This is a genomic window from Caulobacter sp. GW821-FHT12A07 (assembly GCF_058807655.1).
This window is the reverse complement of record NZ_JBXAQX010000009.1, coordinates 1-54547: the sequence shown is the minus strand read 5'-3', so window position 1 is coordinate 54547 and position 54547 is coordinate 1. Positions and strand designations below refer to the sequence as shown.

The window sequence follows — 54547 nt, the reverse complement described above, 5'->3', positions numbered from 1 at the left end:
GTTCCTGCTCGGCGTTTTCCTCGGCGAGGCCTTCACGCCGCTGCGGGCGCTGTCGTTCGTGTTCATCTGGCTGGGGGTGGTGGTGTTCGCCTACGGCGCCTGGAAAAGGCTCAGGGCCGCGCCCGCTGTGGCCTGAGAACTTCAGGCGTGACAAAACGTTGGTCAATTTGTCGCATGGCCGCCGACGCTTAAGTCGGCGGCAACGGACGCGATTGCAGGTATGCCCGCAGTCTTTCGCAGGGGGAAACCATGACTACCGATGCTGGCGCCACGCCCAACCTCGCCGCCGTGCTCGAGGCCCTTTCCGTCGAGATGTCGCTGGCCGCCGAGGCCTGCGGCCACCTGGACAGCGCCCTGGGCAAGATCCTCGAGAACACGCCGGCGGAATCGCGCCTGGCCGTGATGCAGGAACTGCACACGGTCGACCACCTGGCCCAGCACATCACCGCCATCACCGACTTCACCGCCAAGCTGGTGCAGGCCGCCCCCGAAGGCGTGCCGCTGGAGGTGCAGGAAGCCCTGGCGACCATCACCCTGGGCGCCGTGGCCGAGCGACTGAGGGGGCGGCTGGGGCTGTAGGGCCCCTTCCCCATTCTCCCCGTCATTCCCGCCCTTGTGGCGGGAACCCCTGGTTCCGCTCGCACGTGACGCGCCAGCGGCGTGCTGAGCACGCCGCCCCATCCGCACCTGCGGCTGAGAGAGGGGTTCCCGCCACAAGGGCGGGAATGACGGGAGTTATTGGGAGGGCGAGAGCCTTCCCTACAGGCTCGCGTAAGCCGCCTTGATCAAACTCACCGCGCGCGGGTCGCCGATCAGCTCGTTGCCCTGGCGGTTCATCACGTACGAGCCCGAGACGCCCGTCTTCGGATCGGCGAAGGCGCAACTGCCGCCCCAGCCCGAATGGCCGAAGGCGTCGGCCGTCGGGCCGTAGAAGAAGTTGGGGGTGTTGCGCATGAAGCCCGCGCCCCAGCTGATCGCGTAGGGCAGAACGAGGTCCTGGCCGGCGATGCGCTCGGCCCTCGCCAGTTCCATCGTCTCCTGCGACAGCACCTTGACCCCGTCCAGCGTGCCGCCGCTGGCCAGGGCGCCCATCAGGCGGGCCAGGGCCGGCGCCGTGGCGTGGCCGTTGGCCGAGGGGATCTCGGCCCGCCGCCATTCGCCGGTGCCGCGGCCGCCGGGGGCGGCCCACTTGGTCATGAAGGCGGCGCGGATGGCGTCGTTGATCTCGCCGAACTTGGGGAAGGCGGTCGGCCGCATCAGGTCGGCGCAGCGTTCGTGCTCGCTGTCGGGCAGGCCGATCCAGATATCCAGGCCCAGCGGGACGGCCAGATCCTCGCGCAGCGCCGTGCCCATGGTGCGGCCGTCGACCCGACGGAAAATCTCGCCGGCCGTATAGCCGAAGGTCACCGGGTGGTAGCCGCTGGCCGTGCCGACCGGCCACAGCGGGGCCATGGCGGCCAGTTTCGCCGTCGTCGCCTCCCAGTCGAACCAGATGGCCGGATCGACCTCGTCGAGGAAGCCCGACAGCCCGTCCTGGTGCGACATCACCTGGCCGACGGTGATCGCCTCCTTGCCGGCTTGCGCGAACTCCGGCCAGACCGAAGCCACGCTCGTGTCGTAGGTCAGCTTGCCCTGGTCCACCAGGCGCGCGACCAGCAGGGCGGCGATCGCCTTGGTGGTCGAGAACAGCGGCGTCAGGGTGTCGGGGCCGAAGGCGACTTCCCGTCGCCGATCGGCGAAGCCGGCCATCAGGTCGACGACGATCTCGCCGTCGATGGCCAGGGAAAAGCGCGCGCCGAGCTCGCCGTCGCCCGGCGAGGCCGGATCGAAATTGGCCTCGAAGGCTTCGTAGACCTGGGCGAACGGGGCGGGGCAGACGCCGGTGATGTCGAGGCTCATGGCTTTTGCTCTAGCCCGGCGCGCCCGGGTTTGTCATCCGAAGGACAGTCCCCCGCGTAACGGAGCCCGCCGATGAAGCCCGAGATCCTGCAGCTCAAGGCCCTGTCGCCGCAGCTCGAAGCCGGGCTGGAGGCCGCTTACGTCGTCCACCGCCCCTATCGCGCCGCCGATCCGGACGCCTTGATCACGAACGTCGGCCCCAGGGTGCGCGGGGTCGTCACCGGCGGCGATCTGGGCGTGCCGGACGCCTTATGGGACCGCCTGCCGGCCCTGGAGATCGTCGCGGTGCACGGCGTCGGCCTCGACAAGGTGGATCTGGACCTCGCCGCCGCCCGGGGCGTGGCCGTGACCACGACGCCCGGCGTGCTCACGCAGGACGTCGCCGAACTGGCCATCGGTCTGTGGCTGTCGCTGTCACGCCGCATGGTCACGGCCGACCGCTATGTGCGCGAAGGCCGCTGGCCCAGGGCCGAGCGCCTGCCCCTGGCGCGGCGCGCCACCGGACGCACGGTGGGGATCCTGGGCCTGGGCCAGATCGGCCGCGCGATCGCCCAAATGGCCGCGCCTTTCGCGGCGGGCATCGCCTATCACAGCCGCCGGCCGGTGGAGGGCGTCCCGTACGCCTACCACGCCAGTCCGCTGGACCTCGCGAAGGCGGTCGACGTGCTGTTCCTGGTCACGCCCGGCGACGCCGGTCCGCTGGTCGACGCGGCCGTACTGGAGGCGCTGGGACCCGACGGCCTGCTGATCAACGTGGCGCGCGGCTCGGTGGTCGACGAAGCCGCCCTTGTCGCAGCGCTGGCGGATGGAATGATCGCCGGGGCGGGTCTCGACGTCTTCGAGGACGAACCCAACGTGCCGCAGGCGCTGCTGGCGATGGACAATGTCGTGCTCCAGCCGCACCGGGGCAGCGCGACGGTCGAAGCCCGGGAGGCGATGGCGGCGCTGGTGCTGGAGAACCTAGAGCGGCAGTTCGTTCGTTAGCGACCGACACTATCCAAGGCTAAGCTTAAGGGTTAATATCAACCTTGGATTGATAAACAATTCTGGACACCGCCATGCCGAGTTTGAAAAGGCTGTTCGTTGTTCTGCCGCTCGCCTTCGCGGCCGCCCTCGGAGCGATACCCGCTCGGACGGTTACCCAAGCCCAGGCCCAGAGGCCCTGCTCGCGATGCAACGTGGTCGCCGAGGGCGTTTGGAACGACGGCCTCGTCAATCAAACGGTCTACCTCTACAGCCGCAGCGACAACCAGTTCTACCCGGTGATCGTGACCGGCGTTCACCGCGAAGGCCCGTTCTATGTCATCCGATGGCGCGACCCCAATTCGTCGCGGCAGGGCAAGGACGACGCCACCAACTACTACTCCTATCAGAGCATGCGGGAGATGACGTCGGGCGGTCAGTCGCGCCCGCCGCTGTCCCAATCGGAAAACCAGGAAAGGAACGGCTGGCTGGCCAGCTGCGCCATGTACGAATCCGACGACGCGGCCATGAGGTTTCTTGGCAGGCGCGGCTGCTGCGAAAGCACCGCCGCGAAGCGTTACGGTCCTTACCCGAGATGCATCTAGGATCGGATTTCGGCGACGAGGTCTCGAACGCTAAGCCAGCCGCTCGATCCGCACGGTCGGCGAGGTCTGCTTGATGCGGGCGGCCATGGCCACGATCGGCAGTTCGGGAGCGTTCCAGATGTTGGCGGCGGTCACCGTCTCGGCGACGCCGCCGACGGCGCGGGCCAGGCCGTAGGACAGGGTCTGGCCTTCGAGGATCGAGGCCGCGAACAGGGCGGTCAGCAGGTCGCCGGTGCCGCTGGGCGAGCGCTCGGCCTTGGCGTGGGCGGCGAGCCAGGCCTCCTTGCGGTCGGCGTAGACCACGCCGATCTCGTTCCCGCGCTGCACCGACGAGACGATCACCGGCTTGTTCAGCAGGCGGGCGGCGCGCACGGCCCCGGCCGGATCGCGCACCTCGGCGCCGGTCAGGCGCTGCAGCTCCCAGGCGTTGGGGGCGACGATGTCGGCGCGGGGGATCAGGTCGGCGGCGATGGCCTCGGCCACCTCGGCGGGCACATAGAGGCCCTTGCCGGCGTCGCCCATGGTCGGATCGACGATGATGGTCGGCTTGCGGGCGGCGGCGCCGTCGCGCGGCGCGGCGCGCACGGCGTCGATGGCGCGGGCGGCGGCGCGCACCTGGGCGGCGCTGGCGAAATAGCCGGTGATGACCAGGTCGGTCAGGCCGAACAGGCCGTTGGCCTCCAGACCGTCGAGCATGCCCTCGACCACCTCGATCGGCACCGGCGCCCCGCCGGGCACGCCCCAGCCGGGATGGCGGCCGTAAAGCACGGTGGGGACCACCATGGTGTCGATGCGGAACTGGGTCAGGGCGGCGGCCTGGGCGGTGGCGCCCACCTGGCTGCCGGCGACGTGGCTGGAAATGAGAAGCGCGAGCGGCATGGGCAAAGCAGTTAGCCGAGCCTGCGGAACTTGAACAGGGCGTCACGAAGGCAAAACCACGGCGGCTCGTCCACTGGTCGATCCGCAACAAAAAAGCCCGCTCCAAAGAGCGGGCTTTCCGTCGAACGCCCGGAGCCTGCTTGCAGGCTCCTGATCAAAGATACCAAGCGCGCTCCTAGTAGCGGTAGTGGTCCGGCTTGAACGGACCGGCTTCCGGCACGCCGATATAGTCGGCCTGTTCCTTGTTCAGCTTCGAGAGCTTGGCGCCCAGCTTCTCCAGGTGGAGGAACGCGACCTTCTCGTCGAGGTGCTTGGGCAGGGTGTAGACCTCGTTCTTGTACGCGGTCTTGTTGGTCCACAGCTCGATCTGGGCCAGGGTCTGGTTGGTGAAGCTGGCCGACATCACGAACGAGGGGTGGCCGGTGGCGTTGCCCAGGTTCACCAGACGGCCTTCCGACAGCACGATGATCTTCTTGCCGTCCGGGAATTCCACGTGGTGGACCTGCGGCTTGATCTCGTCCCACTTGAAGTTGCGCAGGCCGGCGATCTGAATTTCGCTGTCGAAGTGGCCGATGTTGCAGACGATGGCGTTGTTCTTCATCTGCCGCATGTGGTCGACGGTGATGACGTCCTTGTTGCCGGTCGCCGTCACGTAGATGTCGGCCTTGCCGGCGACGTCGTCGAGGGTCTGGACCTCGTAGCCTTCCATGGCCGCCTGCAGGGCGCAGATCGGGTCGATCTCGGTGACGATCACGCGGGCGCCGCCTTGGCGCAGCGAGGCGGCCGAGCCCTTGCCCACGTCGCCGTAGCCGCAGACCACCGCGACCTTGCCCGACAGCATGACGTCGGTGCCGCGGCGGATGGCGTCGACCAGGCTTTCACGGCAGCCATAGAGGTTGTCGAACTTGGACTTGGTGACGCTGTCGTTGACGTTGATGGCCGGGAACGGCAGGTCGCCCTTGGCGGCCATCTGGTACAGGCGGTGCACGCCCGTGGTGGTCTCTTCCGACACGCCGCCGATGGCGTCGCGGATCGCCGAATAGAAGCCCGGCTTTTCGGCCAGGTAGCGCTTCATCACGGTGTAGAGCGCTTCTTCTTCCTCGTTGGTCGGGTTGTTGAGGATCGAGGGATCCTTCTCGGCCTTCGGACCCAGCACGCACAGCAGGGTGGCGTCGCCGCCGTCGTCGAGGATCAGGTTCGGGTAGCCGCCGTCGTGCCACTCGAAGATCTTGTGGGCGTATTCCCAGTACTCGACCAGGTTCTCACCCTTGAAGGCGAAGACCGGGATACCGGCGGCGGCGATGGCGGCCGCGGCGTGGTCCTGGGTCGAGAAGATGTTGCACGAGGCCCAGCGGACCTCGGCGCCGAGGGCCGTCAAGGTCTCGATCAGCACGCCGGTCTGGATGGTCATGTGCAGGCTGCCGGCGATGCGGGCGCCCTTCAGCACCTGGGCCGGACCGTATTCGGCGCGGGTGGCCATCAGGCCCGGCATTTCGGTCTCGGCGATGGCGAGTTCCTTGCGGCCGAAATCGGCGAGCGAGATGTCCTTGACGATGTAGTCGGCCACGGTCGGCTCCTGGATCGGGGGATTGTCTTGCCCGCCTTATAGCGCGCACGGCCGACAGTGGCAAATTCACATAAAGATTTCCTTATGTCCGCAGGGCGCGAAGGAAAACCCGTCTCGGGCGAACTGGCGTGACGCTTGCGGGCGAAGGCGGCTCAAGTGTCAAAGTGGGATCTGGGGGACTATCGAACATGCGCTCGCCGAGCCGGCCTTTCTTCAAGGCCTATGAAATCGTGGCCATCGTCGCCTTCGTGGCGGCCGCCGTCATCGTGGGCAGCCTGAAGCTCGTCTACTAAACGGGCCTCCTAAACGGGGGCGAACAGCTCGCCTTGGAACGAAACGGCGCCGCCCACGCGTTGTAGGCGGATGCCGGAAGGTTCCGTTACGCCACCGCCGCCGCCTCCGCCCGAGGCCACCGCCACGCCGCGACGCCGCTCGTGGCGCGCCTTGCCGCGCGCCGCGCGCTGGGGGATCGGCGCGGCGCTGCTGATCCTGGCGGCGATCATCGCCTTCGTCGTCTGGTTCGACTGGAACATGCTGCGCGGCCCGGTCGGCCGCTTCGCCTCGGCCCAGTTGCACCGCGAAGTGCGGATCGACGGCGACCTGCGCGTCCATCCCTGGTCGTTCTCGCCCAAGGCCGAGGCCTACGGCCTCTATCTCGGCCAGCCCGACTGGGCGCCCAAGACCGGTCCGCAGGCCGGACACATGGCCCGGGTCGACCGGGTGGCGGTACAGATCAAGCTGCTGCCGCTTCTGAAGGGCGACGTCATCCTGCCGCTGGTGGCCGTGGACCGGCCCGACGTGCGCCTGCTGCGCGAGGCCTCGGGCCGCGCCAACTGGACCTTCGGCGATCCGAACAAGAAGAGCACGAAGCCGCTGAAGCTGCCGGCGATCCAGCACTTCGTGATCAACGAGGGCAATCTGCGGGTCGAGGACCGCTCGCGCGACGTGCTGTTCATCGGCACGGTCAGCTCGAACGAACACGCCAGCGGCGACGGCAAGGGCCGCTTCGTGCTGGAGGGCAAGGGCCAGTATAACCGCTCGCCGTTCCTGGCGCGGGTGACCGGCGGCCCGCTGCTGAACATCTCGCCGAGCCGCCCCTACCCGTTCGACGCCAAGGTCAGCGCCGGCTCGACCCAGGTCAGCGCCGAGGGCTCGATCACCAAGCCGTTCGACCTGGGCCGCTTCGAAAGCGACCTGACGGTGGCCGGCAGCGACCTGAACCGGCTCTACGGCCTGACCGGCCTGACCCTGCCCAACACCCCGCCCTACAGGATCAGCGGCCACCTGGTGCGCAAGGGCGGCCGGTTCGACTTCGAGAAGCTGAACGGCCGGATCGGCGACAGCGACGTCAGCGGCGACCTCTTCGTGCTGGTCGACCGCGAGCGGCCCTATCTGGAGGCTGATCTGCGGTCGAAGCGCCTCGACTTCGACGACCTGGGCAGCCTGGTCGGCGCCGCGCCGGCCACGGGCCGGGGCGAGACCGCCTCGGCCGGCCAGAAGGTTGAGGCCGGCCAACGCGAGGCCACCGGCCGCCTGCTGCCCGACGCCACCCTGCAGACCGACCGCGTGCGGGCCATGGACGCCAAGGTCACCTACCGCGCCCTGGCGGTGAACGCGCCGAACCTCCCCCTGCAGAAGGTCAGGTTGGACCTGACGCTCGATAAGGGCGTGCTGAACATGGACCCGATCGCCTTCACCTTCTCGCGCGGCGATCTCGCGGGCAAGGTGCGGCTGGACGCGCGGCCCAACGTGCCGGTCACCGACCTCGACCTGCGCCTGACCAACGCCAAGCTTGAGGACTTCATTCCGCTGAAGAGCGGCGGCAAGCCGGCCATCGAGGGCGGCATCGTCGCCCGGGCCAAGCTGCGCGGCGTCGGCAATTCGGTGCACCGCGCCGCGGCCTCGTCGAACGGCACGGTGACCCTGGTCGCCCCCAAGGGCCAGGTGCGCCAGGCCTTCGCGGAGCTCTTGGGGGTCAACGCCTCCAAGGGCCTGCTGATGCTGCTGTCGAAGGACACCAAGGAGACCAGCCTGCGCTGCGCCGTGGCCAGTTTCGACGTCAGGAACGGGGTGATGCGCGCCGACAAGATCATCGCCGACACCGGCGTGGTCCTGGCCAAGGGCGAGGGCACCATCAACCTGGAGACCGAGCGCCTGGACCTGCAGATCGAGGGCGACAGCAAGAAGCCGCGCCTGGTGCGGCTGTTCATCCCGATCGAGATCAAGGGTCCTCTGGGCGCGCCCCGCATCAGCCTGCAGACCAGCGGGGCCTTCGCCCAGGGCGGCGTCGCCGCGGCGCTGGGCTCGCTGATCAACCCGCTGGCCGCCATCCTGCCGTTCGTGACGCCGGGCCTGGAAAAGGACGCCGACTGCGCCTCGCTGGTGGCGCAGGCCCGCGGCGACGGCGTGGCGGTGCGCACGACCCAGACCACCCAGGCCGGACCGAAGAAGGGCAAATAGAAACGGCCGCGATTGCCATCGCCCAGACTGCACTTAAGATGGAAGCTCCACTTAGGATGGAGCCTTCACTGCGGAAGGGCGAGAGATGGGAGAAACGGCCGCGGCCTCCTCGCGCCTCTATTCAGTAATGCCGGTCTGGCCGGGCAAAACCGATCCGCGCATCAGATGGCTGTATCCCGACGGCGAACTGGGATGGATGCGCGAAGTCCCCGCCGGACCGATCGCTCACCCTGGGGGCCAGGCCTATCAGCCCGGAACCGGCTTTCCGGAAGGCTTCGCGCCGCCTGTGTTGCTGGCGCCGCGAAAGGTCCGCTCGGCGACCAGGCCCGGCTTGCCGATCGCCGACATCGACGGCTCGGCGGGCAGCCGGTTCTGGGTGGTTTCCGACCGCGCCCGAAGCTTCTTCCTCGCAAGCGATCCCGAGGCGTTCCGCTTTCACCCGCTCGACGTCGCCCTTGATGAGGGCGGTCCCTACGATGGCCCCCGCTACTGGTTGTGCGATGTGGTCAGGTATCTGGACGCGCTGGACCACGACCGAACCCAATGCATCCAGTCCGAGTATCCAGGCATGCGGTTTGTCGAGCCGAACCCCTTTGGGAAGGTCTACGCCAGGCGCGACATGGTCGGCGAGGCTCAGATCTTCCGCCCGCTGCTGAGCCACAAAATCTATTGCTCGGGCGATTTCCGTAACCGGTTCAAGGCGTCAGGCCTCATCGGGGGCTTCGCCGCGGTCGGCGTGATTTCAGGCGACCAGCCGGTCCTCACCAGAACGGCTTGAGGTCGGCCAGGTCGTCCAGCGCCGCCTTGGCCTCGCGGGTCAGGCTCTCCGTTCCTTCCGGCGCGGCCGACAGGCGACCGGCGGCGTAGGCGGCTTCGGGGTCGCCGTCGGCCAGGGCGGCGGCGCGGGCCAGGTCCGCGCCCAGGCTGGCGTCGTTTAGGCCGCCCAGCGCGTCCTGCATCTGGCGGGTCGCCGCCGACCACCGCTCCAGCCGCTTGGGATGATCGGGGAACAGCGGGGCCAGGGCGTCGATGGCGTAACGCAGGCCCTTGCCGCGGATGCGCAAGGCGTGGCGGGCCTCGATGTCGAGGGCGTCGAAGTCCTCGCCGCGCTTCAGCACGTCCTTGGCCAGCTTGTTCAGCTGTTTGGTCGCGAAGGCCTTGGCCGGCGCGCGGCGGGCCTCGGCGCGCTCGGGATCCTCCAGCCAGTCGCCGGTCTCCAGCCAGGCGGCGATGTCGAGCGCCAGCGGGCCGAAGCGCTCCGGCTGGGCGGCGTCGACCGCGCGGGCATAGGCGCCCTGCTGGGCTTCGACCAGGGCCTTGCCCAACGCCCCCAGACCCTCGACCGGCTGCGGATCGGCGGACACCGCCGGACGCCAGACGCCGGCGATATAGACGTCGAGGTCGCGGGCCGGGCCCAGGGCGTCGGCCAGGGCCTTCAGCGCCTCGAGCGCCGGCGTCGCGGCCAGCTTGCCGGTCAGCGGCCGGAAGAGCTTGATCAGGGCGCGCAGCCGGCGGGCGGCGACGCGCAGTTCGTGCACCGCTTCGGGCCCCGGGAGGTCGGCCAGGGTCTCGGCGGCGACGCACAGACGGCCCAGCGCGGTGTTGCCCAGGGCCTGGAAGGCCTCGGCGGCGGTCATGTCGGGCCGCAGCACGGCCGCCTCGCGCCGCGCCGACGGCGTCTCGCCCAGGGCCAGGGCGTAGCCGCGCTCGGCCTTGCTGACGAGGGAAAGGCGCAGGGGCGCGTGGGCCATCAGGTCGCGGGCCAGGGCGAACAGGGCGGCGGGCGCGCCGGTCTTCAGTTCGAGCTCCAGCTCGCTGACGGCGGCGCGGTCGGTTCCGGCCTGCAGTTCGCCGCGATCCAGCGCCGCTTCGATGGTCGCCCCGCCGTGCTCGACCAGGCGCAGGGTGCGCTCGACCTTGGTGGCGAAGACGGGGGCGAGCACGTCGCCGTTGACGATGCGGCCGGCCGGGGTCTGATCCAGCAGGTCGCGGTCGGGACCGGGTCCGGTGACCGGCGCCTCCCATTCGCCGCGCGCGAACACCCCGCCGGCCGAGGCCGATTTCAGGGTCTGCTTGCGGCCGCCGTCGCCGTCGCGCACCCGCAGGCCGAAGCCCGCCCGGCGCAGGGCGTGGTCGGCGGTGTCGTAATAGGTGGCGTCGAGCCGGCGCACGGCCTCGCGACCGTCCAGACGGGCCAGGACCGCGTCGGAAGCCTCCGGGGCGATCAGGAACTTCAGTTCGATTTCGCGGTCCATCATACGACTATAACCGGCCTGGCGGGGTTTGGCTTCCGCAACGCAACATCGGTGCGCATGCGCGGGCCGTCTTGCCATTCGGATCGCCCAAGTTCAAACCTGCGCGCCATGACGCCGATCAACATCTCCGCACAGCCCCGCCACGACTGGACCCTTTCCGAGGTCGAGGCCCTGTTCGCCCTGCCGTTCATGGAGCTGGTGTTCGAGGCCGCGCGCGTTCACCGCGCCTGGTTCGACCCTTCCGAGATGCAGCTGTCGCAGCTGCTGTCGGTCAAGACCGGCGGCTGCGCCGAGAACTGCGGCTACTGCAGCCAGAGCGCCCACTTCAAGACCGGCCTCAAGGCCGAGAAGCTGATGGAGCCGGCCGTGGTCATCGCCAAGGCCAAGGCCGCCCGCGACGGCGGCGCCCAGCGCTTCTGCATGGGGGCGGCCTGGCGCGAGCTGAAGGACCGTGATCTGCCCAAGCTCGCCGCGATGATCGGCGGGGTGAAGGCGCTGGGCATGGAGACCTGCGCGACCCTGGGCATGCTGACCGCCGAACAGGCCAAGCAGCTGAAGGACGCGGGCCTCGACTACTACAACCACAACCTCGACACCGGCCCGGACTACTACAAGGACGTGGTGACGACCCGCACCTACCAGGAGCGTCTCGACACCCTGGCCTATGTGCGCGACGCGGGCATGAGCACCTGCTGCGGCGGCATCGTCGGCATGGGCGAGACCCGCCGCGACCGCGCCGGCCTGCTGCACCAGCTGGCCACCCTGCCCTCGCATCCCGACAGCCTGCCGATCAACGGCCTGGTCCCCATCAGCGGCACGCCGCTGGGCGACCAGATCCTGGCGGAAGGCGAAAAGGCCATCGACTCCATCGAGTTCGTGCGCACCATCGCCGTCGCCCGCCTCGTCTGCCCGAAAGCCATGGTCCGCCTGTCGGCCGGCCGCGAAGGCATGAACCGCGAATTGCAGGCCCTGTGCTTCATGGCCGGCGCCAACTCGATCTTCGTCGGCGGCAAGCTGCTGACCACGCCCCTGCCGGACATGGACGACGACAGCCGCCTGTTCCACGACCTCGACCTCAAGCCGATGGTCATGGTGAAGGCCGAGGTCGCGGCTCCAGAAGCAATTCCCGCGGAGTAACTCTCTCCGTGAAATCCCCGCCTTCGCGGGGATTTCACGGGTGAGGGTGAGCGACAAGCCCACCCCCAAGCTCGAGCATTTCTGGACGAAATTTAATCCGGCGGCGCACGCCGCTCGCTTGTCCCGGAGGCCCCGCAACCTATGGTGCGGGGCATCTTCGCTTTTGCGCGAAACCTATTCGGGGCCTTTCATGAAGCTGTTCGCCTCCGCCGCCGTCGCGGCGTTGCTCCTCGCCAACCCCGTGCTGGCCCAAGCCGCGCCAAAGCCGGCGGCCAAGGTCACCGGCCAGCTGGCCCAGCTGCCCGAAGTCGACATCCCCTACAGCAAGTTCGTGCTGCCCAACGGCCTGACCGTGATCGTCCACGAGGACCACAAGGCCCCGATCGTGGCCGTGAACGTCTGGTACCACGTCGGCTCCAAGAACGAGCCCAAGCGCCGCACGGGCTTCGCCCACCTCTTCGAGCACCTGATGTTCAACGGCTCGGAGAACTTCAACGACGACTGGTTCAAGGCGCTGGAGAAGCTGGGCGCCACCGACATGAACGGCACCACCAACACCGACCGCACCAACTACTTCCAGAACGTGCCGACCGCGGCCCTGGACCAGGTGCTGTGGCTGGAAAGCGACCGCATGGGCCACCTCGTCGGCGCCATCGACAAGGCCCGCCTCGACGAGCAGCGCGGCGTCGTCCAGAACGAGAAGCGCCAGGGCCAGAACCAGCCCTACGGCCAGGTCTGGGACGTGATCACCGCCAGCACCTACGACGCCGACCACCCCTACGGCCACACGGTCATCGGCGAGATGGAGGACCTCGACGCGGCCTCGCTGGACGACGTCAAGGACTGGTTCAAGAACTACTACGGCCCGGCCAACGCCACCCTCGTGCTGGCTGGCGACATCACCCCGGCCGAGGCAAAAGCCAAGGTCGAGAAGTACTTCGGCGACATCCCCTCGGGCCCGCCCCTCACCCACCAGAAGGCCTGGGTGGCCAAGCGCACCGGCAGCCAGCGCGCCGACATGCAGGACCGCGTGCCCCAGGCCCGGATCTACAAGGTCTGGAACGTGCCGGAATACGGCGCGGCCGACATCGACTACCTGGATCTGCTCAGCGACGTGCTGGTCTCCGACAAGACCTCGCGCCTCTACAAGCGCCTCGTCTACACCGACCAGATCGCCACCAATGTCGGCGCCACCGTCTCGACCAGCGAGATCGGCAGCCAGTTCCTGGTCATCCTGACGGTCAAGCCGGGCGGCGACCCGGCGGCGGTCGAGAAGGCCTTCGACGAGGAGTTCCAGCGCCTGCTGCGCGACGGCCCCACCCCCGAGGAGGTGGCCAAGGTCCGCACCCTGCACCTGTCGAACTTCGTGCGCGGCGTCGAGCGGATCGGCGGCTTCGGCGGCAAGTCCGACATCCTGGCCGAAAGCCAAGTCTTCCTCGGATCGCCGGACGCCTACAAGGAGAGCCTTGAGCGCGTTCGGGGGGCCACGGCGGCCCAGCTGCAGACGGCCGGCAAGACCTGGCTGACCGACGGCGACTTCACCCTGACGGTGACGCCGTTCCCGACCTATACGACCACGCCGGGCGTCGATCGCAAGACCATGCCCGAGGTCGGCGCGACCAAGGCCCCGGCCTTCGTCAAGCTCGAGCGCGCCACCCTGTCGAACGGCGTCAAGGTGATCCTGGCCGAGCGCCACGAGACGCCGCAGATCCGCATGAACATGGTGTTCGACGCCGGCGTCGCCGCCAGCGCCGGCGACAAGGCGGGCCTGACCGGCGTGGCCACCAGCATGCTGACCGAAGGCACGACGCATCGCGACGGCCTGACCATCAGCCGCGAACTGGCCCAGCTGGGCGCGGGCGTCGGCTCGGGCAGCGGCCTGGACTTCACGCAGGTCACCCTGAACACCCTGACCACCACCCTCGACCCGGCCCTGGCGATCTATGCCGACGTGCTGCAGAACCCGGCCTTCAAGCCCGAGGACCTCGACCGGTTCAAGAAGCAGAACATCGCCGCCATCCAGCAGGCCAAGCAGAACCCTCAGGCGATGTCGGGCCGCATCCTGCCGGTCCTGACCTACGGCGCGGGCTCGCCCTACGGCCAGCTGACGACCGAGGCCTCGATCGCCTCGATCACCCGCGACGACCTGGTGCGCTTCCAGAAGACCTGGCTGCAGCCGCAGGGCGCCACCCTGGTCGTGGTGGGCGACACCACCCTGGCCGAACTTCTGCCCAAGCTGGAAGCCCAGCTGGGCGGCTGGAAGGGCGCCCAGACCAAGTCCAAGCCGCCGGTGGTCGCCGCCCCCGCCAAGGCCGCCGTCTACCTGATCGACAAGCCCGGGGCCCAACAGTCGGTGATCGCCGCCGGCGACCTGCTGCCGCCGCGCGATCCGTCAGAGCAAGCCGCGCTGGACACCTTCAACACGGTGTTCGGCGGCGACTTCGTCTCGCGCCTGAACATGAACCTGCGCGAGGACAAGCACTGGTCGTACGGCGCCTCGTCGGGCGTGCGCGACGCCCGCGGCTCGCGCCTGTTCCTGATCCGCGCGCCGGTGCAGACCGACAAGACCGCCGAGTCCTTCGTCGAGGCCCGCAAGGAGCTGACCGAAATCATCGGCGCGCGCCCGATCACCCCGGCCGAGCTGGCCAAGGCCCAGAACAGCCTGACCCTGTCGATGCCCGGCAACTGGGAGACCGGCGACGCCGTGGCCGGCTCGATCGGCGAGCTGGTCAATTACGGCCTGCCCGACAGCTATTTCGACAACTATCCGGCCGACGTGCGGGCGGTGACCATCGACAGCGCCACGGCGGCGGCGAAGAAGGCGATCAAGCCGGACGAGCTGGTCTGGGTGATCGTCGGCGACCGCGCCGTCGTCGAACCCAAGCTCAAGGCCCTGAAGCTCGACATCCAGGTGATCGACGCCGACGGCAAGCCGGTGAAGTAGGGGTTCGCAAGAGCCGAACATGCGAAGGGCGGCCTCTCGGGGCCGCCCTTTTGCTTTTGCGCCTATTTTCTCCCGTCATTCCCGCCCTCGTGGCGGGAAACCCTGGTTCCGCTCGCATGTGAGGCGCAAGCGGATCGCCAGCGATCCGCCTCATCCGCACCTGCGGCTGACAGAGGGGTTCTCGCCACAAGGGCGAGAATGACGGGATTTTGGGAGGAGGCCGGAAGCCTCAGCGCTCCTCGTCGAACCGGTTTCCGACCAGCTCCACCAGCGCATCCACGGCGGCTTCGGCTTCGGGGCCTTCGGCGGCGATGTCGATGGTCGAGCCGATGCCGGCGGCCAGCATCATCAGGCCCATGATCGAGCGGGCGTCGACGCTGGAGCCCTCGCGGGCGACCTTGACCTCGGCGTCGAAGCCCGAGGCCAGCTTGACGAACTTGGCCGAAGCCCGGGCGTGCAGCCCGCGCTCGTTGACGATCTCGACCGTGGCTGTCGCCGTTCGACTCATTTTTCTCCCGCCAGCACGTAGGAGGCCACGGAGATGTATTTCCGTCCAGCCTCCTGGGCGTGGGCGACGCAGGCGTCGAGGTCGTCGCGGGTGCGCACGCTGGCCAGCTTGATCAGCATCGGCAGGTTCAGGCCGGCGATGACCTCGGCCTTGGTCTGCTCCATGACCGAGATGGCCAGGTTGCTGGGCGTGCCGCCGAACATGTCGGTCAGCAGAATGACCCCGGCGCCGTCGTCGACGGCGGCGCAAGCCTTCAGAATGTCCGACCGGCGACGCTCCATGTCGTCTTCCGGCCCGATGCAGATGGCCTTCACCGCGGTCTGCGGCCCCACCACATGCTCCATGGCGGAAACGAATTCCTCCGCCAATCGCCCGTGCGTGACGATCACGAGCCCGATCATGCCTGGTCTCTCAAACGGGATCCCCTTCGCCCGAAACGGCAGGGAGGCGCCGCGCGGGCCGCCTTGATACGCTTGTTAGGGAGCGACTCCAAGATGCTCCAGCATGCGTGCGATCTTCGTCGGAGCGGCGGGTTCGAGCGGCCACAGGTCGAAGACGGGTACGGAAACGCCCAAAACCACTTCAAACCGAGGCTCGGGCAGGCGTTCGACGCGTTCCGGGGCCTCGACGCAGCGCACCACCAGCGTGATCTCGGCGAGGCGCAAAGCCGGCTCGGAGACCACGCCGAAGCCCCGGATCTCGACCAGACCGGCCAGAGGATCGGGCGCGCGGCCGTAGAGCCGGCCGTCGGAAGCGAAGGTCACCACCCTATCGTCGGCGACCAGGCGAAAGCCCGCCTCCAGGGTCCGCAGGGCCAGATCGCTCTTTCCCGCGCCCGAGGCCCCTTGGATCAGCGCCCCGCGCCAGCGGCCGCCGACCAGGCGGGCCACCAGCCCGGCGTGGCGGATCACTCGCGGCCCCCATGGCCGTGGCCATGATTGTGATGGCCGTCGCGATGCTCGGGCAGTTCGACCACGAACCGCGCGCCGATCACCTTGCCGGTCTCGTCCTGGCGGTTCTCGGCGTGGATCCTGCCGCCGTGCGCCTCGACGATCTGGCGGGCGATCGACAGGCCCAGGCCTGAATTGCCGCCGAACGCCCGGCCCTTGGGCCGCGAGGTGTAGAAGCGCTCGAAGATGGTCTCCAGATTGTCGGCCGGAATGCCCGGGCCGTCGTCCTCGACCGTCGTCGTCAGCCGGCCGTTCTGGCGGACCAGCCCGACCCGCACCTCGCCGTCGCCGGCGCTGAACGAGCGGGCGTTGTCGATCAGGTTGCGGAACACCTGGCCCACGGGGATCTCCCGCGCCAGCACCCGGACCGGACCGGTCGGCAGGCCGGCCAGCGCCACACGGACGCTGAACGGCGGCTCCTCGCCGCGCACCTGGCCCTGATAGATGGCCGCCGTCTCGGTCAGCAGGCGGGCCAGATCGATCGGCCGCGGCGCCTCGCGCGACAGTTCCGCATCGAGCCTGGAGGCGTTGGAGATGTCGGTGACCAGGCGATCCAGCCGCCCGACGTCCTGTTGCAGGATGCCGAGCAGGCGCTGGCGGGCCTTGGGCTCGGTGACGAGGTCCAGGGTCTCGATGGCCGAACGGATCGAGGTCAGGGGGTTCTTGATCTCGTGGGCCACGTCGGCGGCGAACCGCTCGATGGCCCCCATCCGCTCGGACAGGGCCTCGGTCATTTCTTCAAGGGATCGGGAAAGGTCGCCGATCTCGTCGTTGCGGCGCGAGATGTCGGGCAGGCTGATGGCCCGCGCGCCCTCCAGGCGCACGTGGTCGGCGGCCCGGGCCATGCGCAGCACCGGCTGGGCCACCAGGCGGTGCAGCAGCACGCTCGACACCAGCACCGCGCCCACGGCCACCAGCACGAAGGGCAGCAGGGCCTTGCGCTCGGCGGTGATGATCTCGTCGACGTCGCCGGCCTCGACGGTCAGCACGCCCAGGACCGCCCGGACGTGCTGGATCGGAATCGACACCGACACCACCCGCTCGCCGTTCTCGGCCACGCGCTGCTGCTTGACCGTCTCGCCCATACGGGCGCGGGCGATCTCCTGCTCGAACTCGGCGCGGGCGCGCTCCAGGGCGCGGGGCTTGGCGTCCTTGTCCTGCAGCGACAGCCGGAAGCCGTTGTCGCCGGCCTTGCGGGCGGGCGGCAGCACCTTCCACTCGACGCGGTCCTCGACGAGGTAGGAGTCGGCCAGCAGCCGGCCCTGGCCGTCATAGAGGCGGGCGCGCTGCGAATGGCCGGCGAAGAACGATTGCAGGATGTCGTTGGCCGCCGCCACGTCGAGCGCCGGCTCGGGCTCGCCCACGGTGGCGGCCCGTTCGATGATGTTGGCGATCAGTTCGCCCTGGGTGCTGAGGCTGTCGATCCGCGCGTTGATCAGGCCGTTGCGCAGCTCGTTGAGCACGAGGGCGCCGACCACCAGGATGGCCAGCGCAAGCAGATTCAGGCCGATGATCAGCCGCCCCAGCCGCGAAGCGCGCGGCCAGGCCAGCCGGCGCCGCTCGCGCGGCGCCGGGTCGGGACCCGGCTCAGGCCTCGCGGTAGCGGTAGCCGACGCCATACAGGGTTTCGATGGAATCGAACTCGGGGTCCACCTGGCGGAACTTCTTGCGCATCCGCTTGATGTGGCTGTCGATGGTGCGGTCGTCGACATAGACCTGATCGTCGTAGGCGGCGTCCATCAGGTTGTCGCGGCTCTTCACGAAGCCGGGACGCTGGGCCAGCGATTGCAGCAGCAGGAACTCGGTGACCGTCAGGCGCACCGGCTTGCCGTCCCACAGGCTGTCGTGGCGGGCCGGGTCGAGCGTCAGCTTGCCGCGCTTCATCATCTTCGAGCCGGCGGCGCCGGCGGCCGGGGCCGCGGGATCCTCTTCCTCGGGACGGGCGCGACGCAGCACGGCCTTCACCCGCTCGAGCAGCAGGCGCTGGCTGAACGGCTTGTGCATGTAGTCGTCGGCGCCGAGGTTGAAGCCGAGGATCTCGTCGATCTCGTCGTCCTTCGAGGTCAGCATGATGACCGGCGTCTCGGTCGACTGGCGCAGGCGGCGCAGCACTTCCATGCCGTCCATGCGCGGCATCTTGACGTCCAGGATGACGAGGTCGGGCGGATTGCTTTCCACCGCCTCGAGCCCGGAGACGCCGTCGTAATAGGCCTTCACCGTGTGGCCATGGCTCTCCAGGGCCAGAGAGACCGAAGCAACGATGTTTTCGTCGTCGTCGATGAGCGTGATCTCGGCCAAGCCGTGTAATCCTCCGAAAATCCGTGGGCCGATCCTATCGACCCTGGCGCTCCGCTACAACGCACGGAGCGGCCAAGCTTTCCATCCGGCCTTTTCGAACCCTATTGCGGCCGGGGCGTGGCGGGCTTGGACACACATGAGGCGTCGATCCGCCGCGCCGATACCAAGCCCGATACGAAGCCCAGTACGAAGCCCAGTACGAAGCCCAGTACGAAGAAAGCGCAAAACACCGGTCTTGGCCCCTCAACCTCGCCTTAAGGTCTCATACGCCATAGTCGAGTCTCAGGAGCCCCATCAGCCCATGAGCGACCAGGTCCATTACGAGCTATTCGTGCGCCGCAAGGTCGGCGCGCAATGGACTCTGGACATGGCCACCGAGATCCGCAGCCACGCCCTGGCCCAGGCCGAGGAGGTTCTGAACTCGGGGCGCGCCGTCGCCGTGCGGGTCTCGAAAGAGACCCTGGACCCCGAAACCCGCGAATATCGCTCCATCTCGATCTTCACCAAGGGCATGGTCGACGGCGGCAAGCCGAAGAAGCCGGTGGAAGAGATGGAGCCGCTGTGCGTGCAGCCGGCCGACCTCTACACGGCCCACGCCCGCGACCGCATCGGCCGCCTGCTGGAAAGCTGGCTGCACCGCCACAAGGCCACGCCTTTCGAACTGCTGCACCGGCCCGACCTGGTCGAGAAGCTGGAAGCCTCCGGCACCGACCTGCAGCACGCCCTGCAGAAGATCGCCATTCCCGAGGCCGAGGCCCGGGGCATGTCGGTCCACGAGCTGATCCGCAATTTCCAGGGCCTGGTCGAGCGCTCGGTCGCCAACCTGATGAAGGCCTTCAAGAAGGGCCAGCTGCCGGACCTGGACAAGGAAGGCTTCGCGAAAGCCGCCGAGCGCCTAGCCGCCGATCCGGACCGCGCCTTCCTGCTGGGGGCCGGCGTCGCCGCCTCGATCGCCCCGGCCAAGGACTGGAGCGAGAAGATCGCCCGCCTGCTCGACTTGGCCGACGCCGCGCCGGCCGAGCCCAAGGCCCGCGCCGCCGCCCTGGCCGCCATCGAGACCCCCCTGGCCGAGATCATCGGCTCCAAGGCCGGCATGGCCGACCTGCTCAACACCGCCGACGACCTGGGCGCCACCCTGGCCGCCATGACCCGCCTCGCCGGCGGGGCGCAGGTCGAGGCGCTGATCCGGATCGAGGCCAGCGTCCGGGCCTGCATGCCCGAGCTGTCCGGCACGGCCAAGCGGCTGGGCCAGTGGCTGACCGGCGACACCTTTCCCACCGTCCGCGCCTCGATCGCCCGCCGGGTGCTCAAGGAGCTGAACGGCGTGCGCCGCCTGAAGCCGACCGACGCCGAGAGCGAGATCGAGCACCTGCGGGCCCTGGCGATGAGCCTGACGGCCGCCGCCGGCCGCATCCTGCCGGCCGAGGACATCACCGCGGCGTTCACCACCCGCTCCAAGACCCTGCTCAACGGCGACTTCATCGAGAGCCTGCTGGGCCGCGACCGCTCGGCGCGCGAAGAGATCGTCATGCTGATCCGCCTGGCCGAGAACGTCATGGGCGCGGTCAACAAGCGCCACGCCGCCCGCTGGCTGTCGGCCAACATCCAGGCGATGCGCTTCGAGAAGGAGATGCGCCAGGGCCCCGACACCCCGTCGGTGAAGCTGGCCGCCCTGGCGGCGCTGCAGAAGTCGCTGATCCGTTCGGGCCTGGTGCCCGAGGACTACCAGCCGCTGTGCGCCAAGCTGGGCGAGGTGGGCGGCATGGTCGAGGCCGACGCCCGCCTGCTGGCCCTGCTGGTCCGCGCGCCCGCGCCCCTGCCTCAGCGCCTGGCCCTGCTGGCCCGCCTGGCCACCGGCGAGGCCGGCCCCACCGGCCCGGTCGCCGACCGCGCCCGCATCGAAGCCCTGAAACTGGCCCGCGCCCCCGAAGCGCGCGAGGCCCTGGCGGCCAGTCCGGAGACGCTGGACCTGCTCAAGGGCCTGGTGCAGCAGCAACAGGCGGCCTGAGGCGCTTCTCCAAGCTTGCCCACGCTCCGGCGAGACCCCAAGTCTCGGGCTCCCGAACCCGGAGCCCATCCATGGCCGTCTTCAGTGTCTTCTACCCCGCCCGCGACGGCGCGAAGTTCGATCATGACTACTACAAGACGGTGCATATCCCGCTGGCGGAGAAGGCCTTCGGGAAGACCGGCCTGGTGAGCTCGACGATCTATCGCGGCGTGCCCGGGCCGGACGGTTCGCCGCCGCCTTTCGTGGCCATGGTGCACCTGACCTTCCGCGACGCCGCCGCGCTGCAGGCCTCGCTCGGCGGCCCCGAGGCCCCGGCGGTCCAGGCCGACGTCGCCAACTTCACCGACATCACGCCGGTGGCCCAGATCAGCGTCGAAGGGTAAAGCGGTTCAAAGCTTCACCGGCGGGCGTGGGCGACCCGCCCCCGCTCGCCCCGCCCGGAACTCGCCATGGCTTTCATCAGCATCGTTTACCCGGCCCGCGACGGCGCGCGCTTCGACCATGACTATTACGCCCGCACCCATATCCGCATGGTGCGCGAGGCCTTGGCGGAGACCGGCCTGCTGGACGCCCGTGTCTATCGCGGGGTGTCGGCCCTGGACGGCGGTCCGGCGCCGTTCGTGGCGATGGCGCACCTGACCTTCCGCGACGAGGCCGCCATGCGCGCCTGCCTGGACAGCCCGGCGGCGCCCGGCCTGCACGCCGACGTCGCCAATTTCACCGACATCGCGCCCGTCATCGAGATCTACGCGGCGGGGTAGAAGCGCCAACCTCTAGGAACCTCTCCCATGGGGAGAGGGAGGGACCCGCGCCGCAGGCGTGGGAGGGTGAGGGGGTACGCCCTCACCGAATAATCCCGAAAATCCTCGCGAGAACGACGGCGCGCGAACGGCCGCCGTCCCTAACCCCTCACCCTCCCAGGCTTCGCCTGGGCCCCTCCCTCTCCCTATGGGAGAGGTTTCTACAGCCCCAGCGCCTTCGCCAGCGCCTCGACCACGCGGTCGACGTCGCTGTCGTCCATGGTCGGATAGAGCGGCAGGGTCAGGCAGCGGTCATACCAGGCGTCGGCGCCGGGCAGATCGGCCAGGCCATACCGGTTCACATAGTAGGGCTGGCGGTGCACGGGGATGTAGTGCACCTGGCTGCCGATCCCTTGCGCCTTCAGGGAGTCCACCACCGCGGCGCGGGTGGTCATGGCGGCTTCGAAGTCGATCAGCACGGTCAGCAGGTGCAGGGCCGGGTTCGACCCGGTCGGACTGGCCGCCAGGGTCACCAGCGGCGACAGCGGGGCCAGCAGCTCGCCGTAGCGGGCCGTCAGGGTCCGCCGACGCTCGACGAAGCGGTCCAGCTTGGCCAGCTGCGAGATGCCCAGGGCGCACAGCACGTCGGGGATGCGATAGTTGAAGCCCAGCTCCGGCATCTCGTAGACCCAGGGCTCGGCGCCGGCCGGGCGCACCATGCCGTGACCGCGCAGGGAGCGGGCCCGCGCCGCCAGGGCCGCGTCATTGGTGGTCAGCATGCCGCCCTCGCCGGTGGCGAGCGTCTTGACCGGATGGAACGAGAAGCTGGCGAAGGCCGAATAGGCGCCGTCACCGACAGGGTGTTCTTCGTTGCCGAAGGTCGCGGTCGAGCCCAGGGCGTGCGGCGCGTCCTCGACCAGCACCGCGCCGGCCGCGCTGGCCATGGCCTTCAGCGCCGGCAGGTCGCAGACGTCGCCGCGCAGATGCACCGGCAGCACGGCCCGCACGCGGCGCTCACCCACGCGGGAGAGGGCGTCGGCCAGGGTGTCGGGGGTCATCAGGCCGCTGGCCGGATCGACGTCGGCGAACACCACCTCGGCCCCGACATAGCGGGCGCAGTTGGCCGTCGCCAGGAAGGTCACCGACGGGGCGATGCAGACGTCGCCCTCGCCGACACCGAGGGCCAGCATGGCCAGGTGCAGGGTGGCGGTGCCGTTGGCCGTGGCGATGGCGTGCTGCGCCCCGACCTTCTGCTTGAACGCCGTCTCGAAGGCCTCGACCGTCGGCCCCGTGGTCAGGAAGTCGGCCCGCAGGGCGGCGGCGACGGCGGCGACGTCGTCGTCCTCGATGGTCTGGCGACCATAGGGGAGGAACGGCTGGGCCATCAGCCCGCCTTTTCCTCCAGCATGGCCAGCAGGCCGTCGGCGCTCAGCCAGTCGTGGTTGTTGTCGCTGCTGTAGGAGAAGTCCTCCGCGACCGGCTTGGCGCCATCGGCCGCCGAATAGGGGACGCGGCCGAACTCGGCGAAGTTGGGCTCGATGGCGAAGCGGTCGTCGAACTCGACGGTCGAGCGCGAGTCGTCGGCGCTGATCATGATCTCGTGCAGCTTCTCGCCGGGACGGATGCCGATGACCTTGATCCCCGCCGTCGGCGACATGGCCTTCACCAGGTCCGGCATGGCCATCGACGGGATCTTGGGCACGAAGATCTCGCCGCCGCGCATCAGGTTCAGCGACGACAGCACGAAGTCGACGCCCTCGGTCAGGGTGATCCAGAAGCGGGTCATGCGCGGATCGGTGATCGGCAGCTCGGTCGCGCCCTGGGCCAGCAGCCGGCGATAGAGCGGCACGACGCTGCCACGCGAACCCACCACGTTGCCGTAGCGGACCACCGCGAAGCGCGTGCCGATGTCGCCCGACAGGTTGTTGGCCGCCACGAAGGTCTTGTCCGAGGCCAGCTTGGTGGCGCCATAGAGGTTGGTCGGGTTGCAGGCCTTGTCGGTCGACAGGGCGATCACCTGCTTCACGCCGTTGTTGAGGCTGGCCCAGACCACGTTCTCGGCGCCCAGCACGTTGGTGTGGATGCATTCGGACGGATTGTACTCGGCGGCCGGCACCTGCTTCAGGGCCGCGGCGTGGATGACGATGTCGACGCCGCGCAGGGCCAGGGTCAGGCGCTCGCGGTCGCGGACGTCGCCGAGAAAGAAGCGCAGCTTGGCGAAGGCGGCCTCGTCGAACTGCTCGCGCAGCTCCAGCTGCATGTCGCTCTGCTTCAGCTCGTCGCGGGAATAGATGATGACCTTCCGCGGGTCCGACAGCCTGAGCACGGTCTCGATGAACCGGCGACCGAACGATCCCGTACCGCCGGTGACCAGGATCACCTTGCCGTCGAGGTCGAGGGTTTGCGGTGAAAAGCGTCCCAAGATCAGCCTCCTCGCGCCCGCCGCGCGCGAAAACGACGCACGGGCAATCCAGGTTAACGCCGTTTGTGACGCACCAGACGTAAAGAGGACGTCAACCACGACGGGTTATGGGAAGTCCATGCGCCGCATCCTTGCCCTCCTCGCCGCCGTCCTGACGCTCGCCGGTCTTTGCGCCTCGCCCGCTTTCGCCAGCGGCCACGAGGCCAAGAAGGAGGCGCCGCCGACCTATTTCGCCCTGCCGACCATCACCGCCACGGCCATCCGCCGCGACGGCCGCAAGGGCGTGATGACGCTGGAGACCGGCATCGAGGCCAAGGATCCCAAGGTCATGGAATATGCCGTGGCCTCGACCCCGCGCCTGCGCGCGGCCTTCGCCCAGGTGCTGATGACCTACACCGCCGGCCTGCGCCGCGGCACGCCGCCCGACCTCGACTATATCGGCGCCGAGATGCAGAAGGCCGCCGACCGGGTGCTGGGCAAGAAGGGCGCGAAGGTGCTGCTCGGCTCGGCCATGGTGAACTAGGCTTCCGGCGGAGCGGGTTTCGCCTTCCGCCGCGCCCGGAAGAACCCGCGCAGCAGGTCGGCGCTCTCCTGCGCCATCACCCCGCCCGTCGTCTCCGGCCGCCAGTGACAGGTCGGCTGGGCGAAGAATTTCGGGCCGTGCACCACCGCCCCGCCCTTGGGATCGTCGGCGCCCCAGACCACCCGGCCGATGCGGGCGTGGCTGATCGCCCCGGCGCACATGGCGCAGGGCTCCAGGGTCACCACCAGGGTTAGGTCGGTCAGCCGGTAGTTCTCGAGCCTCGCCGCCGCCGCCCGCATGGCGGCGATCTCGGCGTGGGCGGTGGGATCGTGGGCGGCGATCGGACCATTGCCGGCCCGGGCGATCACCTCGCCCGTCCTCGGATCGAGGATCACCGCCCCCACCGGCGTCTCGCCCCGCTCGGCGGCCGCGCGGGCCTCCTCCAGGGCCAGGGCCATGGCGTCTTCGTCGGTCATGGGCGGCCTCCGTCTTCGAGCAGGCGAACATACGCGTCGAGGCCCGCGCCCCGCGCCTTGGCGACGAGACGGGCGTCGGCGGTGACCACCACCGCCCCGCGCTGCTCGGCGAGGGCGACATAGGCCGCGTCATAGGCGCTCATGCCATGTCGCGACGCCAGGGCGAAGGCGCGATCGGCCAGGCCGCCCATCGGGTGAAACTCGGCGACGATCTGATCCAGGGCCGAGACCGCGCGCCCGGCCCGCGCCTCGTCCAGCCCGTCGGTCCGCACCCGCCGGGCGGCGATGCTGGCGATCTCGATCCACAGCAGGTCGGGCGCGATCAGCCGGGCGTCGGACAGGACCAGGGCGCGGGCGGCGTCGGAGCCGGCTTCGATAAAGAACAGCTTGGCCGCCACCGAGGCGTCGAGCACGACCTCAGCGGCCATCGCGGTCCTCGCGCACCAGAGCGGCGCTGTCGGTCGCGCCGGCCGGCAGGGGCTGGGCCAGGTCGGCCAGCAGGGCCCGGCGGCGCTCGACGGCCAGGTCGTTGAGCAGCAGGGCGACGGCGGCCTCGCGCGGGACGCCGGCCGAGGCGGCCTGGCGGTCGATCATCTGCACGGCGGCCGGGTTCAGCAGGTCGAGCGGCACGGCGAGGTCTTCGCCGCGATGGCGAAACGGCGCCCCGCCCTCGGCGACGCCCCGCACGGCCTCGCGAACGAAGGTCACCCGGCGACCGGCCAGGTCCAGCGCCGAGGTCTTCCAGCCGGCGTCCAGCCAGGCAGCGGCGTGGGTGTGGCCGATGCGGGTGTTGGACCACCAGGCCTGATGCTCGCGCGCCGAGCGCGGCAGGGGAAAGCCCAGCACGGCTTCGATCTCGTCGAAAGCCAGGCGCAGCTCGTCACGGTCATAGGCGCCTTCGAGATGACGCTTGAGCGGTTCGTACTTCATCGCCGCCTCTCATCCATAAGTTATATACTGTTATATCACCTTGGATCCGAAAAGTCCGCGCCTTGATCCCTCCGGCGTTCGGCGCCATGAGATTTCTTCAACGCCCATCGTGAGATGCGCCCCTCCCATCGAAGGAACACCGGTCATGACCGACAAGTACCAGCCCGCCCTGCACGACGCCGTCGAGCACGACACCGACGCCGAGGGCGGCGAGCGCGTCGCCAAGGCCCTCGCCCGCGCGGGCGTGGCCTCGCGGCGCGAGGTCGAGCGGCTGATCGAGGCCGGCAAGGTGGTGCTGAACGGCCAGGTGCTGACCACCCCGGCCGTGCGCGTGTTTCCCGGCGACCTGCTGGTCGTCGACGGTAAGCTGGTCGAGGATCGCCAGCAGACCCGCCTGTTCCGCTATCACAAGCCCACCGGCCTGGTGACCACCCACAACGATCCGGGCGGCCGTCCGACCGTGTTCGGCGCCCTGCCCCACGGCCTGCCGCGGCTGATCTCGGTCGGTCGCCTCGACCTGAACTCCGAGGGCCTGCTGCTGCTGACCAACGACGGCGAGCTGTCGCGCGCCCTGGAGATGCCGCAGAACGCCTGGACCCGCCGCTATCGCGCCCGCGCCTTCGGCCACGCCACCCAGGAAACGCTGGACAAGCTGAAGGACGGCAAGACCATCGAGGGCGTCCGCTACGGCCCGATCGAGGCCAAGCTCGACAAGGCCCAGGACAAGGCCGGCGGCGGGCGCAACGTGTGGATCACGATCACGCTGAGCGAAGGCAAGAACCGCGAGGTCCGCAAGGTGCTGGAGTCGGTGGGCCTGAAGGTCAACCGCCTGATCCGCCTGTCCTACGGCCCGTTCGCCCTGGGCACGCTGCTGACCGGCCAGGTCGAGGAGGTCGGTCCGCGGGTGATCCGCGAACTGCTCGAAGGCGTGATCTCGGAAGAGAACATGCCCACGGGCGACCGGCCGCAATTCGTCGGCGTCGCCGATCCGCTCTACGCCCCGGGCGTGGCCAAGGACGGCGAGCGTCCGCGCGGCGGCGAGGTGCAGCGCCGCGCGCCCTCGGGCCGCGCCCCGCAGATCGCCACGCCGAAGGTCGAGGAGCCAAAGAAGGTATACAAGGCCGGCTGGGCCAAGGCCAAGATCCGCACCGACGGCCACAAGGCCAAGAGCCACAAGCCCAAGTCGCTGGAGACCAAGTTCGTCGACAAGGCCCCGCCGCGCGGCAAGCCGCCGGGCCCGCGCCCGGGCGCGGCCAAGGATGCGGCGGGCAAGGGTCCGGTGGGCAAGGGGCCTCTGAACAGAGGACCGGCCAGCAAGGCCGGTGCGAGCAAGGCCGCCCCCCAGGGCGCCGTGCGCGGGAACGTGACGGCGGCTCGCCCGACCACCAAGCCCGCCGGCTTCAAGGGCCCGCGTCCGACCACCGGCGGCAAGCCCGCGCCGCGCGGTCCGAAGCGGTAGACCTTCCTACCCCTTCTCAGCCAGCCGCGTGGCGAGGTTCCCTGTCCGCCGCGCCACGGTGACCAGGGTTCCGACGGCGATCACCGCCAGGCCAAGGGACAGCACCTCGCCGCGCCCGCGCCACAGCGGCTCGAAGGCGGCGACGGCGCAGGCCGCCGTCAGCACCGCCATGCGCTGGGGCTTGGCCAGGGGTCCGGAGAAGTCGGCGGGAAAGCCGAGGCCTCGGCCGAGCTCGCGCACATAGGCCGTCAGCACCGCCAGCACGGCGGCGAGCCAGCCCAGGGCCGGGCCGCCCGAGAAGCCGGCCGTCATCGCCCCGTAGCCGGCCCCGGCCAGCAGCAGCACGTCGGCGATGCGGTCGGGCAGTTCGTTCCAGATCGGGCCGAACGGGCTCCCGCGCCCGTGCTCCACCGCCACCAGGCCGTCGAGCAGGTTGCAGACCAGCCGCAGCTGGATGCAGGCGGCCGCCACGACCAGGGCCGCGCCGCGCGGCCAGCCGTCCACCCCGCCGCTGGCCGCCAGCAGGGCCCCGCCCAGGCCCGCGAAGGCCAGGCCCAGGCCCGAGATCGCGTCGGCCTTGATCCCCTTGCCGGCCACGGCCTTGGCCAGGCCCTTGGCCCAGGCGGTCTGGCGGCTCCTCAGCGGGCGGCGGTTGTCGAGGTCGGGCGCATCGGTCATCGGGTGGCTTTCCGGCGGGGCGTCGTTCCCGGAAGGGCGACGGCGGCGGGAAGTTCCACGCCTCTGCGCAACTAGGCTATACCGAAGGTCGAGCCAGCGGGAGCGTCGATGGATTTCGCCGATTGGATAGGACGGGCGCAGGCCTTCCTGGCCGCCAAGCCGCCCGCCCTGCTGGCGGGCCTGGGCGGCGTGGTGATCCTGCTGGGCGTCGCCAGCGCCATCGCCGCCGTCCTGCCGCTGCTCAAGCCCGGCAAGTCGTTCGAGGAGCTGCGGCTGCGCATCGCCTCGTGGTGGGGGATGGTCGCCCTGCTGGCCGGGGCGCTGCTGCTGGGTTGGCAGGCGACCACCACCGTGTTCGCCTTCATCTCGTTCCTGGCCCTGCGCGAGTTCCTGTCTCTCGCGGTCCGGCGGCGCGAGGACCGGCCGGCCATCCTGGCGGCCTATGGCTGCCTGATCGCGGCCTACGGCTTCATCGTCGCCGACCGCTACATGTTCTACATCGTGTTCATCCCGGTCTGGGTGTTCCTGGGGCTACCCGCCCTGATGGCCCTGATCGGCCAGACGCGCGGCTATCTGGCCAGCGCCGCCACCTTCCACTGGGGCCTGGTCACCTGCGTCTACAATCTGGGGGTCGTGGCCTTCCTGATGCGGGTGCCCGACAGCGAGCCGCTGCCGGCCGGGGCGGCGGGCCTGGTGTTCTTCCTGCTGCTGGCCACCGAGTTCAACGACGTCGCCCAATACTGCTGGGGCAAGCTGGTCGGCCGCCACAAGATCCTGCCCAAGGTCAGCCCCAACAAGACCTGGGAGGGTTTCATCGGCGGCTGGATCACCACCGCCGCCCTGATCTGGTTTCTCGGCCCGGTGTTCACGCCGCTGTCGGGCCTGGGCCTGGCCATCGTCGCCTTCGTGCTGCCGGCGGCGGGCTTCGCCGGCGACGTGACCATGAGCGCCATCAAGCGCGACATCGGGGTGAAGGACACCTCGCACGCCATTCCCGGCCACGGCGGGGTGCTGGACCGCGCCGACAGCCTGACCTTCACCGCCCCGCTCTACTTCCACCTGCTGGCCCTGTTCGGCCTGCAGAAGTTCTGAGCTAGGCTGGCGAGGTGCGCTTCCTACGCTTCCTCCTGCTCGTGCTCGTCGCCCGGCCGCTGGCGGTGCTGATGACAGGCGCGGACGTCACCGGTCGCGAGCGCCTGCCGCTGAAGGGTCCGGCGATCATCGCCGCCAACCACGCAAGCCATGTCGACACCCTGCTGATGCTGGCTGTGTTCCCGTCGCGGGCGGTGTCGAAGCTGCGGCCGGCGGCGGCGGCCGACTATTTCCTGCGCGATCCGGTGATCGGCTGGTTCTCGCGCCATGTGATCGGCATCGTGCCGGTGGCGCGCGGCAAGGCGGCCGACGGCGAGGACGTGCTGGCCCCGGCCCGCGCCGCCCTGGCGGCCGGCGAGATCGTGCTGATCTTTCCCGAAGGCACGCGCGGCGACGGCGAAAGCGACGAGATGGGCCAGCTGAAGAGCGGCGTCGCCCGCCTGGCCGAGGCCTTCCCGCAGGCGCCGGTGATCCCGGTGTGGATCCAGGGCGCCGGCCGGGTGCTGCCCAAGGGCGCCAGCGTGCCGGTGCCGCTGAACTGCGCGGTGCTGGTGGGCGAGCCGGTGGTCTGGACCGGCCGGCGCGGCGGCTTCATGGACGCCCTGCGCGCGGCCATGCTGGCCCTGAAGGCCCAGGCCCCGCCGCTGCGCTGGTCGGAAGAACCCTAGGCCGTCACCACGCCCGCCCAGCGCGACAGCCGGGGCGTGCGGGCCACCAGTTCGGCCAGACCCACATAGAGCGCCAGCATGCCGGCGGCGATCGGAACCACCTCCCAGCGGAAGGGGTGGGGCGCTTCGGGGGCCAGGGTCATCGGCTGCAGGAACAGCAGGATGACGATGTTGTTGGCCGCGTGGGCGCCGATCGAGAACTCGATCCCGCCCAGCCGCAGCGTCGCCCAGGCCAGGCCGACGCCCAGCACCATCCGCACCAGGAAGGCGTCGGGATTGGGATCGAAGTGAATGGCCGAGAACAGCAGGCCGTTGATCGCCAGCACCAGCCAGGCGCGGTGGGTGAAGGCGCCCGAAAGCTTCAGCAGCCAGCCACGGAACACCAGCTCCTCGGCCGCCGCGGCGACCAGCAGCAGGCCGATCGCGCCCGCCGCATGCACGAAGCGGCTGTCGAGATCCGGCGTCAGGGTCAGGATCGGCGCGGCCGGCGGATGCGGGTCGAGCTGGGCCAGGCCCGCCAGCAACGGTCCCAGCGTCACGGCGAACAAGGCCAGCCCCAGCAGGGTCAGTCGCCAGCGAAAGCTCGGCGCACTGGTCAGGTAGGACGTCAGGCGGCGCTCGTGCAGCATGGCGGCGACGGCGGCGAAGGCCGTGGCCATGCCGCCGTTGGTGGCGGCCAGCAGGCACAGGACGAACAGCAGGCTCTGCAGGGTTCCGGCGGCCGTGCTCGGATCGCGCAGCGACTCCATCAGGGCCATGGCCGTATCGAAGCCGCCCGGGGCCAAGCCCGCGAACAGGGCCATGACGAAGACCGCCCCGATGATCGCCGCCAGGGCCGCTGCGATCACGCCCACGGGCAAGGTCAGCAGCACGCGGCTGATGCGGCGGTCGGCCGGCGTCAGGTCGCCCAGGAAGGCCGATCCTCTCACGTCCTCGAACACGCCGCCGTCCCCTCGTACAACCCCTGCTCCTCGCTAGAGCGGCGCGAGGCTAAGGAAAAGGGTTTTCGATCGATCCGCCCCCGCGACTTGCCGCCGCGCGGCGATGAAGGCACACATCCCCCGGTATTTGGCCCCAGTGTTTGTGGGGCGATCGCCCACGGGGGGTTTCATGAGCAAGACGGCGAACGCGGGCGGACACGAAGGCAGCGCCCCCCACCTGCATAGGCTGGTGCTGTTTTCGGACGCGGTCTTCGCGATCGCCATCACCCTGCTGGCCATCGAGATCCACCCGCCCGAGCACTGGAGCGGCATCGCCGACCTGTTCGGCCAGATGGGCCACAAGCTGTGGGCCTATGCGGTCAGCTTCGCGGTGATCGGCGTCTACTGGATCAGCCACCGGCGGATCTTCGCCCGGCTGCGGACGGCCAACGGCGTGCTCGACGTGCTCAATCTGGTCGTCCTGGGCCTGATCGGCCTGCTGCCCCTGGTCACCGAACTGCTGTGGGAGCACGGCGGCGCGGCCGCCATCGTCTATCTGGGCCTGGTGACGGCGATCGGCTTCGCCCTGGCGGCCCTCTGGGGCTACGCGGCCTTCGTCGGCGAACTGACCGGCCCGGTGCATCGGGGCGAGGCCCTGTTCACGCTGGCGCGCGTGGCGATCGCGCCCGGCCTGATGTGCGGCCTGATCTTCTTCGCTCTCAACCACGCCTGGGGCCTGGTCCTGCTGGCCCTGGCGCTGGCCGCCTTCATCGCCGGCGGCCGCTACATGCGCCGGCAGGCCGAGCAGACCGTCGAGATCGACCAACCCGAAGAGGCCTCGGCCTGATGCGCATCGTCTCCGGCCAGTTCCGCGGCAAGACCATCGCCACCCCGCCGGGCGACGCCACCCGTCCGACCTCGGACCGCGCCCGCCAGGCCGTGTTCAACATCCTCGAGCACGCCGCCTGGGCGCCGGAACTGCACGGGGCGCGGGTGATCGACGTCTTCGCCGGCTCGGGGGCCCTCGGTCTGGAAGCCCTCTCGCGCGGGGCCGTGAACTGCCTGTTCGTCGAGACCAACGAGGCCGCGCGCGGCGCCATCCGCCAGAACATCGACGCCTTCGGCCTGTTCGGCCAGACCCGCGTGCACCGCCGCGACGCCACCGACCTGGGTCTCCGCCCCGCCAGCGCCGGTCCGGCCTTCGACATCGCCTTCCTCGACCCGCCCTACGCCAAGGGCCTGGGCGAAAAGGCCCTGACCGAACTGGTCGCCGGCGGCTGGCTGGCCCCGGGCGCCATCGTGGTGTTCGAGCGCGGCGTCGGCGAACCGGATCCGGCGCTGGAAGCCTTCGAGACCCTGGACGCCCGCGACTACGGCGCGGCGCGGGTGCTGTTCCTGCGGCTGCTGTAGCGCCTCAAAGGCCCAGAGCACGCGGCGCCTGGTCGAGCGCCGCGTTCATTTCGCCATCGTCCTGGCAGCCGAGATCCACGACGAGGGTCCGACGCTCGTCGCCGCGCGACCACGCGATGATCACGCCGGCCGAGTCGAAGACATGGTCCTTGCAGTTTTCTTCCCCGACCGATCGGTCGGCGGCCGGCCTGTAGGCTTCCAGCGCCTGACGGAAGGCCGCGAACTGCTCGGGCGTGACGTGGCGCGTAAAGCGCCGTCGGCGCCAGTCGCCGAAGCGGACCTGATACTCGGTCTCGCCGCGCAACACGCCGTCCTCGCCGACGGTGAAGGTCGTTTGCTCACACCGCCCGCCGCAGAACGGCGGCGGAGAAGGTCTGTAGGTGATGCGCTCGATCCCCGGCGGCGAGCGTGGAACGCTTGCGCAGGCGGACAGGGCCAGCCCGATCCCCGCGAGCGCCGCTCGCATCCGATTGAGGTCACGCTTCATGACGCCATTCATGCCGCGTGAGCGCGCCGCTGTCGAACGGTCAGGGCCGCTTGCCCGGCCAGACCAGGTAGCCGTATTCGTCGCGGCCGGCCGACTGGTATTCGCCGTAAGAGCCGTAGGCCGCCGCATAGCCGTAGCTGGAAGCCGGTCCGGCCTCGGCGTAGCCGCTGGCGGCGCTGTCGTAGCGCTCGCGGCTGGACTCGTAGGACTCCTCGGTGCGCGAATAGGCCGAGCCGCCGCGATAGGTTTCCTGGCGGGCGACGTCGCCGCGATAGCCGTCATCCCGATACCCGCCCTCTTGATAGCCGGCGTCATAGCCGGCGTCGTCGTGACGGCGGCTGTAGCGGTCGGGCGCGTATTCCGGCGGCGGAGGCGGCGGCGGCAGGGCGGCGTGGTCCTCCACCCGCAGCGGCGGGCGGCCATAGCTCCAGCGGTCGAAGTCGCTCCAGCCGCGCTCGCCGTCGTCGCACTCCACCCGCTCCCAGCGATAGGCCCCGCCGGGACCGGTGACGCGGCGGGCGACGCATTCGCCAGGCCGGGTGTCGGGCGGCAGGATCTCCGGATCGACCGGCAGACTGGCGCGGTCGGGCGGACCGCCGGCCAGGCCGCGATCATGGGCCAGGGCCGGGGCGGCCAAGGCCAGGCCGGCGACGATCAGCAGCGGGGCGAAGCGGAAAGCATGGCGCATGGGGGAACACTCCAGGCCCGTTAATAAATCAGACCCGGGCGAGGCGCGCCCGCTCTTTCGCGCTCGGCGCGAGCTTGGCCGTTGATCACAGGGGGAACGAAGGCGGGATCGAAGGCGGCTTTTCCCATCGCCCGTCCTCGCCTAGGATCACATTCAAACAATCGTTCGAGGCGGGCGTCATGGCGATCGAGGCGGTGATCTGGGATTTCGGCGGGGTGTTCACCACCTCGCCCTTCGAAGCCTTCCGCCGCTACGAGGCGCGCAACGACCTGCCGACCGACTTCCTGCGCGGGGTCAACGCCGTCGATCCCGACACCAACGCCTGGGCGCGGTTCGAGCGGGCCGAGATCGACGCGGCCGCCTTCGACGCCCTGTTCCTGGAGGAGTCCACGCGGCTGGGCCACGCCGTGCCGGGGGCCGACGTGCTGCCGCTGCTGTCGGGCGAGGTGCGGCCCGGGATGGTGGCGGCGCTGAAAGCCTGCAAGGCCCGATTCAAGGTCGGCTGCATCACCAACAACGTGCCCGGCGCCGGCCATGGGACGGGCATGGCCTCGTCGCCGGAAAAGGCCGCGGCCGTGAGCGAGATCCTGTCGCTGTTCGACGCCCTGATCGAAAGCTCCAAGGCCGGGGTGCGCAAGCCCGACCCGCGCATCTACCAGATGATGTGCGAGCTGCTGGATGTCGCGCCCGAAGCTTGCGTCTATCTCGACGACCTGGGGGTCAACTGCAAGCCGGCGGCCGCCCTGGGCATGACCGCCATCAAGGTGAGCAGCGAAGAGCAGGCCATTGCCGAGCTTGCGGCGGCGACCGGATTGGCGTTCTGAAGAAGGCTGACGTTTTCGGAGCCGCCCGCATGACCGCCCCCGCCAAGATCGGCGCCGCCGCCGCCCTCGCCCAGCTCGAAGGCTGGACCGCCGCCAGCGGCAAGGACGCCATCGAGAAGACCTATAGGTTCGACAACTTCAACGCCGCCTTCGGCTTCATGACCCGCGTGGCCATCGAGGCCGACAAGCGCGACCATCACCCCGAGTGGTTCAACGTCTACAACCGCGTCGAGGTGACCCTGACCACTCACGACTGCGACGGCGTGAGCGAACGCGACGTGCAGTTGGCGAAGTTCATGGACGCGATCGCGGGATAGCGAGCCTCTAGACGCCCCCTCTCAATGCCCGTCATTCCCGCCCTTGTGGCGGGAAACCCTGGTTCCGCTAACACGTGAGGCGCAAGCGACGTGCTGAGCACGTCGCCTCATCCGCCCTTGCGGCTGACAGAGGGCTTCCCGCCACAAGGGCGGGAATGACGGGAAGGAAAGGGGCGCCGCATTCTTGCCCCTTCCCCTCCTCCCGCATCCGGTTCAAACTATCGTTTGAATTTCAGGGAGGACGCCGAATGGCGCAGACCACGGGCCGGGTCGCCGGCAAGAAGGCCTTCATCACCGGCGCGGCCCAGGGACTGGGCGCGGCGGCGGCGCGCAAGCTGGCCTCGGAGGGCGCCAAGGTCGCCCTGGCCGACATCAATGTCGACGGGGCCAAGGCCGTGGCGGCCGAGATCAACGCCGCCCACGGCGCCGGCACGGCCTTCGCCTACGCCCTCGACGTCACCCAGGAAGACCAGTGGATCGCGGCCCTCGAAGCGGCGGCGAACGACCTCGGCGGGATTTCGGTTCTGGTCAACAACGCCGGGGTGGCCGGCGACAAGCCGCTGGAGCAGATGGAGTTCGACCTCTGGAAGAAGATCATGTCGATCAATGTCGACAGCGTCTTCCTGGGGGCCAAGCACGCCCTGACCCACATGCGCGCCCACCAGCCGGGCTCGATCGTCAACATCAGCTCGATCGCCGGCCTGATCGCCAACCACAACTCGCCGGCCTACAACGCCTCCAAGGCCGGGGTCTGGCTGCTCAGCAAGAACATCGCCCTCTACTGCGCCAAGCAGGGGCTCGACATTCGCTCGAACTCGATCCACCCGACCTTCATCGACACGCCTATCCTCGACCCGCTGAGCCAGCGCATCGGCAAGGAAGAGGCCCACGCCAAGCTCGGCCGGCAGATCCCGCTGGGCCATATCGGCGAGCCCGACGACATCGCCAACGCCGTGCTCTACCTGGCCAGCGACGAGAGCAAGTTCATGACCGGGGCCGAGCTGAAGCTGGATGGCGGCATATCGGCGATGTGACGCGCGATCCTTCTCCCCTTGCGGGAGAAGGTGTCGGCGAAGCCGACGGATGAGGGGTCGCACCCACGAAAAACGCCGCGGCGGCTGGTCAGCTGTCGCGGCGTCTTGCTTTTGAGAGACCCCTCACCCGACCTCCCTTCGGGAGGCCACCCTCTCCCGCAAGGGGAGAGGGGGTTAGCGCGGCGCTCGCTTCGCGAGGATCCGTTGCAGGGTGCGGCGGTGCATGTTGAGGCGGCGGGCCGTCTCGGAGACGTTGTGGCCGCACATCTCGTAGACCCGCTGGATGTGCTCCCAGCGCACGCGGTCGGCGCTCATCGGGTTTTCCGGCGGGGCGGGCGCGGCGTCCTTGGCGGCCAGCAGGGCGCGGGCCACGTCGTCGGCGTCGGCCGGCTTGGAGAGATAGTCGACCACCCCGGCCTTAACCGCCGCCACCGCGGTGGCGATGTTGCCGTAGCCGGTCAGCATGATGACCTTGGCGTCGGCGCGGGCGTCGCGCACGGCCTCGACCACCTTGAGGCCCGAGCCGTCCTCGAGCCGCATGTCCAGCACCGCATGGGCCGGGGCGTTGCTCTTCAGCGTGCTCATCGCCTCGGCCACCGAGGCGCAAAGCGTCACCTCGAAGCCGCGTTGTTCCAAAGCTCGACCGAGCCGCGTTCTCAGCGGCGCATCGTCGTCGAGCAGAAGCAGGGACTTGTCCGGCAGCGCCGCGACCAGTTCACCGATATCCGCCATGAACTCAGCGCCTCCCCGCGCCAATACTCAACCGGGTGTCGTGCACCATCATGTGTACGACTTGCAAAACTTCGCAAGTCTTTCGTCTTCAAACGCCGATGAAGCCAGGAGCCTCCATCGCCGGGCGCGGCCACCGCGCGGCCACCACCGCGCCGCCTCGTCGTCCATTTCTGAAATCCACCGCCGCCCCTGTTCGTTCCAACAGGGTCTTGGCGATGAAGAAGCCCAGGCCCATGCCGATGTGGCCGGTCCGGGAGCCTTCCGCCCCAGGACGTGACGTTACGTAAGGTTCGCCTAGTTTGGCCAGTACTTCCGGAGAAAAACCCGGACCGTCGTCGCGAACCTCGATCAGGATCGAGCGGGCGTCGAAGCGGGCCACGACGATCACCTCCGAACGGGCGAAGTCGACGGCGTTCTCGACGATCGAGGTCAGGGCGTGGATCACCTCGGCCCGCCGCCAGACGTCGGGCGCGGATTCGCCGGAGGGACCGTTGACCACCGCTTCGACCCGCACGCCGTGGATCATGTGCGGCTCGATGATCTCGTGCACCAGCTGGGTCAGGCTCATGCGCTCGTGCACGGCGTCCTGGGCCTCGGGCATCTCGGTCAGGCGTTGCAGGATCTCGCGGCAGCGGGCGGCCTGGCCGATCAGCAGTTCGGCGTCCTCGCGGGTCTGCTCGTCGGGGGCGCCGCGCGCCATCTCGCGAGCGACGACCGAGATGGTGGCGAGCGGCGTGCCCAGTTCGTGCGCCGCCGCGGCCGCCAGGGCGCCCAGGGCCGACAGCCGCTGCTCGCGGGCCAGCACGGTCTCGGTGACGTTGAGGGCCAACTCCATGCGGGCCGACTCCGTCGCCGCCTGCCAGGCGTAGAGGCCGGTGACGACGATCCCCAGCACCCGGGCCGCGACGATGGCGATGACCACCATGCCCTCGGGCCGGGGCGTGGCCGGCACGCCGGCGGCCGACGGCAGCGGCATGTAGAGGAAGGCCAGCACGATGCTGACGATGACCGCCAGCACGCCCAGGCCCAGGGCGTAGCGCGCCGGCAGGGTGGCCGCCGCCAGGGTGACGGGCGCGATCAGCAGCAGGGAGAACGGATTGAACACCCCGCCGGTCAGATAGAGCATGCCGGCCAGTTGCAGGATGTCGAAGGCGATCTGGGCGGTGGCCTCGACGTCGCGGGCCATGCGCTGGCCGGTCGAGGCCAGGCCGATCAGCACGTTCAACCACGCCGAGAGCGCGATCAGCGAGAAGCAGAGGGCGTAGGGCACCTGGACGTCGAGGACGAGGCCGCAGAACAGCACCGTCACCGATTGACCCGCCACGGTCAGCCAGCGCTGGGCCAGCAGGGTTCGCACCCGGAGGCGGCCGCGGCGGAGCCCAGGACCCGCCCACGACCAGTCGTCGCTGTCTTGCGCCGCTCCGCCGTCGGGCCTATCGAGCCCGTCGTGGGATAGTTTCTTCGGCGCGTCCTTGAACGAAGCGTCGGCCATGTCGCCACATTAAGGCCAGAAATTTCGATCTGGCGAGCCCCAAAGGACGCGTACCCCATGAACCGCAACCGCCTGACCGTCCTGGCCGTGTGCGTGGTGGGGGTGATCCTGGCCGGCGCGCTGATCTTCCGCAGCGGGGTCTTTTCGCCTCCGCCGCCGCCCTCGGCGGTGGGCGGACCGTTCCAGCTGGTCGACTATGACGGCAAGCCGGTCGACGAAACGGTGCTCAAGGGCAAGTGGAGCGCCCTGTTCTTCGGCTTCACCTACTGCCCCGACGTCTGCCCCGGCACGCTGCAGGCCCTGGCGACCGCCAGCGACCAGCTGGGCCCCAGGGCCAAGGACCTGCAGATCGTCATGGTCTCGGTCGATCCGCAGCGCGACACGCCGGCGGTGATGAAGACCTACCTGACGGCCGGCTACCTGCCCAAGAACATCGTCGGCCTGACCGGCTCGCCGGCCCAGGTGGACGCGGCGGTGAAGACCTATCGCGGCTACTACAAGAAGGTCGGCGACGGCCCCGACTACAGCGTCGACCACTCCACGGCGATCTACGTCATCGACCCCAAGGGCCGCTTCGACCGGGTCATCGCCTACAGCCTGCCGCCCGAAGAGATCGCCCGTCAGCTGAAGGCGGCGATGGACGGGCGGTAGAACGCCCATTTTTGCGGCGCAATGCCGCTAGGTCACTTCAGGGCTGTACCTTCTTAACCGCCAGCGTGTTATGCTGCATTGCACAATCGCTGGAGACGGCATGCTGTACGCCCTGCACGAAGCGAGCTTCTACGCCTCGACCCCGCTACGCCTGGCCGCCCGCGCGGCCCGGGACTTCTGGGGCTCGCCCCTGAACCCGGCCGCCAGCACCGAGCTGGGCCGGCGGCTCTATGCCGGCGCCGACCTGTTCTCCAACGTCACCCGCCGCTACGGCAAGCCCGACTGGCGGATCGACAGCGTCAAGATCAACGACGTCGACGTGCGCGTGCGCCCCACCGTCGTCTGGCAGAGCCCGTGGGCCCGGCTGATCCAGTTCGACCGCGACATGTCCGACATGCGCCGCGCCGGCCGCTTCGAGCTGGACCCCGCCGTGCTGATCGTCGCCCCGCTTTCGGGCCACTACGCCACGCTGCTGCGCGGCACGGTCGAGGCCTTCCTGCCCGACCACGCGGTGTTCATCGTCGACTGGCAGAACGCCCGCGAAGTTTCGGTCCTGCAGGGCCGCTTCGACTTCCACGACTATATCGACCACATCCGCGACATGCTGCGGGTGCTGGGGCCGCGCCCCAACGTGCTGGCCGTCTGCCAGCCCGGACCGCCGGTGCTGGCCGCCGCCGCCCTGATGGCCGAGGACAACGATCCCTCGCGTCCGGCCAGCATGACCTTCATGGGCTCGCCGATCGACGCGCGCCTGTCGCCGACCGTGACCAACAACCTGGCGGAGGAAAAGCCCTTCACCTGGTTCCAGTCGAACATGATCTACACCGTGCCCGCGCCCTATCCGGGCATGGGCCGGCGCGTCTATCCGGGCTTCGTGCAGCTGGCCAGCTTCATGAGCATGAACGCCGACAAGCACCAGGAAGCCCACCAGCGCTACTTCCACAGCCTGGTCGACGGCGACGGCGACAGCGCCGACAAGCACCTGGAATTCTACGACGAGTACCTGTCGGTGCTCGACCTGACCGAAGAATTCTATCTCCAGACCATCGACATCGTCTTCCAGCGGCACCTGCTGCCGAAGGGCGAGCTGATGCATCGCGGCCGCCACGTGAACACCGCGGCGATCACCGACATCGGCCTGATGACGGTCGAGGGCGAGAAGGACGACATCTCCGGCATCGGCCAGACCCAGGCCGCCCACGACCTGTGCACGAACATCCCGGCAGAGCTGAAGGAAGACTACGTCCAGCCGGGCGTGGGCCACTACGGGGTGTTCAACGGCCGCCGGTTCCGTGAGGAGATCTATCCCAAGGTCCGCGACTTCATCCTGCGCAGCGATCCGAACTTCGGCGGCAAGAAAGCCTAGTCGCCGGCCGCGCCCCTGAGGCGGCGATCACCCGGCCAGCGGGGCGCGGTATAGATTCCCGACGGCGCGGAACCGCCCTCGCCCAGCGCGGCCAGGGCGACGCGGCGGCGCCCGTCGACGGCCACGAAGACGTTGGCCTTGGCCGCCTCCAGAGCCTCCGGCGTGACGGCGACCAAACGGATCTCGCGCAGAAACAGCGGCCCCTGCGCCCGCAGCGGCGCCGCCTGCCATGAGCATGTCAGGTCCGCGCAGGCGACGCGGTAGACGACGCAGGCGTTCTCGACGCAGGTCTGGCGCAGGCTCTCGGCCGGCAGGTCGATGAAGTTGTCACCGGCGACGACCTGCACCTTCACGCCAAGCCGCGCCGCCGCCTCGGGATCGGCCACGGCCGGGCGGCCGTCCCTCACGACGCGCACCGAACCGACGACCTCGGAGACAGGCGCGTAGTCGCGAGCGATGCAGAAGGGCGGATCCTGGCAGACGAGATCGAACACGCGGAACTCCGGTCGGGATCAGGCGAAGGCCGGCGGCAGGGTGCGGCCCAGGGCGGTGCGCTCGGGGGTCTCGCCGTCCCACAGGTGGAAGGCGCCCTTCATGTGCCGGACGATGTGGAACGGCCCGTTGCGGTCCCAGAAGTGGTGATAGAGGAACGAGTCGTGGGCGATCGGCATGCCGATCAGCGAGAAGGTGTCGAACGACGTCTTGGGCGGCCCGTTGCTCTGCTTGACCACGGCGTAGAGATCCAGGTCGTCGCCGATCACCACCGCCAGGCGCGTGCCGGCGACATCGGTCAGGCGGATCGGGTCGTTGGACCGGATGTAGTGGCGGCTGGCGGCGATGGCCTGGGCGTCGACCGCCGCGTCGCGCGCGACCGCCACGGCCCGGATGGCGTCGGCGAAGGGCGCTGAAGCAAAACCGGTGGCGGTGACGGGAAAGCTCGCCGGCAGGTTCGCGGCCTGGCGAAACAGCGCCGCCTGGGCCTCGGCCATGGCCCCGCCCAGCGAGTGGCCGGTGAAGGTCGCCCGCGCCACCGGCAGGCCTTGCGCGACCAGGGCCGCATGGGCCGCCAGGGCGTAGGTCAGCGCCGCGTTGACGGTGCGGGTGTCCTGCAGCACGGCCGACTTGAAGTTCAGCAGCCAGTCCAGCTCGCTGTCGGTGCCGCGGTTGACGATCACCAGTTCGGCCGGCCCCGGCGCGTAGAAGCAGAAGGCGTCGTAGCCGCTGGGCTTGTCGTTGGCCGGCCCGATCGGCGCGACGAGACCCAGCTTGCCCAGCCAGGACGGCGCGGTGGCCTCGGTCGTGGGCTTGTGGAAGGCGCGGTAGACCCAGGCGCTGAGCGCCGCCAGCACCGCATGGCCCGAGCCGAAGGGCGCGCCGGACTTCACGTGGTCCCGGATGGCGGCCGCCAGGGCGGCGCTGCGATCCGCCCGGGCGGGAACCTTGAGCAACACCGTCACGCCACACCCCCGACTAGAGAAATAACGCCGTTATCGCCAAGGTAGATTTCCACTCCCTCGCGGTCAACGGCGCCTCTTGCGTCCGGCGGCGACGAGCGCGATCTAGAGGGCGATGAACCTTTTCCGCCCGCAGCCGAAAGCCGCCCCGAAACGCTTCGCCGACGGCGACCGGCTGGAGGTGGAAGGCTGCGCCCTGCGGCTGAAGGTGGACGGCCGCGCCCGGAGGGTGTCGCTGCGGGTCGATCGGGCCAAGTCCGAGATCGTCGCCATCGCCCCTACCCCGCGCCGCCTGACCGAGGCCGTGGCCTTCGCCCACGAAAAGGCGGGCTGGATGAGCCTGCAGCTGGCCGCCCTGCCAGGCCGCCAGGTGATAGAGCCCGGCGGCGTGCTGAAGATCTGGGGCAAGCCCTACCGGCTCGAGGTCGCGCCCGGCCGGGCGCGGATCACGGACGACGCCTTGATCGCCCCCGACGACGCCAACTGGGGGCTGAAGATCCTGCGGCTGGTCAAGCGCGAGGCGCTGGAGAAGCTGACAGAGCGGACGGCCCATCACGCCGGGCGTCTGGGACGGCCCATGCCGTCGGTGGCGGTGGCCGACCCCAAGGCCCGCTGGGGCTCGTGCCGGCCGGCCCGTCCGGGCGCGCCGGCGGCGATCCGCTACAGCTGGCGGCTCGTCCTGGCCCCGGCGGCGGTGGCCGACTACGTCGTCGCCCACGAATGCGCCCACCTGATCGAGGCCAATCACGGCCCGCGCTTCTGGGCGCTGTGCGAGACCCTGATCGGCGATCCGGCGCCGCACCGCGCCTGGCTGCGGGCCCACGCGGCGCAGCTGCACGCGATCTCGGCCTAGACCTTGTCATCCCGGCGAGCCGCCGGGATGACAAGAGCGGGCAAGCTTACAGCTGGCCCAGCAGATAGTCGGCCGACGAGACCTTGAATTCACCGGCTTCCTCGACGTTCAGCGTCTCGACGACGCCGTCCTTGGCGACCAGCGAGTAGCGCTGCGAGCGCACGCCCATGCCGAACTTCGAACCGTCGAAGTCCAGGCCCAGGGCGCGGGTGAAGTCGCCGTTGCCGTCGGCCAGCAGCACGACCTCGTCGGAGATGCCCTGGTCGGCGCCCCAGGCCTTCATCACGAAGACGTCGTTGACCGAGACGCAAGCGATGGTGTCGACGCCCTTGGCTTTCAGTTCGGCGGCCTTCTCCTTGAAGCCCGGCAGGTGCTTGGCCGAGCAGGTGGGGGTGAACGCGCCGGGGACGGCGAACAGGGCGACGGTCTTGCCCTTGAAGAGGTCGTCGGAGGTGACCGGCTTGGGGCCTTCGGCCGAGCTGGTCATGAACGTGGCCGCCGGAAGCGTGTCGCCAACCTTGATCGCCATGGTGTCATCCTGTTCTGAAAGGGCGCTCCGGAGATAAAGCGTCCGGATCGGTTCGCCAATAACGTGGTTTGACTTGAAACCGACGCGTTGTGTGCCGATCCTCAACAGATGGACGCTCCCGAGACCGATCCCCTCGACGGCGAGGGCCAATTCCTGACCGGACGGGTCCTGGTGGCCATGCCCGGCATCGAGGACCCGCGCTTCGAACGCGCCGTGGTCTATCTCTGCTCGCACGACGACGAACAGGCCATGGGCCTGGCGGTGAACCGCCCGGTCGAGGGCCTGACGGTCTTCGAACTGCTGGGCAAGCTGGGCATCGACCCGGAAGTGCGCGCGCCCAGCGACCTCGTCATGCTGGGCGGACCGGTGGAGCGCGAGCGCGGCTTCGTGCTGCACACCGACGACTACGCCTCGCCGGAATCGACCTCGCCGATCGCCGACGGCCTGGCCCTGACCGTCACCCGCGACGCGCTCGACGCCCTGGGCAGCCGCATCCACCGTCCGCGCCGGGCGATCCTGGCCCTGGGCTATTCGGGCTGGGGCGCCGGCCAGCTGGAGCAGGAGCTGCGCGACAACGTCTGGCTCATCTGCGACGCCGACGAGGGCCTGCTGTTCGACGACGACCACGACAGCAAGTGGACCAGGGCCCTGGCCAAGATCGGCGTCACCGCCGACCACCTGTCGGCCCAGGCCGGTCGGGCCTAGGCCCGCCGCAACGGGATCTCGAAGCGGAAGGTCGATCCGACGCCGGGCGTGCTGTCGACCGCGATGGACCCGCCCATCAGCTCGACCAGTTCGCGGCAGATCGACAGACCCAGGCCCGACCCGCCATGCGAGCGGGTGGACGAGCCGTCGACCTGGGAGAAGGTCTCGAACAGGCGCGGCAGGTGCTCGGCCGCCACGCCGACGCCGGTGTCGGCGACCGCGAAGGCCAGCCCCGAAGACCCTTCGGAAACCACGACCCGCACCGCCCCGACCTCGGTGAACTTCACGGCGTTGGCGACCAGGTTGCCCAGCACCTGGCGCAATCGCATCGGATCGCCGGTCCAGGCGCCTCGGCAGCCTTCGTCGACGCTCCAGGACAGCTCGATCCGGCGGCTCGCCGCCGCGCCAGAGAAGACCGCGCAACTGGCGTCCACCAGGGCCTCGAGATCGAAGACCGCCTCGCGCAGCCCGACGGCGCCGGCTTCCAGGCGGGTCATTTCGAGCACGTTGGTCAAGAGCGCCAGCAGGGCCTGGGCCGACTCCTCGGCGATCGCCAGGCGCTCGCGCTGGACCGGCGGCAGCTCGCCGGCGGCCATGATCTGGGTCATGCCCAGCACGCCGTTCAGCGGCGTGCGGATCTCGTGGCTCATATTGGCCAGGAACTGGCTCTTGGCCAGGTTGGCGGCCTCGGCCTGCTCCTTGGCCTCGACCAGCGCCTGCCGCTTGCGGGCGAGATTGGCCAGCACCCGCGACAGCCAGGCGAAGAGCACGACGCTGGCCCCGACCAGCAGCAGGAAGACCACGCCCAACCAGGGCGCGGCGCGCAGCAGCAGCGACATCCCCGGATCCCGGGCAGGCCAGGCCAGGGCGCCGATCCGCCGTCCCCGGCGATCATGCAGCGCCACATAGGGCTCCACCGCCTCGTCGCCCGTCATCAGGCTCAGCCCCTCGACACCGAGGTCGCCGCGCATGCCCGCGATGAAGCCGGAGCCGATCCGCCGGGCCGAGACCACCACGACCGGCGCGCCGGGCCGCCTGGCCATCAGCGCGGGATGCTCGGCGATCACGTCGCTGGCCACCACCAGATAGAGCGCGTCGCCCGACCGCACGAGGCCGGAAGCGGTCGAGACGCCCTCCAGATCGGCGCGCCCCGCCCGGCGGGCAGAGAGGGCGCTGGCGGTCACCGTCTCGACGATGTCGTCGGCGTCGATCCGCAGCGCCTCGACACGGTCGGGCAAGACGCGTTTGCCGGCGATGGAGGCGTAGACCACCCTGCCTTCGCGGACGGCGAAACTCAGGTCGTGACTGAAGTAGCGATGGTAGTAGTCGCCGTAATTGACGTCGGCCCAGGCGGCGTCGACCTCGCCGGTCATGGACCTGTAGGCCTCGTCCCAGACGGTGGCCGAGGTTACCTCCCGCGTCATGCGGTCGAGGGTGCGGCGGACGGTGCGTTCGATCAGCGCCCGCTCGTCCAGGGTCTCAATATGATCGAGCGACCGCGCGGCGAGCAGCATCAAGGCCAGACCGCCGAGGATCGAGGCCGCCACCAGCACGACGGCCGAGCCGACGATCCAATGGATCGCCTGCAATCGGCGGGCTTCGGGAGAGGTCGGAGTGCGCAACACGCCTCTTGGCCTAAAGGCCGCGTCGCTAGCGCTTCGTTAACTGCGACCGATGGCCGCAAGACATCGTTTTTCCAAAACCGTAAGGACCCTGGTCACGAATGGCGGTCCACTGGATCGGCAAGATCCGGAGTTCTTGATGCGCACCTTCCTCGCCGGGGCCGCCCTGGCCGTCGCCCTCGCCTCGCCTGTTCTCGCCCAGACCGCTGTCGAACCCGCGGTCACGATCACCGGCAAGATCGGCGTGGTGTCGGACTACCGGTTCCGGGGCGCGACCTTCTCCGACGAGCAGCCGGCCCTGCAAGGCGGGCTGACCGCCACGGCCGCCAACGGCCTCTATGGCTGGGTCTGGGGCTCGACCATCGACGACTACGGCGGCGCGACCACCGAACTGGACGTCGCCCTGGGCTACACCTTCACCGCCGGCGGCACGACCTTTGACGTCTCGGCCGCCCGCTACGGCTATCCCGGCGGTCAGGACGTCGACTACTGGGAGCTGCCGATCTCGGCCAGCCGCGCCTTCGGCGACTGGACCTACGGTCTGGGCTTCGCCTGGTCGCCCGAACAGGACGCCCTGGGCGGGATGGACAACCGCTATGGCTATGTCCGCGCCGCCTGGACCTCGCCCAAGGTTCCCGTGACCATCGCCGCCCAGCTCGGCTACGAGGACGGCGCCTTCGCCCCCGACGGCAAGTGGGACTGGTCGCTGGGCGTGAACCACAAGATCAAGGCCGTGGACCTGGGCCTGGCCTACATCGGCAGCGACCGCGCCCCCGACACGGTGGTGGCCTCGGTGACGGCGGGGTTCTAGGGCGCGAGAAGCATCGTCGGCAGGACCTTTTCGATCTCCGCCCAATAGGCCGCGCCGCCCAGGGCCAGATCATGCGAGCCGGGCAAGGTGACGATGGTCGGGCCGGCGCAGGCCCTCGGCGGCGTCCAGGAGACCCTGTCATCCGCCTGCGCCAGGTAGACGCGCGAGCCCGGCGGAAGCAGGCAGGCGTCGAAGGCGTCCAACCAGCGCCGGAACGGCCGGCCAGGCGCGAGGCCCGGCCCAAAGACGCGCTCATGCATCAGTTGGCTGCGCGCGACCGAAGCCTCGATGCGCGGACGCAGGCCTTCGGGATAGGGCCGGCCCATCCGCGCCTCGTCCGCCCTGACCATGTCGGCGGGCGAACGATAGGCGGTCATCGGCACGCTGAGGATCACGCGATCGGGCTTGAGACGCCCACGTTCGAGCGCCACGCGGATGGGCAGGGCCCCGAAACTGTCGCCCGCCAGGACCAGGGGACGGCGATACCGGGCCTGATCGGCCAGTTCGTCTTCCAGCGCGGCCAGGTCGGCGTCGAGCGCGTCCCGTCCGCCGACGGCCAGGCGTCGCCAGGCGCCGTCGCTCAGGCCGTCCTGGCCCGCCACGCCCACGCGCACCACGACCGCGCCCAGGTTGACCGCCGTGACGGCGACGGCGCCATGACCGAACTCGGGCGCGCCGCCCGGGCCGCCGTCGAAATAGACCAAGGTCCCCCGGGTCGGGACCTCCGGCCGATCGACGAACAGGCTGAGAGGACGGTTGGCCGATCCGGCCATGACCCGCCGACGCTCGGCCCGCGCAGGCGGCGGTGTGAAGGCCTTGACGTTCCAGCCGGGAGGCAGACCCCCTAGCCGAAGCGGGCAGGCGCGTGAGACCTGGCCCGCGGCAGAGGTCCGCACCACGCGACGCGTGTCCACGCTGTCGCCCACGCCCAGCAGCATGCCCCCGGGAACCCGGAAGGCGAAGCTGACGATATCGGCATGACGGCCGGTCTTCAGCACCTCCGCGGACATCGGCGCGACATAGGCCGACGTCCGGCCATCCAGCAGCGGGATGAACTCGCCGGTCGGACAATCGGGACCCTGGTCGCGGCAGACCTGCTCGCGCTCGGCCCGGGTGAGCAGCAGACGGCCCTTGGCGAGCGGCAGGGTCGTTCCGGCGGAAGCGATCAGCGCCACCTCGGTCGGCGTGGGCCAGAGGCCGCAGAGTTCGGGCGCATCACAGCGGATCCGGCGCGGCGCCGTCGGTCCGGCCGCCGCCTCGGCATAGCCGAACACCCGTCGTGACGGCCCCTCGAAGGTCGACTGCAACGCCGCCTCCGGCGCGCCGTCATTGACCATCAGCCGCGCGCATCCACCCACATAGTAGCCGGCCGCCCGGCAGGGATCGTCCGCGACCGTGGCGATCTGCGTGACCTTGCCGTCCAGGCCGATGCGGAACACGCCCCCGCCGTGAAGGCGCACGGTCATCGAGGTTTCGTCGAGGCTGACCCCGGTGATCGGCGCCATGGCCGAGATCTTCACCCAGCCGGCGCAAGGACCCGAAAGGCAATCGCTCGGCGCGAAGGCGGCGTCGTAGACCGACCCGGCGAACGGGCCGCGCACGCCGACGATCCCGGCCCCGAACGCCGCCGCCAGGCCGCCCTTCGGCGAGACGAGATAGTGATTGGCGTCACAGATCTCTTCGAAGGGCGCGCCAGTGCGGGCGTGCAGCAGCTGCGCTTCCTCGGCCCGGACCGGCGACCCGAACAGGAACACAGACGCGAAAGCGGCCGCCCAGGCGGCGAGATACGAAGAGAACAAGGCCCACCCGGCTGACTATCAGCCCTAGGTTGCGCCATGGCGTAGGCTTAGACAAGCTTGTCCGGCCCCTCGCCGCACCTTGCCCCCAAACGCAAAGCGGGCGGCCCCTTTCGGAGCCGCCCGCTGCTTTTTCAGGTCAAACCTGAAAGCCGGCGTCAGGTGTTGACGGCGTCTTCCGGCGAGACTTCGGCCTTCTTCGACAGGTCTTCACCCGTCGTCTGGTCGACGACCTTCATCGACAGCTTGGTCTTGCCGCGATCGTCGAAGCCCAGGAGCTTCACCTTCACGATCTGGCCTTCCTTCAGCACGTCCGACGGCTTGGCGACGCGTTCGTTGCTGATCTGGCTGACGTGGACGAGGCCGTCCTTGGCGCCGAAGAAGTTCACGAAGGCGCCGAAATCAACGACCTTGACGACCTTGCCGTCATAGATCGCGCCGACTTCAGCTTCCTGCGTGATCGACTTGATCCAGTCGATGGCGGCCTTGATCTTGGCGCCGTCCGAGGCCGAGACCTTCACGGTGCCTTCGTCGTTGATGTCGACCTTGGCGCCGGTGGTGGCGACGATCTCACGGATCACCTTGCCGCCGGTGCCGATCACTTCGCGGATCTTGTCGGTCGGGATGGTGATGGTCTCGATCTTCGGAGCGAAGTCGCCGACTTCCTCGCGCGGCGCGTCCATGGCCTTGTTCATTTCGCCAAGGATGTGCTCGCGGCCGCCTTTGGCTTGCGCCAGGGCCTGCTCCATGATCGCGGGCGTGATGCCGGCGATCTTGATGTCCATCTGCAGCGAGGTCAGGCCCTCGCTGGTGCCGGCCACCTTGAAGTCCATGTCGCCCAGGTGATCTTCGTCGCCGAGGATGTCGGACAGAACGGCGAAGCCGTCCTTTTCGAGGATCAGGCCCATGGCGATGCCCGAGACCGGACGGACCAGCGGAACGCCGGCGTCCATCATGGCCAGCGACGAACCGCAGACCGTGGCCATCGAGGACGAGCCGTTCGACTCGGTGATCTCGGAGACCAGGCGGATGGTGTAGGGGAAGTCTTCCTTGCTCGGCAGCATCGGGCGCAGGGCGCGCCAGGCCAGCTTGCCGTGGCCGATTTCGCGGCGGCCCGGGCTGCCCATACGGCCGGTTTCACCGACGCTGTAGGGAGGGAAGTTGTAGTGCAGCAGGAAGGATTCCTTGTAGGTGCCTTCCAGGGCGTCGATGAACTGCTCGTCGTCGCCGGTGCCCAGGGTGGCGACCACGATCGCCTGGGTCTCGCCGCGGGTGAACAGGGCCGAACCGTGGGTGCGCGGCAGGATGCCGACTTCGCCCAGGATCGGACGGACCTTGTCGACGGTGCGGCCGTCGATGCGGATGCCGGTGTCGAGGATCGAGCGACGGACGATATCCGCTTCCAGTTCCTTGAACACCGAGACCAGCTTCAGCGGGTCGATGCCGGCCGGGTTGGCGTCGCTCTTGGCGAAGGTCTCGATGGCCTTGGCCTTGGCGGCGCCCAGGGCCGAAACGCGTTCGCCCTTGGCCTGGATCTTGTAGGCGTCGGCCAGGTCCTGACCCACGGCCTTCTTCACTTCGGCCTTCAGGGCGTCGGTGTCTTCCGGTTGGAAGTCGAACGGCTCCTTGGCGGCGTGTTCGGCCAGCTCGATGATCGCGTCGATCACCGTCTGCATTTCCTTGTGGGCGAAGTTGACGCCGCCCAGGACGATCTCTTCCGAGAGTTCCTGGATTTCGCTTTCGACCATCATCACGGCTTCGGCGGTGCCGGCCACGACGAGGTCCATCTTGCTTTCCTTCAGCTCGTCGAGCGTCGGGTTCAGCACGTAGCCGCCATCAACGTAACCGACGCGCGCGGCGCCGATCGGGCCCATGAACGGAGCGCCCGACAGGACCAGGGCGGCCGAGGCGGCCACCATGCCCAGGATGTCGGGATCGTTCTCGAGGTCGTGCTGCAGCACGGTGACGACGACCTGGACTTCGTTCTTGAAGCCCTTGACGAACAGCGGACGGATCGGACGGTCGATCAGGCGGGAAACCAGGGTTTCCTTTTCCGACGGACGGCCTTCGCGCTTGAAGAAGCCGCCGGGGATCTTGCCGGCCGCGAAGGTCTTTTCTTGGTAGTTGACCGTCAGCGGGAAGAAATCTTGGCCGGGCTTCGCCTTCTTGGCGAACACGGCGGTGGCCAGGACGACGGTTTCGCCCATGGTGGCCAGAACGGCGCCGTCGGCTTGACGGGCGATGCGACCGGTTTCGAGGACCAGCGTCTTGCCGCCCCACTCGATCGTCTTGCGTTTGATATCGAACATTTTTCTTCTTTCGGTTCCCGCGGGCGGATTCCCGTCGGGGGTGGACAGGGGCGGACGGCCAATGGAGCCGGCCCGATGATCCTCATCCTAATGTGACAGGCGGGGGTTTGAGGACGTGAACCCTCACACGTACGGGGCGCCGGTCCTTTGGGACCTGGAACCCTTGGATCCGCCGCTTCGGCCTGTCTCGAAGCGAGGACCCTAAAAAGCGTTCCGCCGCCCTACCGGAGTAAGGCGGCGGAAATGCGCCTTAGCGGCGCAGACCCAGCTTCTCGATGAGAGCCGCGTAACGGCCTTCGTCGGACTTCTTCAGGTGGTCGAGGAGACGGCGACGCTGGGAAACCAGCTTCAGCAGGCCACGACGGCTGTGGTTGTCCTTCTTGTGGGTCTTGAAGTGCTCGGTCAGGTTCGAGATGCGCTCCGAGAGGATCGCGACCTGGACTTCAGCGCTGCCGGTGTCACCCTCGGTGCGAGCGTGTTCGGCGATAAGAGCGCTCTTGCGCTCGGCAGTGATCGACATCGGGTTGTCTCCGCTCAGGTGAGTTGGAAGACCCGCACCGGATTGAGCTTTCCGGCGCGCATCTCGCACAAGGCCACCAGGCGCTCTCCGGACATGGCGGAAACAGTGCGATCGCCGGGCGTGAGCTCGGCTTTCAGCTGTTCCACCTGCCTGGGTAGCAGAACGATGGCGCGTCCTTGCGCAAGCCGAAAGGCGTCTTCGTCGGTCACGGCCAACGCCGGGATGTCGTCCAGCGCGGTCTCGACCGGAAGCAATGCCTCCGACAGGCGGGCCTCATAGCTCAAATTCTCGAGACTTTCCAGGCTTATCGCCGAATCCTCGGCGAACTGGCCCACCCGCGTTCGGCGAAGCTGGCTGACATGTCCACAGGCGCCGAGCGCGGCCGCCAGATCCCGGACCACGGCGCGCACATAGGTGCCCTTGCCGCATTCCATCTCCAGCTCGACATGGTCGGCGTCGGGAACCGACAGCAGGCGCAGGGCGTGGATGGTCACCTTGCGGGTCTGAAGCTCGAACTCCACCCCGTCGCGGGCCAGATCATAGGCCCGTTCGCCGTCGACCTTGATGGCCGAATAGTTCGGCGGGATCTGGTCGACCTCGCCGACGAAGGCCGGAAGCGCGGCCTCGACGGCCTCCGCCGAGGGCCGCACGTCGGACGAGGCCGTGGTCTCGCCCTCGCGGTCGAGAGTGGTGGTGTTTCGGCCCCACTCGATGGTGAAGCGATAGGCCTTGTCGGCGTCCATCAGGAACGGGACGGTCTTGGTCGCCTCGCCCAGGGCCAGCGGCAGGATGCCCGTGGCCAGCGGATCCAGCGTGCCGGCGTGGCCCGCCTTCTGGGCGTTGAACGCCCGGCGCACGCGGGACACCGCGCTGGTCGAGGTCAGGTCGTAGGGCTTGTCCAGGCACACCCAGCCGGAGACGGCGTCGCCCTTCTTGCGGCGCGCCATGGATTAGTCCTCGTCTTCGTCGAGGACGTCGCTCAGGCGACGATCGGTGTCCTGCAGAACCTTGGGATCGAGGAACAGCTTGTCCATATAGGCGGCCGTGCTGAAGCTCTCGTCGTGAAGGAACTTCAGGTCGGGCGTGAACTTCATGTCGATCGACCGGCCCAGGCGCCCGCGCAGGAACTTGGCGACGCGGTTCAGGCCCTTGATGATCTCGTCGACGTTCTGGGCCGCGCCCTGGTCGGCGAGGCCCGCCCCCAGCGGCTCGACGAAGCAGACGGCGTGCCTGAGGTCGGGGCTCATCCGCACTTCGGAAACGGTGACGGAGACGCCGGTCAGGGCCTCGTCCTGCAGTTCCTCCCCGCGGAGGATGTCGACCAGGGCGTGGCGGATCAGTTCGCCGGCGCGGAGCTGGCGTTGCGAGGGACCCACGGGCCCCGTCTTGGATTTTTCGGAATGGCGCTTCATGGCGCGGATAGCCTTTGCAGCCCGGCCGGCGGATCGAACGCCGGGAACGCGGGGGAAAATCGAAGGCGCGGTGTCTAGGCGCGTAAGGCCAGAAAGTCCAGCCTTATGCCCTTCTCCCCTTGCGGGAGAAGGTGTCAGCGAAGCTGACGGATGAGGGGTCTCTCAAACATCGCCCCCCTCATACCGCCTCACCGCCGCTGCGACGGATCCTTTTGAGAGACCCCTCACCCGACCTCGCTGCGCGAGGCCACCCTCTCCCGCAGGGGGAGAGGGAACAAGCCTAAGCCCCTGTCCGCTCCCGAAAGAACTCCACCACCCGCCGCGCCGCCTGCATGCCCGCCCCGTCCGGCCGGTCGCGATCCAGGTGCAGGGTCAGCACCGAGTGCGGCGGGATCACGCGGTAGGCGTTGGCGTCGGCGTCCTCCAGCTCGATCAGCTCGGCCCGATCGCCGAACTCGGCCTTCAGCCGCTCGAACCGGGCGTCGCGCACATGGCGGTCGCTGCGATAGCGCAGGGCGATCAGCGACAGGTCCTCGGCCTCGAACCGCGCCTTCGCACAGGCGATCTCGGCCGGCGAGGCGTCGAGCCCGCCCTTGTCGAGCACCGGCAGCGACGGCTCGGCCAGCACCGGCGCGACCACGACCGGCTCGGTCATCATCGCCAGGGCGAAACCGCCGGTGAAACACATGCCCACCGCCCCCACGCCCTTGCCGCCGCACTCGGCGTGGACCTTTCGCGCCAGAGCCTTCAGCCAGTCGACCACGGGGCTGGACCGTCCGCCGCGCCAGATGGCGAACTCGCGCCGCACGCAGGCCAGGCGAAAGGTGGTGGCGTCGATATAGCGCTTGGTCACGCCCTTGCCCGGCTCGCCGAACAGGCTGGGGCAGAAGACGGTCATGCCGCCGGCGGCGACGTCGCGGGCGAAGTCCAGCACGCCGGGATGCAGGCCGGGGATCTCGTGGATTACGATGACCGCCGGCCCCGTCCCCATGTGCCAGACCGGTCGCGTGTGGCCCTCATAGGCGAAATCGAACCGGGAAAAGCCCTCGAGCGCCGCCTCGTCCAACGCGTCCGCCATCGCTTCCCCCTTCGTGCTCAGCCCGCCTTGGGCCCGATCAGGAACTGCTCGACCTTGCCGTCGGGCGTCAGCCGCATCGACACCGACAGGGTCCTCGCCCCGAACGTCGCGTCGAAACCGTACCAGGTCATGCCGCCGCGCACTTGGACGCCCTGGCCCTCGAGCATGCGCAGCGGACCCAGCGGCGCGAGACTTCGACCAAAGTCGGCCAGCCGCGCAGGCGTGAACCAGACGCGGCCGTTGTCGGTGAGCAGGGCGGGGTCGATCCGGCCGGCCTGCAACTGGGCGACCAGGCTGCGCGCCGTCGCGGTCGCGCCCGTCGAGGGCCGCAGCAGGAAGGCGACGCGCTGGGAGATGGCCGTCTGTGGGTCGCCGAAGTCGGCGTTGGCGATCACGCTCACCGCCCGCTTCTCGGCGGGCCAGACGGTGTTGCTGGTCAGCACGCCCGACAGCATGCCGCCGTGGCTGATCGACGTGGCCCCGTCGCGCACCTTGACCGAGACGCCCAGGCCATAACCGGCCGGCACGCCGCTGGAGAGATCGACAGACGTGGTCATCGCCTCCCAAGAGGCGGGCTTCAGCAGCTCGCGGCGGATCATCGCCCGGTTCCAGCGCGCCAGGTCCGACGGCGACATGGCCAGCTCGGCCGCGCCGAACAGCCAGCCGGGCGCCTCCTTGTCGGCCAGGACCACGGGCCCCAGGCCATAGCGCGTGTAGTGCCCGGCGTCGGGCGGCGACAGCGGCTTGCTGTCGTCCTCGGTGACCCCGGTCATGCCCAGGGGATCGAAGATCCGGCGCTTCAGGAACGCGACCAGCGGCTCGCCCGAGACCTTCTCCACGATCAGGCCGGCGATGACGAAGCCAGTGTTGGAATAGCGCCACTGCTCCCCGGGCGGATAGTCCAACGGAATGCGCGCCCAGCCGTCGAGGATCTTCTGCGAGGTGGTCGGCGCGCGCATGGCCTCGAACACGAAGTCCTGGGGCCAGTAGTCGCGATAGCCGGCGGTGTGCGACAGCACTTGGCGCAGGGTGATCTTGTCGCCCTCGGTCAGTCCGGGGATGTACTTGCCGACCGGATCGTCGAGCGAGACCTTGCCGTCCTCGACCAGCAGCAGCACGGCCGCGGCGGTGAACTGCTTGCTGACCGAGGCGATCCCGTAGCGCGTGGTCGTGGTGGCGGGAACGGCCGGCGACAGCCGCGCCTGGCCATAGGCTTGGGCGTAGGCGAGTTCGCCGTCCTCGACGATGGCGACCGAGGCCGAGGGCGCGCCGGTGGCGGCCAGCACCTCGCGGGCTATGGCGTCGATCTCGCGGGTCTTGTCGGGAGAAAGCGGCCCGGCCAGGGCCGGCGCGGCCAGCATGAGGGCCAGGGCCAAACCGCCCGTCAGAACCGTCCGTCGCCGCATCGAAAGCCCCCTCGCACCGAAGACGGCACAGTGGGGCCGCGTCGGCGCGCGAGGCAAGAGCGGCTAGAGGGTCACGCCCGCATGGGCCGGCATCTGGATCAGGTTGAAGAAGGTCAGCACCGTCTCGCCGTGCTGGTTGGTCACCGTCGTGAAGGTGCGGATCGTGCCGCGATCGGGCTTGGAGCGCGAGCGGGTCACCTCGACGATCTCGCGGCGCACGGTCAGCGCGTCGCCGGGACGCACGGGCTTTTGCCAGGTCAGTTCGTCGATGCGGATGCCCAGCATCGGCGTCGCGCCGAACGGAGCGGTGTCGACATATTCGCGCATCACCCGCGAGGCCACGTGCCAGCCGCTGGCGATGATCCCGCCGAACCGGCCGGCGGCGGCCGCCTCGGGGTCGACATGCATCGGCTGGGGGTCATAGGCGCGGGCGAAGTCGAGGATCTCGGCTTCCGTGAGCGTGAAGGGCTCGCCGGTCCAGGTCTCGCCGACGGTCAGGTCGTCCAGATAGCGATCGGTCATGCGTGGAATCCTGAAGGGACGCCTGAAACGGGGCCAAAAACGACGAAAGCCCCCGGCGAGGTGCTGGGGGCTTCGTAGAAGTTTGGGTGCGGGGACAGGATTTGAACCTGTGACCTTCAGGTTATGAGCCTGACGAGCTACCGGGCTG

The 54547-nt window shown here is 69.3% G+C and carries 57 protein-coding genes (1 of these 57 cut by a window edge); 25 read left to right on the top strand and 32 right to left on the bottom strand.

The window, feature by feature from the left end; all coding sequences use genetic code 11:
* Together rarD and AC1RRS_RS17875 are read left to right on the top strand one after the other, a co-directional pair.
* Positions 1–136 carry the 3' portion of an EamA family transporter RarD gene (gene rarD, locus AC1RRS_RS17880; RefSeq protein ID WP_492856286.1) on the top strand. 782 nt of this gene lie to the left of the window's left edge, so 136 of the gene's 918 nt are visible here — the last part of the coding sequence; its start codon lies off the left edge, out of view; the stop codon is at positions 134–136.
* A 113-nt stretch (positions 137–249) separates the two neighbouring features.
* Positions 250–579, top strand: coding sequence for a DUF8776 family protein (locus tag AC1RRS_RS17875; protein ID WP_492856285.1), 330 nt, complete (start codon positions 250–252; stop codon positions 577–579).
* Between the two features lie 180 nt (positions 580–759).
* Here the strand turns inward: AC1RRS_RS17875 and AC1RRS_RS17870 are convergent, their stop codons facing one another.
* The gene (locus AC1RRS_RS17870; protein WP_492856284.1) at positions 760–1899 is read right to left on the bottom strand and encodes a serine hydrolase domain-containing protein; all 1140 of its coding nucleotides are present in this window, start codon (positions 1897–1899) and stop codon (positions 760–762) included.
* A 72-nt stretch (positions 1900–1971) separates the two neighbouring features.
* On the opposite strand from AC1RRS_RS17870, the gene AC1RRS_RS17865 reads away from it, so the two are divergent.
* The gene (locus AC1RRS_RS17865) at positions 1972–2883 is read left to right on the top strand and encodes a 2-hydroxyacid dehydrogenase (protein ID WP_492856283.1); all 912 of its coding nucleotides are present in this window, start codon (positions 1972–1974) and stop codon (positions 2881–2883) included.
* Positions 2884–2957: 74 nt separating this feature from the next.
* Entirely contained in the window at positions 2958–3467 is a 510-nt protein-coding gene (locus AC1RRS_RS17860; RefSeq protein WP_492856282.1) for a hypothetical protein, read from the top strand.
* A gap of 30 nt (positions 3468–3497) precedes the next feature.
* Here the strand turns inward: AC1RRS_RS17860 and AC1RRS_RS17855 are convergent, their stop codons facing one another.
* A complete protein-coding gene (locus AC1RRS_RS17855) occupies positions 3498–4346 on the bottom strand; it encodes a PfkB family carbohydrate kinase (protein ID WP_492856281.1) in 849 nt (282 codons plus the stop codon).
* 175 nt (positions 4347–4521) lie between these two features.
* On the bottom strand, positions 4522–5913 hold the full coding sequence (gene ahcY, locus AC1RRS_RS17850; protein WP_110119885.1) for an adenosylhomocysteinase: 1392 nt from the start codon (positions 5911–5913) through the stop codon (positions 4522–4524).
* A 444-nt stretch (positions 5914–6357) separates the two neighbouring features.
* Here ahcY and AC1RRS_RS17845 point away from each other — a divergent pair, with 444 nt between their 5' ends.
* Both AC1RRS_RS17845 and AC1RRS_RS17840 read left to right on the top strand, forming a co-directional pair.
* Entirely contained in the window at positions 6358–8373 is a 2016-nt protein-coding gene (locus AC1RRS_RS17845; RefSeq protein ID WP_492856280.1) for an AsmA family protein, read from the top strand.
* Between the two features lie 85 nt (positions 8374–8458).
* Positions 8459–9151 carry an imm11 family protein gene (locus AC1RRS_RS17840; RefSeq protein ID WP_492856279.1) on the top strand — a complete coding sequence of 231 codons (693 nt, stop codon included), beginning with the start codon at positions 8459–8461 and terminating at the stop codon, positions 9149–9151.
* On the opposite strand, the gene AC1RRS_RS17835 is transcribed toward AC1RRS_RS17840, so the two are convergent.
* Positions 9135–10628 (bottom strand): CYTH and CHAD domain-containing protein, encoded by a 1494-nt coding sequence (locus tag AC1RRS_RS17835; RefSeq protein ID WP_492856278.1) that lies wholly within the window; start codon positions 10626–10628, stop codon positions 9135–9137. The genes AC1RRS_RS17840 and AC1RRS_RS17835 overlap by 17 nt on opposite strands.
* Before the next feature lie 108 nt (positions 10629–10736).
* Here AC1RRS_RS17835 and bioB point away from each other — a divergent pair, with 108 nt between their 5' ends.
* Both bioB and AC1RRS_RS17825 read left to right on the top strand, forming a co-directional pair.
* A complete protein-coding gene (bioB, locus tag AC1RRS_RS17830; RefSeq protein WP_492856277.1) occupies positions 10737–11765 on the top strand; it encodes a biotin synthase BioB in 1029 nt (342 codons plus the stop codon).
* A gap of 190 nt (positions 11766–11955) precedes the next feature.
* Positions 11956–14709 (top strand): M16 family metallopeptidase, encoded by a 2754-nt coding sequence (locus tag AC1RRS_RS17825; protein ID WP_492856276.1) that lies wholly within the window; start codon positions 11956–11958, stop codon positions 14707–14709.
* Positions 14710–14938: 229 nt separating this feature from the next.
* On the opposite strand, the gene AC1RRS_RS17820 is transcribed toward AC1RRS_RS17825, so the two are convergent.
* The 5 genes from AC1RRS_RS17820 to chvI form a co-directional block, all read right to left on the bottom strand.
* Positions 14939–15217 carry an HPr family phosphocarrier protein gene (locus AC1RRS_RS17820; protein WP_110119891.1) on the bottom strand — a complete coding sequence of 93 codons (279 nt, stop codon included), beginning with the start codon at positions 15215–15217 and terminating at the stop codon, positions 14939–14941.
* Positions 15214–15618, bottom strand: a complete 405-nt coding sequence (locus AC1RRS_RS17815) for a PTS sugar transporter subunit IIA (protein ID WP_058348726.1) — start codon at positions 15616–15618, stop codon at positions 15214–15216. Before AC1RRS_RS17815 ends, AC1RRS_RS17820 begins: the two co-directional genes overlap by 4 nt.
* A 75-nt stretch (positions 15619–15693) precedes the next feature.
* Positions 15694–16128 (bottom strand): HPr kinase/phosphorylase, encoded by a 435-nt coding sequence (locus tag AC1RRS_RS17810; protein ID WP_492856275.1) that lies wholly within the window; start codon positions 16126–16128, stop codon positions 15694–15696.
* Positions 16125–17786, bottom strand: a complete 1662-nt coding sequence (chvG, locus tag AC1RRS_RS17805; protein WP_492856274.1) for a two-component sensor histidine kinase ChvG — start codon at positions 17784–17786, stop codon at positions 16125–16127. Before chvG ends, AC1RRS_RS17810 begins: the two co-directional genes overlap by 4 nt.
* A complete protein-coding gene (gene chvI, locus AC1RRS_RS17800; protein ID WP_487290184.1) occupies positions 17755–18465 on the bottom strand; it encodes a two-component response regulator ChvI in 711 nt (236 codons plus the stop codon). Before chvI ends, chvG begins: the two co-directional genes overlap by 32 nt.
* A 301-nt stretch (positions 18466–18766) precedes the next feature.
* Between chvI and AC1RRS_RS17795 the strand changes: the two genes are divergently transcribed.
* The 3 genes from AC1RRS_RS17795 (at position 18767) to AC1RRS_RS17785 (ending at position 21234) form a co-directional block, all read left to right on the top strand.
* A complete protein-coding gene (locus AC1RRS_RS17795) occupies positions 18767–20473 on the top strand; it encodes a hypothetical protein (protein ID WP_492856273.1) in 1707 nt (568 codons plus the stop codon).
* 71 nt (positions 20474–20544) lie between these two features.
* Positions 20545–20856, top strand: coding sequence for an EthD family reductase (locus AC1RRS_RS17790; RefSeq protein ID WP_492856272.1), 312 nt, complete (start codon positions 20545–20547; stop codon positions 20854–20856).
* A gap of 66 nt (positions 20857–20922) precedes the next feature.
* A complete protein-coding gene (locus tag AC1RRS_RS17785) occupies positions 20923–21234 on the top strand; it encodes an EthD family reductase (protein WP_492856271.1) in 312 nt (103 codons plus the stop codon).
* Between the two features lie 200 nt (positions 21235–21434).
* Here AC1RRS_RS17785 and pseC read toward each other — a convergent pair whose 3' ends face one another.
* Both pseC and pseB read right to left on the bottom strand, forming a co-directional pair.
* Positions 21435–22598, bottom strand: a complete 1164-nt coding sequence (gene pseC, locus AC1RRS_RS17780) for a UDP-4-amino-4,6-dideoxy-N-acetyl-beta-L-altrosamine transaminase (RefSeq protein ID WP_492856270.1) — start codon at positions 22596–22598, stop codon at positions 21435–21437.
* Positions 22598–23635, bottom strand: coding sequence for a UDP-N-acetylglucosamine 4,6-dehydratase (inverting) (gene pseB, locus AC1RRS_RS17775; RefSeq protein ID WP_487290188.1), 1038 nt, complete (start codon positions 23633–23635; stop codon positions 22598–22600). The genes pseC and pseB overlap by 1 nt, the downstream gene beginning before the upstream one ends.
* Before the next feature lie 118 nt (positions 23636–23753).
* On the opposite strand from pseB, the gene AC1RRS_RS17770 reads away from it, so the two are divergent.
* Positions 23754–24158 carry a hypothetical protein gene (locus AC1RRS_RS17770; protein WP_492856269.1) on the top strand — a complete coding sequence of 135 codons (405 nt, stop codon included), beginning with the start codon at positions 23754–23756 and terminating at the stop codon, positions 24156–24158.
* Here AC1RRS_RS17770 and AC1RRS_RS17765 read toward each other — a convergent pair.
* From AC1RRS_RS17765 to AC1RRS_RS17755, 3 genes are read right to left on the bottom strand one after another with little or no spacing between them, the layout of a single operon-like run.
* Positions 24155–24634, bottom strand: a complete 480-nt coding sequence (locus AC1RRS_RS17765) for a nucleoside deaminase (protein WP_492856268.1) — start codon at positions 24632–24634, stop codon at positions 24155–24157. The two genes, AC1RRS_RS17770 and AC1RRS_RS17765, sit on opposite strands and share 4 nt — an antisense overlap.
* Positions 24631–25062 carry a type II toxin-antitoxin system VapC family toxin gene (locus AC1RRS_RS17760; RefSeq protein ID WP_492856267.1) on the bottom strand — a complete coding sequence of 144 codons (432 nt, stop codon included), beginning with the start codon at positions 25060–25062 and terminating at the stop codon, positions 24631–24633. Before AC1RRS_RS17760 ends, AC1RRS_RS17765 begins: the two co-directional genes overlap by 4 nt.
* Positions 25052–25564: a DUF7662 domain-containing protein gene (locus AC1RRS_RS17755; RefSeq protein ID WP_492856266.1), complete on the bottom strand. Its 513-nt coding sequence runs from the start codon at positions 25562–25564 to the stop codon at positions 25052–25054. The genes AC1RRS_RS17760 and AC1RRS_RS17755 overlap by 11 nt, the downstream gene beginning before the upstream one ends.
* A gap of 145 nt (positions 25565–25709) precedes the next feature.
* On the opposite strand from AC1RRS_RS17755, the gene AC1RRS_RS17750 reads away from it, so the two are divergent.
* Positions 25710–27023, top strand: a complete 1314-nt coding sequence (locus AC1RRS_RS17750; RefSeq protein WP_492856265.1) for a pseudouridine synthase — start codon at positions 25710–25712, stop codon at positions 27021–27023.
* Between the two features lie 6 nt (positions 27024–27029).
* Here the strand turns inward: AC1RRS_RS17750 and AC1RRS_RS17745 are convergent, their stop codons facing one another.
* Positions 27030–27701, bottom strand: a complete 672-nt coding sequence (locus AC1RRS_RS17745) for a CDP-alcohol phosphatidyltransferase family protein (protein ID WP_492856264.1) — start codon at positions 27699–27701, stop codon at positions 27030–27032.
* Between the two features lie 108 nt (positions 27702–27809).
* Between AC1RRS_RS17745 and AC1RRS_RS17740 the strand changes: the two genes are divergently transcribed.
* Positions 27810–28793, top strand: a complete 984-nt coding sequence (locus tag AC1RRS_RS17740) for a phosphatidate cytidylyltransferase (protein ID WP_492856263.1) — start codon at positions 27810–27812, stop codon at positions 28791–28793.
* Between the two features lie 14 nt (positions 28794–28807).
* Complete coding sequence (locus AC1RRS_RS17735; protein WP_492856262.1) at positions 28808–29461, top strand: lysophospholipid acyltransferase family protein; 654 nt, start codon at positions 28808–28810, stop codon at positions 29459–29461.
* Here AC1RRS_RS17735 and AC1RRS_RS17730 read toward each other — a convergent pair.
* Positions 29458–30402 carry a CPBP family intramembrane glutamic endopeptidase gene (locus AC1RRS_RS17730; RefSeq protein WP_492856261.1) on the bottom strand — a complete coding sequence of 315 codons (945 nt, stop codon included), beginning with the start codon at positions 30400–30402 and terminating at the stop codon, positions 29458–29460. The two genes, AC1RRS_RS17735 and AC1RRS_RS17730, sit on opposite strands and share 4 nt — an antisense overlap.
* Positions 30403–30571: 169 nt before the next feature.
* Here AC1RRS_RS17730 and AC1RRS_RS17725 point away from each other — a divergent pair, with 169 nt between their 5' ends.
* Both AC1RRS_RS17725 and rsmD read left to right on the top strand, forming a co-directional pair.
* Positions 30572–31228: a TMEM175 family protein gene (locus tag AC1RRS_RS17725; RefSeq protein ID WP_492856260.1), complete on the top strand. Its 657-nt coding sequence runs from the start codon at positions 30572–30574 to the stop codon at positions 31226–31228.
* Positions 31228–31791, top strand: coding sequence for a 16S rRNA (guanine(966)-N(2))-methyltransferase RsmD (gene rsmD, locus AC1RRS_RS17720; protein ID WP_492856259.1), 564 nt, complete (start codon positions 31228–31230; stop codon positions 31789–31791). The genes AC1RRS_RS17725 and rsmD overlap by 1 nt, the downstream gene beginning before the upstream one ends.
* 4 nt (positions 31792–31795) lie before the next feature.
* Here rsmD and AC1RRS_RS17715 read toward each other — a convergent pair whose 3' ends face one another.
* Entirely contained in the window at positions 31796–32278 is a 483-nt protein-coding gene (locus AC1RRS_RS17715; protein WP_492856258.1) for a hypothetical protein, read from the bottom strand.
* A 40-nt stretch (positions 32279–32318) separates the two neighbouring features.
* Positions 32319–32966, bottom strand: coding sequence for a hypothetical protein (locus AC1RRS_RS17710; RefSeq protein ID WP_492856257.1), 648 nt, complete (start codon positions 32964–32966; stop codon positions 32319–32321).
* A 179-nt stretch (positions 32967–33145) separates the two neighbouring features.
* Between AC1RRS_RS17710 and AC1RRS_RS17705 the strand changes: the two genes are divergently transcribed.
* The 3 genes from AC1RRS_RS17705 to AC1RRS_RS17695 all read left to right on the top strand — a co-directional run bounded on the left by AC1RRS_RS17705 (position 33146) and on the right by AC1RRS_RS17695 (position 35141).
* On the top strand, positions 33146–33790 hold the full coding sequence (locus AC1RRS_RS17705; protein WP_492856256.1) for an HAD-IA family hydrolase: 645 nt from the start codon (positions 33146–33148) through the stop codon (positions 33788–33790).
* Between the two features lie 29 nt (positions 33791–33819).
* Complete coding sequence (locus AC1RRS_RS17700) at positions 33820–34107, top strand: 4a-hydroxytetrahydrobiopterin dehydratase (protein WP_492856255.1); 288 nt, start codon at positions 33820–33822, stop codon at positions 34105–34107.
* Positions 34108–34355: 248 nt separating this feature from the next.
* Positions 34356–35141 carry an SDR family oxidoreductase gene (locus tag AC1RRS_RS17695; RefSeq protein WP_487290201.1) on the top strand — a complete coding sequence of 262 codons (786 nt, stop codon included), beginning with the start codon at positions 34356–34358 and terminating at the stop codon, positions 35139–35141.
* A 174-nt stretch (positions 35142–35315) separates the two neighbouring features.
* Here AC1RRS_RS17695 and spdR read toward each other — a convergent pair whose 3' ends face one another.
* Together spdR and AC1RRS_RS17685 are read right to left on the bottom strand one after the other, a co-directional pair.
* Positions 35316–35873: a stationary phase response regulator transcription factor SpdR gene (spdR, locus tag AC1RRS_RS17690; protein WP_110120159.1), complete on the bottom strand. Its 558-nt coding sequence runs from the start codon at positions 35871–35873 to the stop codon at positions 35316–35318.
* A gap of 88 nt (positions 35874–35961) precedes the next feature.
* A complete protein-coding gene (locus AC1RRS_RS17685) occupies positions 35962–37365 on the bottom strand; it encodes an ActS/PrrB/RegB family redox-sensitive histidine kinase (RefSeq protein WP_492856254.1) in 1404 nt (467 codons plus the stop codon).
* 57 nt (positions 37366–37422) lie between these two features.
* Here AC1RRS_RS17685 and AC1RRS_RS17680 point away from each other — a divergent pair, with 57 nt between their 5' ends.
* Both AC1RRS_RS17680 and AC1RRS_RS17675 read left to right on the top strand, forming a co-directional pair.
* Positions 37423–38016: an SCO family protein gene (locus AC1RRS_RS17680; protein ID WP_492856253.1), complete on the top strand. Its 594-nt coding sequence runs from the start codon at positions 37423–37425 to the stop codon at positions 38014–38016.
* A gap of 100 nt (positions 38017–38116) precedes the next feature.
* Complete coding sequence (locus AC1RRS_RS17675) at positions 38117–39382, top strand: polyhydroxyalkanoate depolymerase (protein ID WP_487290204.1); 1266 nt, start codon at positions 38117–38119, stop codon at positions 39380–39382.
* Here AC1RRS_RS17675 and AC1RRS_RS17670 read toward each other — a convergent pair.
* Positions 39379–39876, bottom strand: a complete 498-nt coding sequence (locus AC1RRS_RS17670; protein ID WP_492856252.1) for a hypothetical protein — start codon at positions 39874–39876, stop codon at positions 39379–39381. The two genes, AC1RRS_RS17675 and AC1RRS_RS17670, sit on opposite strands and share 4 nt — an antisense overlap.
* 18 nt (positions 39877–39894) lie before the next feature.
* Positions 39895–40839 carry a Tle-like phospholipase domain-containing protein gene (locus AC1RRS_RS17665; RefSeq protein WP_492856251.1) on the bottom strand — a complete coding sequence of 315 codons (945 nt, stop codon included), beginning with the start codon at positions 40837–40839 and terminating at the stop codon, positions 39895–39897.
* Positions 40840–40951: 112 nt separating this feature from the next.
* Here AC1RRS_RS17665 and AC1RRS_RS17660 point away from each other — a divergent pair, with 112 nt between their 5' ends.
* Positions 40952–41689 carry a M48 family metallopeptidase gene (locus tag AC1RRS_RS17660; RefSeq protein WP_487290207.1) on the top strand — a complete coding sequence of 246 codons (738 nt, stop codon included), beginning with the start codon at positions 40952–40954 and terminating at the stop codon, positions 41687–41689.
* Between the two features lie 46 nt (positions 41690–41735).
* Here the strand turns inward: AC1RRS_RS17660 and AC1RRS_RS17655 are convergent, their stop codons facing one another.
* Positions 41736–42218, bottom strand: a complete 483-nt coding sequence (locus AC1RRS_RS17655; RefSeq protein ID WP_492856250.1) for a peroxiredoxin — start codon at positions 42216–42218, stop codon at positions 41736–41738.
* Positions 42219–42326: 108 nt separating this feature from the next.
* Between AC1RRS_RS17655 and AC1RRS_RS17650 the strand changes: the two genes are divergently transcribed.
* Positions 42327–42923, top strand: coding sequence for a YqgE/AlgH family protein (locus AC1RRS_RS17650; RefSeq protein ID WP_110120152.1), 597 nt, complete (start codon positions 42327–42329; stop codon positions 42921–42923).
* On the opposite strand, the gene AC1RRS_RS17645 is transcribed toward AC1RRS_RS17650, so the two are convergent.
* Positions 42920–44548, bottom strand: coding sequence for a sensor histidine kinase (locus tag AC1RRS_RS17645; RefSeq protein WP_492856249.1), 1629 nt, complete (start codon positions 44546–44548; stop codon positions 42920–42922). The genes AC1RRS_RS17650 and AC1RRS_RS17645 overlap by 4 nt on opposite strands.
* Positions 44549–44684: 136 nt before the next feature.
* Here AC1RRS_RS17645 and AC1RRS_RS17640 point away from each other — a divergent pair, with 136 nt between their 5' ends.
* Positions 44685–45356: a TorF family putative porin gene (locus AC1RRS_RS17640; RefSeq protein ID WP_492856248.1), complete on the top strand. Its 672-nt coding sequence runs from the start codon at positions 44685–44687 to the stop codon at positions 45354–45356.
* Here the strand turns inward: AC1RRS_RS17640 and AC1RRS_RS17635 are convergent.
* The 8 genes from AC1RRS_RS17635 to AC1RRS_RS17600 form a co-directional block, all read right to left on the bottom strand.
* Positions 45353–47155, bottom strand: a complete 1803-nt coding sequence (locus tag AC1RRS_RS17635) for a hypothetical protein (RefSeq protein ID WP_492856247.1) — start codon at positions 47153–47155, stop codon at positions 45353–45355. The genes AC1RRS_RS17640 and AC1RRS_RS17635 overlap by 4 nt on opposite strands.
* Positions 47156–47310: 155 nt before the next feature.
* Positions 47311–49461, bottom strand: a complete 2151-nt coding sequence (pnp, locus tag AC1RRS_RS17630) for a polyribonucleotide nucleotidyltransferase (RefSeq protein WP_487290212.1) — start codon at positions 49459–49461, stop codon at positions 47311–47313.
* 250 nt (positions 49462–49711) lie between these two features.
* On the bottom strand, positions 49712–49981 hold the full coding sequence (gene rpsO, locus AC1RRS_RS17625) for a 30S ribosomal protein S15 (protein WP_058348691.1): 270 nt from the start codon (positions 49979–49981) through the stop codon (positions 49712–49714).
* A gap of 14 nt (positions 49982–49995) precedes the next feature.
* Positions 49996–50928 carry a tRNA pseudouridine(55) synthase TruB gene (truB, locus tag AC1RRS_RS17620; protein WP_110120147.1) on the bottom strand — a complete coding sequence of 311 codons (933 nt, stop codon included), beginning with the start codon at positions 50926–50928 and terminating at the stop codon, positions 49996–49998.
* A gap of 3 nt (positions 50929–50931) precedes the next feature.
* Positions 50932–51393: a 30S ribosome-binding factor RbfA gene (rbfA, locus tag AC1RRS_RS17615; RefSeq protein WP_492856246.1), complete on the bottom strand. Its 462-nt coding sequence runs from the start codon at positions 51391–51393 to the stop codon at positions 50932–50934.
* 280 nt (positions 51394–51673) lie between these two features.
* Complete coding sequence (locus AC1RRS_RS17610) at positions 51674–52471, bottom strand: dienelactone hydrolase family protein (protein WP_492856245.1); 798 nt, start codon at positions 52469–52471, stop codon at positions 51674–51676.
* A 17-nt stretch (positions 52472–52488) separates the two neighbouring features.
* A complete protein-coding gene (locus AC1RRS_RS17605) occupies positions 52489–53877 on the bottom strand; it encodes a serine hydrolase domain-containing protein (protein WP_492856244.1) in 1389 nt (462 codons plus the stop codon).
* Positions 53878–53940: 63 nt separating this feature from the next.
* Positions 53941–54399 (bottom strand): MaoC family dehydratase, encoded by a 459-nt coding sequence (locus AC1RRS_RS17600; RefSeq protein ID WP_492856243.1) that lies wholly within the window; start codon positions 54397–54399, stop codon positions 53941–53943.
* Between the last annotated feature and the right edge of the window lie 148 nt (positions 54400–54547).

Coding starts and splice junctions, on each gene's coding strand:
- AC1RRS_RS17875 (WP_492856285.1), top strand. CDS start 250: ATGACTACCGATGCTGGCGCCACGCCCAACCTCGCCGCCGTGCTCGAG.
- AC1RRS_RS17870 (WP_492856284.1), bottom strand. CDS start 1,899: ATGAGCCTCGACATCACCGGCGTCTGCCCCGCCCCGTTCGCCCAGGTC.
- AC1RRS_RS17865 (WP_492856283.1), top strand. CDS start 1,972: ATGAAGCCCGAGATCCTGCAGCTCAAGGCCCTGTCGCCGCAGCTCGAA.
- AC1RRS_RS17860 (WP_492856282.1), top strand. CDS start 2,958: ATGCCGAGTTTGAAAAGGCTGTTCGTTGTTCTGCCGCTCGCCTTCGCG.
- AC1RRS_RS17855 (WP_492856281.1), bottom strand. CDS start 4,346: ATGCCGCTCGCGCTTCTCATTTCCAGCCACGTCGCCGGCAGCCAGGTG.
- AC1RRS_RS17840 (WP_492856279.1), top strand. CDS start 8,459: ATGGGAGAAACGGCCGCGGCCTCCTCGCGCCTCTATTCAGTAATGCCG.
- AC1RRS_RS17835 (WP_492856278.1), bottom strand. CDS start 10,628: ATGGACCGCGAAATCGAACTGAAGTTCCTGATCGCCCCGGAGGCTTCC.
- bioB (WP_492856277.1), top strand. CDS start 10,737: ATGACGCCGATCAACATCTCCGCACAGCCCCGCCACGACTGGACCCTT.
- AC1RRS_RS17825 (WP_492856276.1), top strand. CDS start 11,956: ATGAAGCTGTTCGCCTCCGCCGCCGTCGCGGCGTTGCTCCTCGCCAAC.
- AC1RRS_RS17820 (WP_110119891.1), bottom strand. CDS start 15,217: ATGAGTCGAACGGCGACAGCCACGGTCGAGATCGTCAACGAGCGCGGG.
- AC1RRS_RS17815 (WP_058348726.1), bottom strand. CDS start 15,618: ATGATCGGGCTCGTGATCGTCACGCACGGGCGATTGGCGGAGGAATTC.
- chvG (WP_492856274.1), bottom strand. CDS start 17,786: ATGGCGTCGGCTACCGCTACCGCGAGGCCTGAGCCGGGTCCCGACCCG.
- AC1RRS_RS17795 (WP_492856273.1), top strand. CDS start 18,767: ATGAGCGACCAGGTCCATTACGAGCTATTCGTGCGCCGCAAGGTCGGC.
- AC1RRS_RS17790 (WP_492856272.1), top strand. CDS start 20,545: ATGGCCGTCTTCAGTGTCTTCTACCCCGCCCGCGACGGCGCGAAGTTC.
- AC1RRS_RS17785 (WP_492856271.1), top strand. CDS start 20,923: ATGGCTTTCATCAGCATCGTTTACCCGGCCCGCGACGGCGCGCGCTTC.
- pseC (WP_492856270.1), bottom strand. CDS start 22,598: ATGGCCCAGCCGTTCCTCCCCTATGGTCGCCAGACCATCGAGGACGAC.
- AC1RRS_RS17770 (WP_492856269.1), top strand. CDS start 23,754: ATGCGCCGCATCCTTGCCCTCCTCGCCGCCGTCCTGACGCTCGCCGGT.
- AC1RRS_RS17765 (WP_492856268.1), bottom strand. CDS start 24,634: ATGACCGACGAAGACGCCATGGCCCTGGCCCTGGAGGAGGCCCGCGCG.
- AC1RRS_RS17760 (WP_492856267.1), bottom strand. CDS start 25,062: ATGGCCGCTGAGGTCGTGCTCGACGCCTCGGTGGCGGCCAAGCTGTTC.
- AC1RRS_RS17755 (WP_492856266.1), bottom strand. CDS start 25,564: ATGAAGTACGAACCGCTCAAGCGTCATCTCGAAGGCGCCTATGACCGT.
- AC1RRS_RS17750 (WP_492856265.1), top strand. CDS start 25,710: ATGACCGACAAGTACCAGCCCGCCCTGCACGACGCCGTCGAGCACGAC.
- AC1RRS_RS17745 (WP_492856264.1), bottom strand. CDS start 27,701: ATGACCGATGCGCCCGACCTCGACAACCGCCGCCCGCTGAGGAGCCGC.
- AC1RRS_RS17740 (WP_492856263.1), top strand. CDS start 27,810: ATGGATTTCGCCGATTGGATAGGACGGGCGCAGGCCTTCCTGGCCGCC.
- AC1RRS_RS17725 (WP_492856260.1), top strand. CDS start 30,572: ATGAGCAAGACGGCGAACGCGGGCGGACACGAAGGCAGCGCCCCCCAC.
- rsmD (WP_492856259.1), top strand. CDS start 31,228: ATGCGCATCGTCTCCGGCCAGTTCCGCGGCAAGACCATCGCCACCCCG.
- AC1RRS_RS17715 (WP_492856258.1), bottom strand. CDS start 32,278: ATGAAGCGTGACCTCAATCGGATGCGAGCGGCGCTCGCGGGGATCGGG.
- AC1RRS_RS17710 (WP_492856257.1), bottom strand. CDS start 32,966: ATGCGCCATGCTTTCCGCTTCGCCCCGCTGCTGATCGTCGCCGGCCTG.
- AC1RRS_RS17705 (WP_492856256.1), top strand. CDS start 33,146: ATGGCGATCGAGGCGGTGATCTGGGATTTCGGCGGGGTGTTCACCACC.
- AC1RRS_RS17700 (WP_492856255.1), top strand. CDS start 33,820: ATGACCGCCCCCGCCAAGATCGGCGCCGCCGCCGCCCTCGCCCAGCTC.
- AC1RRS_RS17695 (WP_487290201.1), top strand. CDS start 34,356: ATGGCGCAGACCACGGGCCGGGTCGCCGGCAAGAAGGCCTTCATCACC.
- spdR (WP_110120159.1), bottom strand. CDS start 35,873: ATGGCGGATATCGGTGAACTGGTCGCGGCGCTGCCGGACAAGTCCCTG.
- AC1RRS_RS17685 (WP_492856254.1), bottom strand. CDS start 37,365: ATGGCCGACGCTTCGTTCAAGGACGCGCCGAAGAAACTATCCCACGAC.
- AC1RRS_RS17680 (WP_492856253.1), top strand. CDS start 37,423: ATGAACCGCAACCGCCTGACCGTCCTGGCCGTGTGCGTGGTGGGGGTG.
- AC1RRS_RS17675 (WP_487290204.1), top strand. CDS start 38,117: ATGCTGTACGCCCTGCACGAAGCGAGCTTCTACGCCTCGACCCCGCTA.
- AC1RRS_RS17660 (WP_487290207.1), top strand. CDS start 40,952: ATGAACCTTTTCCGCCCGCAGCCGAAAGCCGCCCCGAAACGCTTCGCC.
- AC1RRS_RS17655 (WP_492856250.1), bottom strand. CDS start 42,218: ATGGCGATCAAGGTTGGCGACACGCTTCCGGCGGCCACGTTCATGACC.
- AC1RRS_RS17650 (WP_110120152.1), top strand. CDS start 42,327: ATGGACGCTCCCGAGACCGATCCCCTCGACGGCGAGGGCCAATTCCTG.
- AC1RRS_RS17640 (WP_492856248.1), top strand. CDS start 44,685: ATGCGCACCTTCCTCGCCGGGGCCGCCCTGGCCGTCGCCCTCGCCTCG.
- pnp (WP_487290212.1), bottom strand. CDS start 49,461: ATGTTCGATATCAAACGCAAGACGATCGAGTGGGGCGGCAAGACGCTG.
- rpsO (WP_058348691.1), bottom strand. CDS start 49,981: ATGTCGATCACTGCCGAGCGCAAGAGCGCTCTTATCGCCGAACACGCT.
- truB (WP_110120147.1), bottom strand. CDS start 50,928: ATGGCGCGCCGCAAGAAGGGCGACGCCGTCTCCGGCTGGGTGTGCCTG.
- rbfA (WP_492856246.1), bottom strand. CDS start 51,393: ATGAAGCGCCATTCCGAAAAATCCAAGACGGGGCCCGTGGGTCCCTCG.
- AC1RRS_RS17610 (WP_492856245.1), bottom strand. CDS start 52,471: ATGGCGGACGCGTTGGACGAGGCGGCGCTCGAGGGCTTTTCCCGGTTC.
- AC1RRS_RS17605 (WP_492856244.1), bottom strand. CDS start 53,877: ATGCGGCGACGGACGGTTCTGACGGGCGGTTTGGCCCTGGCCCTCATG.
- AC1RRS_RS17600 (WP_492856243.1), bottom strand. CDS start 54,399: ATGACCGATCGCTATCTGGACGACCTGACCGTCGGCGAGACCTGGACC.